Consider the following 45,735-nt stretch of genomic DNA (forward strand, 5'->3'; position numbering starts at 1 on the left):
GATAAAATAGCAAGTATTTTGAAAAACTTTCTCGTAAGTGTAACATATGTATTGACAACTAAGACTATAGGTGCAGGAATAAAATAGATTATTATAAATTAATGGTATTGTATATGATATAATATAGGGTGATAAAAAATTGGAAATTAGATTTTGTGTTAAATAGATTATTATAATAGGATGGTGGAAGTGTGTTAGAAAAGGGAAAAAAATATGAATGTAATATAGTAGATATGGGGCAGAATGGTGTCGGCATAGGAAAGCATGATGGATTTACTGTATTTGTGGATGGTGCATTACTTGGGGAAACTGTGGATGTTAAGATCACAAAGTCCAAGAAAAAGTATGCTGAGGGTGTGATATCCAAGGTTAAGGAAAAATCTCCTCATAGGGTTGAGAGGGTCTGTAATCCTAAGTATAGCCAGTGTGGTGGTTGCCAGATTCAGGAGTTGGATTATAAAAAGCAGCTGGAGTTAAAGACTAATATTGTAAGAGAGGACCTAAGAAGGATTGGTGGTCTTGAAGACGTTGAAGTTCTAGATGCTATAGGTATGGAGAATCCTTTTAGGTATCGTAACAAGGCTCAGTTCCCTGTTAGGTTGGAGAATGGCAAGGTCAAGATTGGTTTCTATAAAAAGAAGAGTCACGACATTATAGATGTGGATAAGTGTGTAATTCAAGATGTAAAGAATGATGAAATTATTGAAATAATAAGAGACTATATTGCTGAGGAAAATATCAGTATCTATGATGAAAAGTCTCATAGTGGTGTCTTAAGGCATATTGTTACTAAGTGCGGATTTACAAGTGGTCAGGTTATGGTTGTCCTAGTTGCTACTGAGGATAGGTTTAAAAATATAGATAGGTTAGTCGGAAAATTAAAGGAAAGTATTGAAGGATTTAATAGTTTGGTGGTGAATATAAATAAGGACAGGACTAATGTGATACTTGGTAGGAAGAATATCAACAAGTTTGGTGATGGTAAGATAATAGATAACATTGGTGACTTGAAGTTCGAGATTTCTCCTTTGTCATTTTTCCAAGTAAACCCAGTTCAGACGGAGATTCTGTATAATAAGGCTCTTGAGTTTGCAGACTTAAAAGAGGGTGACAGGGTATTTGATATCTACTGTGGTATAGGATCTATTTCTCTTTTCTTGGCCCAAAAGGCTGAGTTTGTATATGGGGTCGAGATAGTTGAGGATGCTATCAAGGATGCTAGGATAAATGCAAAGCTTAATGGTATGGACAATCTGGAGTTATTTGTCGGTAAGGCTGAGGAAGTGGTGCCTGAGATCTACAAGCAGGGGAAGAGGGCCAATGTTGTAGTGGTCGACCCTCCAAGAAAGGGCTGTGATGAGAAGGTTCTTGATACTATTGTTGAGATGGAGCCTGAGAGGGTTGTGTATGTGAGTTGTAATCCTAGTACGCTGGCTAGGGACTTGAGGTATCTGGAGGACAGGGGATACAGGTGCGAGAAGGTGCAGCCTGTTGACTTATTTGCTCACTCAGTTCATGTGGAGTGCATAGCGTTGATACAAAGAGTGAAATCGTGAAAATCCTGCATTTTAAGCAGTTTTACAAACATTATGTATTTGTAGAAGACGGAGAGGGAGGACGAAAAAAAGTCTTAAAAAATTATATGGATGTGAATGTTTGCATTGATATGGTGTGTGGAGATACAAAGAATGTTTTTGAAAGTGAGGAATAAGAAATTATGAGATGGATAATAAAAATAATCTTATTCCCAATTAGCTTGGTGTTAAGTATCCTCACAGCATTTCTGACATTTCTACTTGGTATCGGAACAGCCCTACTATATTTGCTGATGATGTTTTGTATATTTGGAGCAATTGCATCTTTTCTGCAAAAAGAAGTTACCATCGGAATAGAAGCATTGATTATTGGATTCTTAGTTAGTCCATACGGAATACCGATGGTTGGTGCAACTGTTATAGCTTTTTTACAAGGTATCAATGAGGCAATAAAATCAATCTAAAAAATTTCATAAAAATGGTTACCAAAGGCGATAGATGAAAAAACTATCGTCTTTTTCTTTGCAAATTTTTAAGGAGGGAGGTGATCTTGCATGGACTTTGACTATTTCTATAACAGAGAAGCAGAGCGATTTAACTTTCTGAAAGTGCCTGAAATATTAGTAGACGGAGAAGAATTTAAGGGACTGTCTGCTGAAGCCATTATCCTATACTCCATGCTTTTGAAACGCACAGGAATGTCCTTTAAGAATAACTGGGTGGACAAGGAAGGCAGAGTATTTATCTATTTTACTGTTGAAGAAATTATGAGAAGAAGAAATATCTCAAAGCCTACTGCCATAAAAACATTGGACGAGTTAGACAGCAAAAAAGGAATAGGACTGATTGAAAGAGTAAGGCTTGGACTTGGTAAGCCGAATGTCATTTATGTTAAAGATTTTATGAGCATAATAGCGGTAAAAGAAAATGACTTTCAGAAGTCAAAAAACTTAACTTCAGAAGTAAAAGATTTTAACCTCAGAAGTAAAGAAAATGAACTTCAGGAAGTTCAAAATGTTGACTCTAACTATATAGAGAATAATAAGAGTAAGTATAGTAAGAGAGAATATAGTTTTGGGGAAAACGGACTTGGAACATTTCAAAATGTTTTTTTAAAGAATGAGGATATAGGCGAATTACAAATAAAAATGGCAGGAGAGCTTGATAACTACATTGAGAGATTATCAACCTATCTTCAAAGTACTGGAAAGACATATAAAGACCATAAAGCAACAATTCTTTCTTGGTTTTATAAAGATCAGGGAAGTAAGAAAAAAACCAATATCCCTACATGGGAGGAATATAACAAGGGAGTACATTTATGATTAAAGAATTAGAGAAAGTGATGATAGAAGATGTGGAATACAGCTTCAATCCTGAAAAAGAATACATCAAAGACGGACACGCCTACTGTAAAGTGTGCCACGAAAGAAAAGATGGAAAAGCATTAGAATTTTTCGGAAGGCAGATGATATTTAAGACAGTTTGTAAATGCGATAGAGATAGAGAAGCAAAAGAAAAAGAAAGACAAAAGCAGCTTGAAATCGAGAGACTAAAAAGTATCTGCTTCACATCCATGATTCAGTGGTCATATACCTTTGAAAACTATCAGGGAAAAGAAAATCAGAGCCTTATTATCGCAAAGAATTTTGTAAAAGATTATGAACTGATGAAAAAAGAAAACATCGGACTTTTGTTTTATGGTTCGGTGGGTAGCGGAAAGACCTATCTTGCCTGCTCTATTGCCAATGCACTGATTGAACAGTATCAGATAAGCGTCAAGATTAGAAACTTTTCACAAATAATCAACGAACTTCAAAAAGGCGGATTTGACCTTGATAAAAACGCATATATCGAATCCCTTGTAAACACTTCCGTTCTCATCTTAGATGATTTAGGAATTGAAAGAGATACAAGCTATGCCAAAGAGCAGGTATATAACATTGTGAATAACAGGTACTTAAAGCATAAGCCAACAATCTTTACCACAAATCTTTCATACAGCCAAATTGAAAACTGTACGGAGAGTGTGGAATACCAAAGAATTTACTCAAGAATTATCGAGATGTGTATTCCTGTGATGGTACTCGGAGAAGATTACAGGAAAGTTATTCAGGAAGAAAAATTAAAGAGGAATAAAGAAAGATTACTGACTGGAGGTGAGAGAACTTGATCAATGAAGAAATTGCAAGAAAAACGCTGAATATGGAAGTGAAAGCTGCCAAAGTAACGGGAAAGCTAATTCTGAACTTATTAAAGAAATTGATGAAAGAAGCAGAAAAACTTGGAGGACTGGAAAAGCTGGTTAATGCTAACGGAAATGAAGTAAAGCTAAAAGATATGGTTAAAAAGGGACAGCTTGAAGAAATTCCGGTAGAAGAAGCTGAGCTGAAAGAGTTAAAAAAGGAACTGAACAGATACGGAGTCAAGTTTTCAGTGATGAAAGATAAGGAAAGTGGAAAATACTCCGTATTCTTTCAAGCAAAAGATATGAAAGTCATGGATAAAGCCTTCAAACACGCTCTTTCAGAATCAGAAAAGAAAATGGAAAGGAAAGAGTCCATTCATAAGAATATTGAGAAGTTTAAGGAGATGGCAAAGAACACTGTTTCTAAAGATAAAGTTAAGAATAAACAAAAGGAGCAGAGCCTATGATAGATAAGATACTAAAAGACATCAAAGGCTTATTTAAGGTGCAAGATAAGGCAAAGTTTCTAAAGCAGAATACTCCCCATCTTGCATTTTTCTATGTTGGCAATATCTTTTCTCATCATGTAAGAGCCTATACAGGTGGCGATGTAATAGATAAAATCTTTCAAGGAATATTAGAGCTTAATACCATGAGTTTTATTCCAAGTATTCATCCTTCTGACATTTTAATGGGCGTAGGAGTGGCAGCTATAATTAAATTTATTGTCTATACCAAAGGCAAAAATGCAAAAAAGTTCAGACAAGGGAAAGAGTATGGATCAGCACGATGGGGAACGAGAAAAGATATAGAGCCGTATGTGGATGAAAAGTTCCAAAACAATATCTTGCTTACTCAAACGGAACGATTAACTATGAATGGTAGACCTGCTAATCCAAAGTATGCAAGAAATAAGAATGTACTTGTTATTGGCGGTTCAGGCTCCGGAAAAACAAGATTTTATGTAAAGCCAAACCTAATGCAAATGCACTCGTCATATTGCGTAACAGATCCAAAAGGAACAATAGTCATTGAGTGTGGGAAGATGCTTGAAGATAATGGCTATGAGATAAAAATCTTAAATACCATCAACTTTAAAAAGAGTATGAAGTACAATCCATTCGCCTATCTCAGAAGTGAAAAAGACATACTTAAATTGGTACAGACAATCATTGCAAATACTAAGGGAGAGGGTGAAAAAGCAGGTGAAGATTTTTGGGTGAAAGCCGAGAAACTCTACTATACGGCTTTGATAGGTTATATTTTTTATGAAGCTCCAAGAGAAGAAAAGAACTTTGCGACACTACTGGATATGATAGATGCTTCAGAAGTCAGAGAAGATGATGAAACCTATATGAATCCCATTGATAGACTATTTGAAGCATTGGAAAAGAAAGAGCCTACGCACTTTGCGGTAAAGCAATATAAGAAATACAAACTTGCTGCTGGAAAAACGGCGAAGTCTATTCTTATTTCATGTGGTGCAAGACTTGCTCCTTTTGATATTCAGGAGCTTAGGGACTTGATGAAAGAAGATGAACTTGAGCTTGATACTCTTGGAGATAGAAAGACAGCACTTTTTGTCATTATATCTGATACAGATGATACTTTTAACTTTGTGGTATCTATCATGTACTCACAGTTATTTAATCTACTTTGTGATAAGGCAGATGATGAGTATGGAGGAAGATTACCTGTTCATGTAAGGTGCTTGCTTGACGAGTTTGCAAATATCGGCTTAATTCCAAAGTTTGAGAAGTTAATAGCGACAATCCGTTCAAGAGAAATATCTGCAAGCATTATTTTGCAAGCACAATCTCAGTTAAAGGCGATATATAAGGATAATGCTGACACAATCGTGGGCAACTGTGATAGTACATTGTTTTTAGGTGGAAAGGAAAAGACCACATTAAAAGAGCTATCAGAAACGCTTGGAAAGGAAACGATAGATCTATATAACACTTCTGAAACACGCTCCAATGCTAATAGTTATGGACTCAATTACCAAAAGACAGGAAAAGAGCTGATGAGTCAAGATGAGATAACGGTTATGGATGGCAGTAAATGTATCTTTCAGCTTAGAGGTGTAAGACCGTTTTTATCAGATAAATTTGATATTACAAAGCACAAGAATTACAAGTTACTTGAAGATTTTAATAAGAAAAATGCCTTTAATATTGAGGAATATATCAAGAGAAAAGGGAAAGCAAAATTAAATAGAGAAACGGTTATTACAAGAGTGCAGTAAGTCTAAAGAACATAGATTTGCTGCTTTTTTATTACTCAAAATCAGGAGGAAAGATGGTAAGGATAAGAAGTCCCACTAAGGAAAACTAAATAGCAAGAGTATCAGCGATTGGAAAAGAAAAACTCCGATCGCTTTTTTTATTGAAGAGAAAAGGAGAAATTTTTAATGAAGCAAGAAATGATTAACATCAATGCCAACTTATTGGCAGAACCAACTTTTTCAAGTTTTGACAAAGAGGGAGAAACGGTTGAAGTTGCAAACTTTACGCTTGTAAAAAAGTACGGAAAAGGTAAGGAATATATCAATTGTGCAGCCTATGGAGAAAAAGCGGAGAAAGCAAAGGATTTTGAAAAGGGCGATTTGATCCATATCTTTGGCTACTTCAAGAAGCGTGAAAAAGAGGGAAAGACTTACAAAAACTTTGTTGTGAAGTCATATAACAAAATTGAAAAGAAAGAAGAAAACGAGGAGGAATAAATTATGGAATTTTTTACACAGGCAGTTAATGTATTAAAGATTTTAGTTATGGCAGTAGGTGCAGGACTTGGAGCATGGGGTGTAATTAACCTGATGGAAGGTTATGGTAATGACAATCCGGGTGCAAAATCTCAGGGCATTAAGCAGCTTATGGCTGGAGGCGGTATCGTCTTAATCGGATTAAAGCTAATTCCACTACTTGCAAATGTACTCAAGTAAGAAGAAAAGGAGAAATTAAATGTTTGGAATATTCGACAAGATAGAGGAGTTTTTCAAAGATCTTCTACTGGGCGGTATCCAAGCAAACTTAGAGTCCATGTTTCTTGATATCAACGATAAAGTTGGTGCGATTGCAACGGATGTGGGAAAGACACCAATGGGGTGGAACGGACAGGTTTTTAGTTTTATCAAAAGCATTAACGACTCTGTCATTATCCCCATTGCAGGGCTAATCATAACGGCAGTCCTTTGTATCGAGCTTATCAATATGGTTATGCAAAAGAACAATATGCACGATACGGATACCTTTGAATTTTTCAAATACATCATAAAGATGTGGATTGCCGTATGGTTAGTGTCTCACGCTTTTCAGTTTTCTATGGCAGTCTTTGATGTGGCACAGCACATGGTAAATAAAGCGGCAGGGGTAATTAACACCTCTGCCGTTATCTCCGGAGATCAGATTGTAACGATGGTAGAAGGCTTAAAAGATAAAGGTCTTGGAGAGCTTGTCATGATACTCTTTGAAACCTCGCTCATAAAGGTGGCAATACAGGTCATTTCCATTGTGATTATGCTTGTGGTATACGGCAGAATGTTTGAGATTTATGTTTACTCATCCGTTTCAGCCATTCCTTTTGCCACAATGGGAAACAAAGAGTGGGGACAAATCGGAACAAACTATATCAAAGGCTTATTTGCCATAGGCTTACAAGGACTCTTTTTAATGGTTTGTCTTGGAATATACGCAGTATTAGTTAAGACAATACAGATAACAGATATACACACAAGTACATTTACGATACTTGGATATGCGGTTTTGCTGGGGTTAATGATGCTAAAGAGCGGAACACTGGCCAAAAGCGTATTAAATGCACACTAAAAGAAAGGAAATATATGATGAACAAAAGAAAAACAGTATTGATAGCAGTAGCAGTTGGAACAGGTATTTTGGCAGTGATGGATAGAATCAGGCTTCACAGCAAAGTGAATGACTTGGAAGAAAGAACAAAGGACATCGGTCGCTGCCACAATGATTTTTGTCTAATGCAGGAAAGATATAACAGAAGTACAGATGAACAGATTGCAAGTATTCAGGAAGAAATCGGCTCCGTATATGAGCATATAGAGGAGCTTTCAAAGGGTAAAGAAGATGGGAGGTAAGTTATGGCGTATGTACCTATTCCAAAAGACTTAAAGAAGGTAAAAACAAAGGTTGCATTTAACCTTACAAAAAGACAACTGATAGGTTTTACGATTGCAGGACTGATTGGAATACCAATCTATTTATTTATGCGAAAGGTTGTTCCAAATGATATAGCAGTCATCTTTCTCATTGTGTCCACTCTCCCTATATTTTTCATAACTCTTTTTGAAAAGGACGGACTTAGCTTTGAGAAATATTTTAAGTATATTTACCTTCACAAATTTTATCAGCCACAAAAAAGAGTGAGAAAGGAGGTTTACTTTGAAAGACAAAAGAAAGATTCAGCAGCTAAAGTTAGAACAAAACCAAAAGAAGTTAAGAAGTCAAAAACAGGACTTAAAGCAAAATAAGGGAAAGTCTAAAAAAGACAGGAGCGGATTACTTGACCTTATCTTTAGGAAAGAACCGAAAAGATACACTGTTGAAGATACCATTCCCTACCTTAGACTTTTAAAAAGCGGGATATGTCAGATTGATGAAAAGCATTTTAATAAGAGTATCGCCTTTGAGGATATAAACTATCAGCTTGCCTTAGAAGAAGATAGAGATTTGATTTTTAATCAGTTTGCAAATTTTCTTAATTCCTTTGATCCAAGTGTCAGCATAGAGTTTTCATATATTAATCAGCTTGGCAGAAATGAAGAAATGAAATCAGCTATTCAAATACCGGATAAAAAGGACGGGTTTGACGATATTCGCCTTGAGTTTAGAGAAATGCTGAAAAGCCAGATTGTAAAGGGAAATAACGGACTGAAAAAATCAAAGTATGTAACCTTTACGGTGGAAGCGGATAATTTAGAGCAGGCAACATCAAAACTGGAAAGACTGGAGATAGATATATTATCGAGTCTTAAAAGTATGGGAGTAAGAGCAGAAAGCCTTAACGGAGAGGAAAGGCTGAAGATACTTCATGATGTTTTAAATCCGAATAAGACCTTTGAATTTTCATATAAGGACTTAAAGAAGAAAGAAAGCACAAAGACATACATTGTTCCTGATGAATTTAACTTTACACCGTCAAGGTATTTTAAGTTTGGAAAGTTTATTGGAGCGGCAAGTCATTTTCAAATCCTTGCAAGTGAGCTTTCCGACCGTATGCTTGCTGAGTTTTTGGATATAGATGATAACATCAATATCTCTTTTCATATCAAGGCAATCGAGCAGTCGGAAGCCATCAAGATGGTAAAAAGAAAAAATACCGATATTGACAAGATGAAGATTGAGGAAAACAAAAAGGCTGTAAGGTCGGGATATGATATGGACATTCTTCCAAGTGATTTAATCACCTATGGAGAAGATGTAAAAAGCCTTTTAAAAGACCTCCAGACAAGAGATGAAAGAATGTTTGTTGTAACCATTATCTTTATGAACTTTGCAAAGACGATTCAAAAGCTGGACAATACCATTTCTCAAATCAGCTCTATTGCCAATAAGCATAATTGCAAGTTAAAAAGACTTGATCACTCACAGGAGCAGGGCTTAATCAGTGTACTTCCACTTGGGGTAAATAAGATTGAAATTGACAGAGGACTAACCTCATCATCTACGGCAGTATTTATGCCTTTTACCACAGAGGAGCTTTTCATAAATTCGGCGAACAGTTTGTATTATGGACTAAATGCCCTAAGCCATAACCTGATTATGGCAGATAGAAAGAAATTGAAAAACCCGAACGGTTTAATTCTCGGAACTCCGGGAAGTGGTAAATCCTTTAGTGCAAAAAGAGAAATGGCAAATGCTATTCTTACAACCGATGATGATGTAATTATCTGCGATCCGGAAGGCGAGTACGGAAACCTTGTGCGTCAGTTTAAAGGAGAAGTCATAAAGGTCAGTAGTAAGTCAAAAGACTACCTTAATCCCCTTGACATCAATATGAACTATGGCGATGGGGACGCACCACTAAAGGACAAAGCAAACTTTATTATGTCTATGCTTGAGCTTGTCGTTGGCGGTAGTGGTCTTACAGCAGAAGAAAAGTCGGTTATAGACAGATGCCTTCCTAAGATTTATGAAAAGTATTTTGAAAATCCAAAGCCTTGTAATATGCCGATTCTTCAAAACCTATATGATATGTTAAAAAATCAGGAAGAAAAAGTCGGCAAGAAGCTGGCAACGGAAATGGAGATTTATGTAACAGGCTCTCTTAATGTATTTAACCATCAGTCCAATGTGGACTTAAATAAGCAGCTTCTTTGTTTTGATATTAAGGAGTTAGGCTCGCAGCTTAAAAAAATCGGAATGCTTGTTATTCAGGATCAGGTATGGAATAAGGTATCGCAAAACAGAGGAAATAAGGCTACAAGGTACTATATAGACGAGTTTCACTTGCTTTTAAAAGACGAGCAGACAGCTTCCTATTCCGTAGAGATTTGGAAAAGATTTCGTAAGTGGGGAGGAATCCCGACAGGCATTACACAAAATGTCAAAGACCTACTGATGAGCAAGGAAATTGAGAATATCTTTGATAATACGGACTTTGTTTTAATGCTTAATCAGGCTTCAGGCGATAGAGAAATTTTAGCAAGGAAACTTAAAATCTCACAGCCACAGCTAAAATATGTAACCAATTCCAATGCAGGAGAAGGACTTTTGTTTTTTGGGAATACCATTGTACCTTTCCTTGATAAGTTCCCGAAAGATACAATTCTTTATCAGAAGATGACAACTAAGCCTGAAGAAGTGAGGTAGGCTTATGGGAAAGAAACTGAAAAAGGACTTTAAGGAAAGGCAAAGGGCAAGGATTGAAAAGGAAAGGCTGCAAAGTAATGGCGGAATAGAGCCTGAAGAAAATAAACTAAAGCATAATGATGATTACAGAGGGAAAATCGTCCATGACAAAGACAGATTTCAAGATAAGGTTCATGAAAAGGTCAGTAAGAGAAGTGCAGAAACTGAATTAAACGGAAAAACTTCTAAAAGAAATGCAAGGTATAGAAGTCCTGAAACAGGAAGTGTAAGTCAGGAAGAAATCGGGAAAGCGGATTATGATACTGAGGTTAAGGATGGAAAAATCTATGATCCTTTAGGAAAAGACCTCGACAATGATGGGATTATAGACAGATATGACAATGACTTTAGGGACAGCGACTATTTTGAGTCAACCTATGATGTAGAGGACAACCTTCATCATAAAGCAGAAGATACAAAAGGCTTTTCAACAAGCCAAAAAGCTCAAAAGAAAAATTATAAGAGAAAAAATTATTCCGATAAGCTCTATACCAGAAAAAAGGACAAAGAAGCCAAAGAGGAAAAGGCTGACAATAAAAAAAGCGGAAAAGAAGCCATTCTTGATAGAGAAAAGAAAAACAGGCTTTCTAAAGAACAGGAAAGAACTTTTAGGGATAAGGCTTCTAAGGTGTCCGCTTTATCAGGACTTGCTAAAGGAAGTGAAACCGTAAGAGATTACTTATCACATGGAAGTGATGAAAATCAAGGGGTAGAGGCAGGAGAAAAAACAGCCGACACAAGCTCAAAACTTATTCATGGCATTAAGAACTATTCAGATAAGAAAAGAGCAAAAAAAGGATATGACCTTACGAATAAGGACTATAAAATCAGAAAGCGAAAATCCAAGTTAGAGTTTCGAGATGCCAAAGAGGAGCTGAAAAAGACACAGGAGTATCAAAAAGCAAATAACTTTAAGCGATTTCAAAAGCGAAAGCAGATGAAAGATTCCATTAAAAGGCAGAATAAGTCAAGGCTTAGAGATCGCATTAAGGAAGGGCTTATAGGAAGTCTTAAAAGTTCAAAGGAAGTCATATTAAGAAAAGCAAAGGGACTTATGATTATTTTCATAGGTCTTATTATTTTGGGAACTTTCTTTATCAACTTTGCAGGAACGGGAATGACAGGCTTTATGAACTCCACAAGTTCTGTTCTTACAACAAGCTATTTGTCAAAGCCAAATGTCCTAAATGAAATCAATCAGAATTTTTCCGCTATGGAAAGTGAGCTTCAAAATGAGGTTGATCATGTCAAAGAAAATTATCCCGGATATGACGAGTACATCCTAAATAACACAGAGTACATCGGTCATAATGTCCATGAGCTTTTATCCTACATTACATCAAGGTGTGGAGAAGTAAAGAATGTATCAGAAGTAAGTTCTGTATTAAATGAGCTTTTTAAGTCCATGTATGACCTTGAGTATAAGGAAGAAGTGGAAATCAGATACAGGACAGTTACAGATACCTATACCGATGAAGATGGAAACGAATATACCGAAAGCCATGAAGAACCTTATGAGTATAAGAAACTCATTGTAACCCTTCATAAAAGGGAAATGGACAGTATCATCAGAGAAGTCTTTGCGAACTATCCTGATAATCTGAAACACTATGAAGCCTTATTCCTTGCTCAAGGCAATATGGGAGAAGCCTTTGGCAATAGCGACCTTATTGCTTCCAATGGAGGTATCGGAGGCGGAAAAGAGTATGAGGCTTCTACGGAAGTTCAAAAGAAGATTGTAAATGCTGCATACATTACGCCATCTCCGGGTGCAGGCTGGTGTGCTATGTGGGTATCGCAGGTCTATCAAAATGCAGGACTTGGATATATCGGAGGAAATGCCTGTGATATGTACCGAAACTACACCTTTACATCAGATAAATCAAAACTCAAGGTAGGAATGCTTGTTGCAGTTGAAAGCAGTAGTAGTGGAAGCAGTGCAGGACTTACCTATGGTCATGTAGGAATTTATATAGGCGATGGCAAGGTAATAGATAATATCGGGCGAATCAGAGTAACTACCTTAGATGATTGGATAGCAACTTTCTGCAAGCACCATCCTGTAGGTTTCGGCTTTCCGCCAAATGTAAACAGATAAGGAGGACACAATTTGAAAAAAGAACTTACAGCAGTAAAAAACAGAATAAAGAAATTAAAAGATAAAAAGGCTCTAATTGATGAAGAATTGGAGCCTTTGTTCATTCGTGAGGAAGAACTTGAAAACGAAGAAATTATTGCCATTTGCAGAAAGAACAACATTACAATCAGTGATTTAATGGCAAAAGTAAACAGAGAAAAAGCAGAAGTGAAAAAGGAGAAAACAAATGAAAACCAGTTTGAAAAATAAAAGAATTACAGCCATTGTTGTAGCTTTTACCCTGTTAATGGGTGGAGTTTTAGGGGTGTTAAAAGTTGGTGCAAAGACAGTGTTTGCGTCAAATGAACCGCCTGAAAAATATGAAACATATTATGAACTGAAATTTGAGGATCATACTTCAGATGACACCTTTAGAGGATTTTATCATCTCGGAAAAGGAAATAAGGAAGGTCAGCCATTGAACTTTAAATTTTCCTTATCAAAATCCTTTGAAGAAAAGGGCGGTGTAGTTCTCGATAAGTATAATGAAACCTTTACCAATGAGAATATGGACAAGGTAAATCAGTTAGATGATCTAAGATATATGACAAAGAAAACTTATCCATATTATCGAATTCATAATGTAGGGACAGGTGCTTTTACAAGTATCGTTTCTCCAAGAGATAAAGATAATTACTATATTGGAGATATTACAGAAAATGCAGAAGAACGAACTGTAAAAGGAAAGAAAGCAAATGTCATTGTCTATACCTGCCCTGTTCTACAGTTAAATAGAAATATTGAGAAAGTAACGGTTGATTATGAGGGAGAGCTTAAAGAGGAAACAAAGAACGCTATTATTGGCAGAGTAAAGGAAGCAAATCCCAATATCAACAATGTAAAAGAAATTAAGATTGTTAAAGACAAGCTGATTATTGAAACATGGAACAGATTTCATACCGGTGTACCCTACCTTGAATTACCTTTAGAGGATTTATATAAGAGAGTATCGAATGCGTCAACTCAAACAGACAATAAGGATACAAAGGATCAGGAAAGTCAGACAAAAAGTGAAGTAAAGGTCAAATATCAATATCAGGATGGAAAGGTATATAAGGAGTATTCAGCTTCCTTTGACAAAAATCAGGTGATTGACGCTTCTGATCTTGAAATGCTTCCTGATAACATGAGCTTTAATGACGATTTTGTAAACTACACAGTAAAAGGTGATGGAAGCGATAGTATTATCCGAATTGTAAAAAAGTTAGAAAGTAATGCTCAGACGCAGACAGAAAAGCCAAAAACAGAAGATAAGGGAACTCAAACAGAGCTTAGCAAAGATGATATTTCAAAAATGGAAAAGGAATCTAAGGAACTTCAGGAAAAACTTGATAAGCTAAGTCAGGAGATTAAGGACAAGTATAAATTAAGCGACAAGCAAAAGGAGAAAATCAAAGACCTTGAGGAAAAAATAGATAAGCTGAAGGAAAAACTTGAGAAGGGCAAAAACGATAAGGACTTATCGGCGGATATGAAAAAGGAGATAGAGAAGCTGACTGCGAAAATTAAGGAACTTGAGAAAAAGACGAATGAAGTTAGCAAGGCTACGGTTACACATAATCCTACTGTAACACCAATCAGCCCTATCTCCGGAATGAAAACAGGAACAGGAAACTTCCCTCAAACATCGGTAAGTGATATGGGTAAAGGCTCATTATCACAGGATAATACAGGAAAGATTACAAAGGACACAAATGTTAGCAAGACCGATGGAAAAGAAAAAGAAGTTCGTTATCCCAATAAGCTGACACCGAAACAGCCTGCCAATAACAGTAGTCAGGATTCCTCTATGGATGGTTCAAGTAAGACAGTAAATACCAATAAAGGAGTTGCTTCTGCTCCATCAAAGGCACGAGGAACTGTTACGGAAAATAAGGATAATGCGAACAAGGATTATCCGATTCATCATGGAGATAGCAGTGATAAGGGAGAAACGGATATGTATTCAGCGGATGCAAGACAGTTTGTTACCTTTACTACTAAGAATGGCAAGACTTTCCATCTAATCATCAATCACGATGAGGATAGCGAGAATGTTATGCTCCTAACAGAAGTATCCGAAGACGATCTTCTTAACATGGTTGAAAAGAAAGAAGCTCCAAAACAGGAAATTACAAAGGAAGAACCTAAAAAAGAAGAACCTAAGCCAGTAAAAAAAGAAGAAAGCAGCAATATGGGAACTTACTTAATTCTCATTCTTGTAGTAGCAGGAGCGTTAGGTGCAGGATATTATTTCAAGGTCGTTAAGAAAAAGGAAGATAAGGAGCTTGAAGGCTTTGAGGAGGAAGATGATGATTTCTTTTCAGAGGCGGAAGAAAGCGAAAATGAAGTAGATGAAGCAGAAACAGAAGATAAGGAAGATGATGATTTGGAATAAATTTGCACCCAAAACCATCTCATATTTGGTGTAAAAGACAGGGCGGGAGAGTAACATCTTTCGCCCTTTTATATTGAAAAACAGGAGGACAAATATATATGAAACTTGTAATTGCTGAAAAGCCAAGTGTTGCAATTTCTATTGCAAAAGTAATTGGAGCAACAAAAAAGAAATACGGATACTATGAGGGAAACAGATACAAGGTGAGCTGGTGTGTCGGACATTTAATTCAGATGGCAAATCCAGAAAGCTATGATGAAAAGTACGCAAAGTGGAATATGGCGGATTTACCGATTATCCCAAGAGAATATAAGTATGAGATTGCAAAGTCCACAAAGAAACAATTTACGATTCTTAAAAAGCTCATGAACGATAAGGACATAGACATCGTGATAAATGCTTGCGATGCAGGGCGTGAGGGAGAAGCAATCTTCAGGCTTGTCTATAATCAGGCAAATTGTAAAAAGAAGATGAAACGCCTTTGGATTTCGTCAATGGAAGATAGTGCAATTAAAGAGGGCTTTGATAACCTAAAAGATGGAAGTTCTTACGATAATCTTTTTGAGTCTGCACAAGCAAGAGCAATAGCAGATTGGATTGTGGGAATGAATTTAAGCAGACTGTATTCGTGCCTATATAAACAGAGTTATTCTGTTGGGAGGGTACAAACACCAACTCTTGCCATGATTGTAAATAGAGATGATGAGATAGCCAATTTTAAGAAAGAAAAATATTATACAGTGGAATTAAGTCTTAATGGCTTTACACTATCAACAGATAGAATTGATGATGAGGTTACTGCTGAACAGCTCTTAAATTTAGTAGGTGATAAGATAGAAATTACCGATGTTATTCAAAAGGAAAAGATAACAAAGCCTGATTTGTCTTTTGACCTTACAACACTTCAAAGAGAGTGCAATAAGTATTTTGGATACTCAGCTAAGCAGACACTTGATTATGCTCAAAGTCTTTACGAAAAGAAACTGATTACCTATCCAAGAACAGACAGCAGATTCCTTACTGAAGATATGATTGTAAGTACGGTTAATAACATTTTAGGAAAGAATGATTTTGACACAGGGCGTATCAAGACGGTATTTAACTCTAAAAAGGTTACAGATCATCATGCGATTATACCGACAGAAAGCAGTATGAATGAGGACTTAACTTCTCTTCCGGAAAGTGAATTGAAGGTATATGAACTTATTTTAAATAAGCTACATGCAAGTGTAGGCTATCCTTTAATTGAGAATGCAATGAAGATTGTGGCTGAATTTGATAGCTTTACTTTTACAAGCTCAGGCAAGACAATTAAAGATGAAGGTTTTACAAAATATCTTAAAGAATATAAGTCTAAGAAAAATGAAGATATGGCACTTCCTGATGTGAACATTGGTGATGTATTGAGCATTGAAAACAAGGAAATAAAAGAAAAGTACACTCAACCGGCTAAGCATTTTACGGAAGATCTTCTCCTAAAGGCGATGGAGCTTGCAGGAAATGACGCATTGGAAAAAGGAGTAGAGGTTGAGCGAAAAGGACTTGGAACACCTGCAACAAGAGCAGGGATTATTGAAAATCTGATTTTCAAGGGATTTGTAGAAAGAGATAAAAAGAACCTTATTGCTACACATAAGGGAATCAGCCTTGTAACGATTGTAGCTGATACTTTTAAATCAGCAGAAACAACAGCAAAGTGGGAAATGGAGTTATCGGATATTGCACAGGGAAAATCATCAAAGAAAAATTTTTTAGAGGCAATTGAAACTGAGATAAAAGAAGTGGTTTCAACTTATATCAAGTAAGATGGCACTAATTTCAAGGTGGAAAAAATGCCCTAAAAATGCTATAATCTTTTGTAGGAAAAGTAGGGCGAAAGGAAACGGGTATGAAAGATACATTTATGGATACTGCAAAAGTTATGTCAAAAGGGCAGGTTACTATTCCGAAAAGGATAAGAGAACTTTTGGACTTACAAAATGGAGATTATGTTACTTTTGTAGTTAATAACGATAAAGTGCAAATTCAAAACTCCAAGACTTTTATTGAAGAAAACATTGATAAATAAAGGTGGTGAAATAACACAGATGACAATAGATGAAATAAAAAAGTTAATTCAAAATGGAGAAAAGATAGATGTTGAATTTAAAGAATCGAGGAATGCTTTAACCAAAGATGTCTTTGATACAGTATGCTCTTTCAACAATAGAAATGGAGGACATATTTTACTTGGTGTAAATGATAAAAGAGATATTGTTGGTGTTAGTGAAGATAAAGTTGATAAGATTATTAAAGAATTTACAACATCTATCAACAATTCGCAGAAGATGTACCCACCACTTTATTTATTACCGGAAGTATTTGAGATTGACAGTAAAAAAGTGATTTATATCCGAGTACCTGAAGGTTATCAGGTATGCAGGCATAACGGAAGAATATGGGACAGGTCTTATGAAGGAGACATAAATATCACAGACCATGCAGAACTTGTTTATAAGCTATATGCGAGGAAACAGGGAAGCTATTTTGTGAATAAGGTGTATCCAAACCTCGATATAGAATTTCTTGATACTGATGTTATTGATAAAGCCAAGAAAATGGCAGTTGCAAGAAATAAAAATCATGTCTGGGAAAATATGAGTTATGAGGAACTGCTCCGAAGTGCAAATCTCATTCTGACAGATCCTGAAACAAAGCTTGAAGGCATTACATTAGCAGCGATTTTGCTATTTGGAAAAGACAACTCTATTATGTCTGTTCTTCCACAGCATAAAACTGATGCAATATTTAGAGTTGAAAATAAGGACAGATATGATGATAGAGATGTGGTAATTACAAATCTGATTGATAGCTATGACAGGCTTATAGCGTTTGGACAAAAGCATTTGAATGATTTATTTGTCTTAGATGGAATTGTAAATGTGAATGCAAGAGATAGGATACTTAGAGAAATTGTTTCTAATACATTGGCTCACAGAGATTATTCAAGTGGTTTCCCAGCCAAAATGATTATTGATGATGAGAAGATTACCATTGAAAACAGTAACTTGGCTCATGGAATAGGAGCATTAGATTTACAAAAGTTTGAGCCTTTCCCTAAAAATCCGGCTATTTCAAAAGTGTTTAGAGAAATAGGACTTGCGGATGAGCTTGGTTCCGGCATGAGAAACACCTATAAATATACAAGACTATATTCAGGTGCTTTTCCTCTGTTTGAGGAGGGAAATATATTTAGAACGATTATTCCTTTAAAGAAAATAGCGACTCAAAAAGTTGGAGGAAATGGTGTCGCTCAGGATGTCGCTCACAGTGTCGCTCAGGATGTCGCTCACGATAAGATAGCTCTTGTAGAGTTTATAAAAGAAAAAATAAGAGAAAATGACAAGATTACAAGAAAAACAATTGCAGATGAAGCTGGAGTCAGTGTAAAGACTATAGAAAGAACCATAAAAGAAATAGATAATCTACGATATATAGGTAGTGGAAGTAATGGTCATTGGGAACTGACTGAATAGCAGTAAGTTGCAGCACATAGAATTGAAAGGTGATTAGAGTAAAATCTAACCGCCTTTTTTCATGCAAAAAAGAAGGAGGTAAACATGCGAATAAATGATTTTCATAACATCTTGGAGCTAATAAAACAAGATATTCTGCAGAGTGAAGCAGAGTATCTGAAGCTCTTAAAGGTTGTCGGAAACAATCAGAGGTACGACTTTAGAAGTCAGCTAAGTATTTATGACAAAAATCCTGAAGCGACAGCTTGTGCCAAGTTTGACTACTGGAGGGAACGCTTTAATCGAACTGTTATGAGAGGACAGAAAGGTATCCCCATTTTAGAGGACTATGGCACATATAAAAAGGTGGACTATATCTTTGATATAAGTCAGACCGTTTCCAAAAACAGAGATGTCAATGAGGTAAATCTTTGGAGATTTGATAAAGAGGCTCATAGAGATGTATTAAAAGAAATGATAAAAGCTGAAGGCTATGAAGAAAGTGAAAGCACCTTAGAAAATATCTTTTCTTTAAGTAGGCTCTACGGAGATGAAAAAATAGATAGCCTGATGAATGAACTTAGAATATCTGATGAGGACAGAATAGCCTTTACCAAGTTTGTGAGGAACTCGGTAAGCTATGCAGTAGCTGCAAGATTTAAGTTAGACTATCCTATAGATACGGAGCTGTTAAAAGAAAACTTTGCAATGCTTGACAGCATTTCCCTTATGAGCCTTGGAGAAACGGTATCAGACATTAGTGGAACAGTCATTGATGCAACCATTCAAAAAAGCAAAGAGTTAGAGCTTCAAAAAGAAGTGTTAAGAGGTAAAGAAGCAGGATATAATAAAATTAGAGAAGAATTAGAGGAGGTAGAAGAAAATGTACTTCGACGAGATGATCAGGAAAGAATTAGTGAAAACGAGCGAATTTTCCGAAATGGAGAGTACGGACGAGATAATAGAGAAAATCAAAGAGAATACACTGAATCAGTTGGAGGAAGAGATGGACTTTATGAGGGAATATCCGAATCCGGTGTACGCAGTGACGAGACTGGATTATCTTTCAAGCAGCGAGGAGCAGAGCAACTTCGAGATGTTAGTGGATCTATACAAGGAGAAGAAGCTGATAGGACACCTGATGGATACTCAGAAACAGGCGATAGAGTTTATGAGAGCAGAGAAGCCGAAACTGATGATGGCTTGGAATATAGAGGACGAGAGCCATCCGCAGTACAAAGCGATGATTTCAGCCCTCAAAGAAATGACCATCAAGGAAGTAGTGGAAATCTAAAAGAAAATACGGATAAAGAGATAAGAGAAGCTGACAAGGCTTCTTTTTCTTTACCCGAAAACAGATCAGGACAGATTAAACTTACAATACCTCTTACTCAAAATGATATTGACAGTATTCTTGTAAACGGTGGAAACCATGAGGGCGAAAGACTTCCTATCATTGCTGAATTTTCCAAAGAAAAAACAGTAGAAGAATTAGGAGAATACCTTAAAGATACCTTTAGAGGCGGAAACGGTTTATTTCTTAATGGAGCAGAAGTATCTTCCTGGTATTCGGATAAAGGCATTCATTTAGCTTATGGAACTTCTGCAAGAGAAGATATGACGCAAATTTTAAGCTGGAGTGATGCTGTAAGAAGAATCAATGAGCTTTTGGAAAATGGAGAGTTTGCAACAAATGTAGAGCTTTCTGAAGCACAGGACTATGAAAGAGATAGAGTTTCAGAATCCTTATGGTATCTATACCACGATTTAAGTGAAGAAGGGAAAGCACAGGGATATTTTGACTTTATAGAAAGAGGTGGTGGCTTTCCGAAAGAAACAAGACAGTTATCGGAAGCTCTGAAAAATCCTGACTATCTAAAGAATGTTATTTCCAAGTACAGTCGCTTTTTGACAGGATATAAAGAAAACAAAGATGTACTAAGATTTCATTATCACAAGGTAGATAGCCTTTATCAAAAATTGCAGGAGCTTGAACTTCCGAGAAAGGAATATACCTCTAATCTTACCGAACTTCCAAAGGTACAAGGATTTATTACAGAAGATGAAGTCCTTGCTACGATTTCAAGAGGAAGTGGAGTAGATAGAGGGAAAGAAAGAATTACAAAGTATTTTAAAGAAAACCATACGCTTCAGGAAAAAGCAAATTTCTTAAAAGACGAGTATGGAATTGGCGGAGGCTCTCATGCTGTTTCAGGCGAAAGAGGAAGTGGAGAATGGCACGATGCAAAGGGACTTAAATTACAGAAGAATCATTGTAACGATGTATTTCTTACATGGTCAAATGTAGCAAAGTATATAGATGAGCTGCTTTCTAAAAATCTTTATCTTGAAGAGAATAAAATTGAAAGCAAGACAGCGATAGAAGAACAAAAAGAGCCAAGTTATTACTCTAAAGACGATCCATACAATCTGATGACTGATGAAATGCTTGAGCGAGTTCCTGAGCTTTATGCACAAGAGGATGTCGCTTTAGCGGATAAACAGGTTCATGCAGCATACATCATTCCATTTAGAAGCAACTGGACTTGGTATATGACGGAGTACGATAGAGAAAGCAAAGACGCTTTTGGACTTGTTTTAGGTATAGAACCGGAATGGGGATATTTTAATCTTGATGAGCTAAAGGAACTAAATGCACAAAGGCTCATTTTAGAGGATTTTCCAAAGACCTTTAGAGAACTTAAAGACAGTGAACTTAAAAAGCAGATGGATGAGCAGGAGCTTTACCATGTCTTTAATGGAGAACTTAGCTTTGAGGAGAATAATACAGAGCTTGAAGCACCTGAAGAAGTAGAAGAAAGCATACAGGCAGAACCTCTTCAGGCTACCTTATTTGATTATCTAAAGGAAAAAGAAGAAGTAGAGCTTAATGAAAAAGAGGATATCCTTTCCGATGAGTTTGTAGTTAAAGAAGGCGATACCGTCTATTTTAATCATGAGGAGTACAAAGTAAGGGAGATCTCTAAAAATCAAATCACAGGAAGAAATGATTTGTGGCTTGATCCTGCAAGGCAAGGTAATCATCAAATACCGATTGTAGCCTTTATAGATAATGAGGATTTATTAAGACAAATAAATCTTGAAAGACCTGAATTTATCATCGGTGATGAAGTGAAGTACAAGGGAAAAGACTGTACCATCACAAGATTTGATGATATGGGAAATAACCTAAAGACAGTAACGGTCAAGGATAATACAGAGTATCTTGGAGGTATGATTACAGGCGCCGATGTAATTCCTTATTACAAAGAAAGTGAGCTTGATAAAATCTTTGAAAATCTTACCAATGCAAAGCCCGAAAAGACTTTTGAGGAAATAGAAATAAAGAAAAATGAAGCTCATAATTTCAAGATTACAGAAGAAACTCTTCCTCAAAAGCTATCTCCAAGCGAGAGATTAAACAATAACCTTGAAGCAATCTCTATGCTTAACAGGGTGGAGAGCGGAGAACGAGAGCTTGATATTACAGCTCAAGAAGTTTTAGCAAAATATGTAGGCTGGGGTGGATTATCTGAAGTCTTTGATGAAAGCAGAGAAGGACAGTGGAAAGAGGAAAGAGCCTTCTTAAAAGACAACCTATCACAAGCAGAATACGAAGCTGCAAGAGAATCAACCCTAACGAGCTTTTACACACCCAAAACTGTTATTGACGGAATATATAAGACGCTTTCCGGTATGGGATTTAAACAGGGAAATATCCTTGAGCCGTCAATGGGGATCGGGAACTTTATCGGTAACCTACCTGATGAAATGAATAAGTCCAAGTTTTATGGTGTAGAGCTTGATTCGGTAAGTGGTCGTATTGGAAAACTCTTATACCCTGAAAGTGAAGTACAGGTAAAGGGACTGGAAGAAACGGGATTTTCCAACAACTTCTTTGATGTTGCAATCGGAAATGTTCCCTTTGGAGAGTACAAGGTAAATGACAGAGAATATAACCGCAATAACTTTCTTATTCACGATTATTTCTTTGCCAAGTCCATTGATAAGGTAAGAAACGGCGGGGTTATCGCCTTTATTACATCTTCAGGGACAATGGATAAAAAAGACGAAAGTGTAAGACGCTATCTTGCAGCAAGATCCGAATTTTTAGGGGCAATCAGACTTCCAAACGATACCTTTAAGGGTGTTGCAGGAACTGAGGTAACAAGCGATATTATTTTCCTAAAGAAAAGAGATAGCGTACTTGAGCGAGATGAAGATTGGATACACCTTGCGGAAGATGAAAATGGACTTGTATATAACAAATACTTTGTCGAACATCCGGAGCAGGTGCTTGGTTCTATGCGTGAGGTAAGTGGTCGATTTGGAAAAACTCTAACTTGTGAGCCGATAGCCTTTTTAGGGCAAGAGAACAATATGGCTTCGTTAAAGGATCGTATCGAGATTGCGGGAGAAAGAATTTCAAAAGATGCAAAGTATGAAGAAATAGAGCTACTTGATGATGAAATAACATCAATTCCTGCAACCGATGATGTAAAGAACTTCTCATACACCTTAATTGATGATGAAGTTTATTATAGAGAAAACTCACTCTTTATCAAAAAGGAAGTATCAGACAAGAAAAAAGAAAAAATCAAGGATTACCTTGAGCTGAATGCTGCCTTAAAAGATGTGATTTACAAGCAGAAAGAAGATTTTAATGAAGAAGAAATTAAGGCTTCACAGGAAAAACTAAATGAAGTATATGACAATTTTTCAAAGAAACATGGCTTTGTAAATAACCTAAGTAATACCAGAGCCTTGAAAGAGGATAGCAACTTCCCGCTTGTTTCATCCATTGAAATCCTTGATGAAGAAGAAAATTTCAAGGCAAAGGGAGATATTTTCTCCAAAAGAACCATTACAAAAGCCAAAGTCATAGACCATGTGGATACCTCTTTAGAAGCTCTTGTTTTATCGGTATCTGAAAAAGGCTATGTGGATTTTGACTATATGGGAAGTCTTACCGGAAAAGACAGACCAACTTTGATTGAGGAGCTTCGAGGGGAAATCTATCTAAATATTAGAGAAGAACAAAACTTTTACAGACCGCTTTCTTTTAACCCTGAAGATGGCGATTTACCTTTTGCCTGTGCAAATGGCAGCAATTCCTATAAATATGGCTATGTAACAAAGGATGAATATTTAAGTGGGAATATCAGGGATAAGATTGCCATTGTAGATAGTTATCTATCTAAGCTCAGACAAACGGAAAGAGAACTTCCTCATCTTGGCTATGAAGAAAATGGAAAAGAAAAAGAGCTGATAAGATATGAAATAAACCGTTTGGAATACCAAAAGGCAGAGCTTACAAAAGTTCTTCCAAAGGAATTAGAAGCAAGTGAAATCAATGTGCGTCTTGGTGCAACTTGGATACCGATTAAAGATATTGAGAAATTCATCTTTGAAACGCTAAAAACTCCGGGGTATGCCAAATGGGATATTAAGGTTAAATTTTCAAACCTTACAAGCGAATGGAATGTAGAAGGAAAAAGCAGGGATAGAGGAAATGATCTTGCGGAAATGACTTACGGTACATCAAGGGTAAATGCCTATAAGCTGATTGAAGATGCCTTAAACCTGAAAGAAACAAAGGTATTTGACCAAATTGTAAATCCGGATGGCTCTAAAACTTCTGTATTAAATAAAAAAGAAACCATGCTTGCAGGACAAAAGCAGGAGTTATTAAAAGAAGAATTTAAGAACTGGATATTTAACGATCAGGAAAGAAGAAACCGTCTTGTAAAACTGTATAATGAGCGTTTTAACTCAATCCGCAACAGAGAATATGACGGAAGCAATCTCTCTTTTGAGGGAATGAATACAGAGATTGACTTAAGACCTCATCAAAGAAATGCCATAGCAAGAAGCCTTTATGGAGGAAATACCTTGCTTGCCCATGTAGTAGGAAGTGGAAAGACCTTTGAAATGGTAGCTTCCGCAATGGAGAGTAAAAGGCTTGGAATGTGCAGTAAGTCCTTGTTTGTTGTACCAAATCATTTAACAGGGCAAATCGGGCGTGAGTTTATGCAGCTATATCCATCGGCTAACATTATGGTGGCTGATAAGAAAGATTTTGAGCCGAAAAACAGAAAGAGATTTATTGGTAAGATTGCCACAGGGGAATATGATGCGGTTGTTATCGGACATACGCAGTTTGAAAAAATCCCGATGAGTAAGGAATATCAGGAAAAGCATATTCAAGATCAGATTGATGAAATCGTAAACTATGTAGAAGAATACAAGCATGATAGAAATCAGAACTTTACCGTAAAACAGCTTGAAAAGACAAAGAAAAAACTGGAAACAAGGCTTGAAAAATTAAATGATGATTTTAAGAAAGACGATGTGATTACCTTTGAGGAGCTGGGAGTTGATAAGCTCTTTGTTGACGAAGCACATGGCTTTAAAAACCTTTATCTCTATACCAAAATGAGAAATGTTGCAGGTATCGGACAGTCAGAAGCCTTTAAGTCCTCCGATATGTTCATGAAGTGCCGTTACATGGATGAAATGACAGGAGGAAAAGGCGTAGTCTTTGCCACAGGAACGCCTGTAAGCAACTCTATGACAGAGCTTTATACCATGCAGCGTTATCTTCAGTATGAAAGTCTAAAGAAAAACAACTTAGAGCATTTTGACTCTTGGGCTTCTACATTTGGAGAAACACAGTCTGCCTTTGAATTATCTCCAGAGGGAACGGGATACAGGGTAAAAACGAGATTTTCAAAGTTCTATAACTTGCCTGAGCTTATGTCTATGTTTAAGGAAGTTGCAGATATTCAAACTGCGGATATGCTTAACCTTCCTACACCTGAAGCTAACTACGAGGTTATTAAGACTGTGCCTTCTGAAGAACAAAAGGAAATCCTAAAGAGCCTTTCTGAAAGAGCGGATGATGTCAGAAATAGAGTTGTAGAGCCAGATGTTGATAATATGCTTAAGATTACCAATGACGGTAAGAAACTTGCCTTGGATCAGCGTTTAATCAATCCCCTGCTTCCTGATAATCCTGATAGCAAGGTCAATGTATGCGTAAAGAATGTCTTTTCTATTTGGGATAAGACAAAAGAAAACAAATCTACACAGCTACTTTTTTCTGATATGTCCACTCCAAAAGGAGATGGAGAATTTAACATCTATGATGATATTAGAGAAAAACTTGTAGCTATGGGAATACCGAAAGAAGAAATTGCCTTTATCCATGAAGCGAATTCCGATAAGCAAAAGGATGAACTCTTTGCAAAGGTAAGAAAAGGGGAAATCCGTATCTTAATGGGTTCAACGCAGAAGATGGGAGCAGGAACGAATGTGCAAAATAAGTTGATTGCTTTGCATGACCTCGATGTGCCTTGGCGTCCCGCTGACTTAGAGCAAAGAGCAGGGAGAATTGTAAGACAGGGGAACGAAAATGAGAAAGTAAATATCTATCGTTATGTTACAGAGAATACATTTGACAGCTACTTATGGCAGACGATAGAGAATAAGCAGAAATTCATTTCTCAGATTATGACTTCAAAGACTCCTGTTCGTGTTGCGGAAGATGTGGACGAAAGCTCTCTTAACTATGCAGAGATTAAAGCTCTTGCAACGGGTGATCCAAAGATTAAAGAGAAGATGGATTTGGACAACGAGGTTACAAAACTTAAAATGCTTGAAGCAAACTATAAGTCCAACCGTTACAGATTAGAGGATAAGGTGGTGAAAAACTATCCTGAAGAAATCGCAAGAACGGAAAAACTCATTGAAGCTGTCAGAAAAGATATATCCGATGTAGAGCCTAAAGCGGAAGGCGAGGAAAAGTTTACTTCCATTACCATTGCAGGAGAAAAAATTACCGATAAGAAATTAGCCGGAGAAAGACTTCTTGAAGCTATTTCAAAGGTTAAAATCAATGAAAGCAAGGTTATAGGAAAGTATAGAAATATGGATTTAGAAGTAAGTTATAACTTCTTTACCAATGAACATAACTTTAGCCTAAATGGTGCTGCAAAGCATTCAGGAGAGCTTGGAACAAGTGCGGACGGTAACCTTACAAGACTGGATAATGCTCTTGAGAAAATGCCTGAGAAATTAAACAGGCTTGAAGAAAAACTTATCAGTACAAAAGAACAACTGGAAAATGCCAAAGAGGAATTAAAAAAGCCTTTTGAAAAAGCTGATGAGCTGAAAACTAAGGTATTAAGACTTGCAGAATTGAATAAGCTACTCGATATGGGAGAAGTGGAAGAAAAGAGAAATGATAATCCGCTTATAGAAGATGTAAAAAGGGCAATCATTGATTTCTGTAACAGGGAATATGAAGAAAATCATAGCTATGATGAATTTAATACCCTGTATCCTGATTTAAAACATATCGGTATCGCCTATACCAATACGCCGGATGAAAGACATGGTATTCAGTATGAGCTTGATTTAGAGGAGAAAACATGGACACAGTATATTGATGATACTCCTATCAAAACAGAGAGCTTCGACTATGAAAACAAGGGAGAGAATGAAGCTCTAAGGAATATGAAAAATGAAATAGAGCTATCCTCTTTTGAAGATTTAGTCTATGTGGATTCCGAAGACTTAAAGGCAGCAACAGGACTTGATATTGATGATGAAGGAAACTTCTATGATCCACTTTCTAAAGACCTTGATAATGACGGTATTCCTGACAGATATGACAATGACTTTAAGGACAGTGATTATTTTGAGTCAACCTATGATGTGGAGGACAATCTTCATAGCAAAGAAGAAACCGCACAAAAATCAGAGGATAAGCCATCTATTTTAGGACAGATAAGAGCCTATCAAAATGAAAGTAAAACAGAAGAAAAGCAAAAAACAAAAGAACAGGAATTTTTAAGATAAGGGGAGGGAAACCTCCCTTTTGCCATGAAAGGAGATAAAAACATGGATTACAAAGCAATGAGAAATCAGATTGAAGATATGGTAAGTGATAACCACAAGGACTTTGTAAAGGCGATTATAAGCATGGAAAAAGGTATCAATGATGAAAGTGCTTTGGATAAGCTCTATGACGCTTATATGGACAATGACAGCTTTAATTTGCTGCATGAGGAATTTGACTATATGATTGAGGATTTAAGAGAACAGGGGCAGATAAAAGATCTGCCTTATGTTGAGGAAGAAAAGGATAATCTTATCAATATTGTCGGAAATATTGTTGGAGAGGTCGATGTAGTAGAAAGGGAAAACAAAAGCGGAGAAGCCTTTAAGGTGGCAAATTTCTCCGTAGTATCCAAAGATGATGAAGGAAACAAGGTATATCACAACTGCTCTGCTTATGGAGAAAAAAGTGATATTCCAAAGAACTTTAAGCAGGGAGATTTTGTTAAGCTCTTTGGACAAATCAGAACATCCATTGATGATAACGGCAAGGAGCATAGCAACATCAGGATACTTTCTTCAAAGCTGTTAAAGGCAAAGGAACAAATGAAAGGACAAGAAGAAAAGAAAGAATCTGTACTTGGGGCTATCAAAAAATATCAAGTTGAAGATAAGGAAAAACCGAAAGAAAAGAAAGAAGCAAGAAAAGAAGCTGAGAGATAAATTTACGGTCGGTGTGGTCTTAGGACTGCACCGACTATTTTTTTATTGGTCTTGAATTGCCAAATCAAGGTAGAAAAAAGAGGAGAGAAAAAATTACCTCTCCATCTCCTTGCCCATGTAAATTCCATAGTTCTTTCGTATTTGATAAAGCTCGTCCATAGTAGATTTTGAGGAAGAATACTCTTGCATTAGGGTATTCTTTTTTTCTTGCAATTTATCAAGTTTATCTAAAATATCCTTGGAATCAGGAAGCTTTGAATAGGATTTTTTAAGTTTTGTAAGATTTGTTTCGTAGCGTGTGATTTCAGCCTTATGCTCCTCAAAAAATGCCTTATCAGAAGGATTTGCTTTAAATTCTTTGTAGTAGGCTCTATATTTTTTAACAGTATGAACTTGTTCCATCGTATCGGAAAGCTCGTGCATTTCCTTATCAATTTCTTTGATTTTATCTTGTAAACCTTGTCTTTCTTCAGCACTTTTTTTGATATATTCATCAAGCTGTTTAACGGAGTTAATGCCATGTTCCCTGATGAAAACAACTGACTCAGCCATTATATTTAAGTTATGTTTTGTTGCCCAGTATTCATAGCCTTTGCTCTCTTTCACTTTGGCATTGGTATTCATATTGATGACATTTCCGATTCGTTTTTTGACAGGTGGGGCTTTAATAGATTGATTTTCTGTAATACGCTCTTTTAATCTTTCTTCGGTATAATCCTCACCAATCGTCTTAGCTCTTGTAAATCTCTGCTTATCTTTTGGCTTAAAGGCAATGTGTTTGCCATGCTTTATTTCATATCCAAGTTCCGCCATTTTCTTTAGAAATTCTTCCCAATCTTTAGACTGTTGTAACATTCTGTCAATGTCAAATTGAAGTTTGCTTTTCCAAGAAGTACCTTTCTTAGATTGCTCATTTTCATACCATGACTTGCCATTTGTTTTGTACTTTCTCTTATAACTCTCGTAGAACTCATCAATCACAGATAGGTTGTTTTCTTTGCATAGCTTATCGCTTTGATACCTGATTTGGTGGTAGCTTTTCTTGTTGGATTGATAGCACTTGCCAGTAACCATATTCACATTATTAAATATGACGTGATTATGAATATGCCCCTTATCTATGTGGGTAGATAAGACAAATTCGTACTCATCCTTTAATATCTTTTTACATAGTTCAAGACCGATTTGATGTGCCATTTCAGGACTTGCTTCTCCGGGTAAAAAGGATTGAATGAGGTGTCTTGCAAGAACAGTTCCGTTTGTGCAGGCATCATTTCGTGTTCTTAAAAATTGTGTGTGAGCAGTTTCCTGATGGCATTTATGAGTGCTTACTAAGATTTGCTCGTTTGTTTTTTCTCCATTAACAATATATGAAATGGCGAGATTAAGGGTTGATTTTATAGGATGTATTTTTGTAATAGCCATAAAATTTAATCACCTCCGGAAGTTCTGTTAAGAAGCAGAGAATGTATTTGCCACAACTCTTTTGAGAAATATTCAATCTGCTTTTTCATATCGTTTATATCGTCTTTGTAGATTATTCCAGTAGAATTTACACGCTTTGCAATCTGATTGATGTTGTTTGTAGCGTTGGAAAGCAAGCCTTGTAAATCTCTAAAGGGTTCTAAATCCACTTGGTATATTTCCTTTTCTAAAACGCACTTGCGAATGAAATGGCTCATATTTTTGCATTTCGCAAGTTTTCTTTTCTCCTCAAAAAGAGCCTTTTCTTCTTCGGTTAATTTAATTTCAAGTCTTTCATTTCGTATTCTATTTGCCATAAGTAAATCCTCCTTTGAATGTATTTCGGGGTCTTAGGGTACACCCTAACAAGTTAAAAATTGATAAAAAAAGAAGCAGATCCCGAAGGGCTGCTTCATCAATTTTTCCGTAAGTGTCCGTACACTTACTGTGCTTGCTACAAAAGAATGAATTAGATAGCAAGCGTTAAGCAAGTTTTAAATTTATGAATATATTATACCATAATTTGTCTTATAAAAATGCAGAAATTTTTGAGGGTTGACATTATCGGTTAGAAAAAATTAAGTTTCCTAAGGCACTTATTATTGCACAGGTAAAAATGGGCAAGGTATAGTCTTGGAATTTTGTTAAATTTTTTCATGCGTAAAATCAATTGGTTAGTTGACTCTAATCCTATATGGTGCTATAATAAAAACTGACAAAATTGTCGGTTCTTATTATTCGGTTATGAGGAGATATTTATTTTGGAAGAGAAAAAACAAAAAGTCGGGCAAATTAGAAAAAAAGAGATCTTGGAAGCAGCTAAAAAAGTCTTTTTACGAAAAGGATTTGCCGACACGGTAATGGAAGATATTATTACTGAAACATCATTGTCAAGAGGAGGCGTATATTACCATTATAAAAGCATAGTGGAAATATTACATGATTTAATGAGAGAAGGCATGGCTTATCGAATGGATAAAATGAATGAGTTCATGGCAAAGTATTCTAACGAACTTGGTAAGGAAGCTCTTGCTGAAATGCTTGTTGATAGGATGCTCGATGAGAATGAGTTAATGAGCATATATGTTATTTATCTACAAGCTATAAAAAACAATGATGAATTGAAAAAATTGTATCCTGTCTTAAAAGAAGAAACTCTCCATTCAGATTATGGAGGAGATATAAAGGGTGTAAAACTGGGAGATTTTCGCTGGAACACCACAGATTTTGTACTTTATTTTATGAATGCAATTATTTTAGGTTGTGAAATTCTTGAGGCAAGAGATAATTTCTGGCAAAATAGAGACTTTTTAATTAAAGTAATGATGCTTTACTTTGACTACTATGATGAAGGGAAAATAAAGTAAAAATCAGATCATAGCCGATAATAAAATAACTGCAAATTAAGTTAGTTACTATATCAATCCATTCTTAAAAAAGAATTAAATTAGGAGGAAAAAATGGATAAAAAAGAAAACAAATTACAAGTGAAGGATTTAATAATGATTGGTGTATTTTCCGCATTATATTTTGTGCTTAACATGGTTGGAGGAATGCCTTTTGCCATGAATCCTATATTAACATTCTATCAACCAATGGGAAGTGCATTTTTATCAGGAATTATATTTATGTTTTTAATTGCAAAGGCACCTAAAAGAGGAACTATTACTATTTTGTCAGTTATCATGTGCATTTTAAGATTTGCTACAGGTATGCATTGGGCTATGGGAGTAGGAACTTTGATAGCCGGTATAATTGCTGAAATTATAGCCGGAAGCAAGAGCTATAAAAACAAAAAAATGAATATGCTATCTTTTGGAATATTTGCACTTGGTGACATTGGTACCTTTTTAGTATATTTCATTAATCCAGAATCTTGGTCAAATGCAATGATAAAAAAAGGCACAGATATTTCATATATTGAATCCATGAATGCTGCCGCTGCTAATTGGATGATTTATGTAATCGTAATCGGAACTTTCTTAGTTGCTTTGCTTAGTGCTTGGATTGGCATGAAACTTTTGAAAAAGCAATTTGAGAAGGCTGGCATTGTATAATGGAAAAGAAATTGAATTTACACTTTAACCCATGCACAAAAATAGTTTTACTATTTTTGTGCATAGTTATCTCCAGCCTGTTGCCTTCGATAGAATATGAATTGATTTTTGTGTCTATAATTGCACTTTTTAGCATTATAAATAAAAAAATCAAATTTGCTTTTGGGGGCCTACTTATATATTTATTAGTATTTATTGTTAGCGTTTTAACTGTTAAGTATGGTAGTAATACAGTCAGGAGCTTAGTAATGCCATTTTTAGGTTTGGTTCACAAGGTTTATCCCGTGTGTATGCTTTCTACGCTTATATTAAGTACTACAAAAGTGGGCGAATTTTTATCTGCCATGAGTTATGCAAGAATTTCTAAAAAAATAACTATCCCTCTGGCGGTAATGCTTCGATATATACCTACTGTACGAGAAGATTGGATGTATATAAAAGATTCAATGTGTTTAAGAGGTATTTCGCCATCTTTTGTTGGATTTATAAAAAATCCGGCTTTGACGATAGAATGCATTTATTCACCCATGATAATCATGGCTTCAAAGGCAGCGGATGAATTAACTATTGCATCTATAACAAGAGGAATAGAATCTCCTAAAAAGAGAACATCCATTATTGAAATCCGTTTTGATATTCAGGATATTATTGCCTTAATAATCGGTGTTGTAATTACTGCCTTTATAATTTATAGGAGCGTTTTTTATGATTGAATTAACAGGAATTAGCTTTAACTATAAGAATACTTCAAGTAACAGCTTGAGTAATATAGATTTAGAAATAAAAAAGGGAGAATTTATCCTAGTCTGCGGAGCTTCAGGCTCAGGGAAAACATCTATCACAAGAGTAATAAATAAGCTAATCCCAGACTATTACGAAGGAACGCTTGAAGGTAATGTAAAAATAAATAATGATTTAGTCTCCAACTATCAAATGTTCGAACTTTCAGAAATAGTTGGTAGTGTTTTTCAAAATCCCAGAACGCAATTTTTTAATGTGGATACAAATAGTGAAATAGTGTTTGGCTTAGAAAATCAAGGTATAGCAAGAGATATTTTAGAAAAAAAATTAACTGAAACTTGCCAGACATTAGATATAAGCAAATTGCAGAATAGAAATATTTTTCATTTATCTGGAGGAGAAAAACAAAAAATTGCTTTTGCATCAGTTTATGCCATGAATCCAGATATTTATTTATTGGATGAGCCATCTTCCAATCTGGATATACCGACGATAGAAGTGTTAAAAAGGCACTTATCTGTTTTGAAAAACAGTGGAAAAACAGTTGTTATTTCTGAACATCGAATTTACTATTTGATGGATTTGGTCGACAAAATTATATTTATGGAAAATGGTCGAATTCAAAAGAGCTATTCAAGAAAAGATTTTTTGAATTTACCCGAACAAGAAATTAAATCGATGGGGTTAAGATCCAGAAGTGAAACAATACTGGATATAAAAGACGATACAGGAACTGCAGAAAAACCTTATTTACAAGTGAAAAATCTTTCCATAAATAGAAAAGATAAGTGTATTATAAGTAACCTTAATTTTTTTTGCAAAAAAGGAGATATTGTTGCAGTGCTAGGGTCTAATGGCGTTGGTAAAACAACTTTTTTAAGAACTCTTTGTGGGTTGCATAATGATTACGAGGGAGACATTTTATTTGATTCTAAAAAAATAGATATTAAAAAGCGAAAACAAAAAACCTATATGGTTATGCAAGATGTGAATTATCAATTATTTGCTGAAAGTGTGTTTTCTGAATGTAAATTAGGAATAAAAAACGCAAATGATGATCTTATTGATGAAATCCTAACTGATTTTGATTTAGACAACTATAAAAATAATCATCCTAATACACTATCCGGAGGTCAAAAACAGAGATTGGCAATAGCTGTAGGGCTAATATGTAATAAGGAAATTTTAATTTTAGATGAGCCGACAAGTGGACTTGATTATAGAAATATGCTTAAAACCGCAGAATTGTTAAAGCGTTATTCCAAAGAAAAAGTTATTTTTATTGCTACACATGATAATGAATTTGCAAATCTAATTTGCAACCGTGTATTAGATTTAGAGAAATAAATGGAGGTGTATAAATTTTGGATGTTTTAAGAAGATTATATAAGTATGCACCTGAAAAACGAGGTTATTCCTATGTTTCGATGATTTTATCAGCAATAGCGACTATTCTTTCAGTGATTCCATATCTGTATTTATGGAAATTTTTGAATGAGCTTTTAGTAATTAAAAATATTGAAAGTGCAAATAAATATGCATTATGGATTTTTATGTTCATGGTTTTACAAACTGTAGTTTATTTTTTAAGTTTGTATTGCAGTCATATATTTGCTTTTAGGGTTGAAAGAAACTTGAAAATTGAAGGTTTAAATAACCTTTTGGATGCGTCTTTTTCATTTTTTGATACCAATCCATCAGGAAAGACTAGGCAAATTATTGATGACAATGCATCAGAGACACATTCTATACTTGCTCACATGCAACCAGATATGGTGAACGCTGTTGTTTATCCTATAATTCTACTAATTGTAAGCTTTTTGGTAAGCATAAAGCTTGGAATAGTGATGGTTGGATCACTAATTATCGGCATATTTCTAATTATAAAAATGTTCGGGAATCAGAATTTCCTCCAAAATTATATGGATTCCAATGAAAATATGAGTTCCGAAATTGTTGAATATATACGAGGAATTAAAGTTGTTAAAATATTTAATATAGGAATAGAAAAATTCCAATCACTACACAAAACAATTATAAATTCTTCTGAATTAGGATACGCCTATTCCCTTTCATGTAGAAAATGGAAAGTCTTTTATGATTCGTTTTTTATGGGATTGTGCATGATCATGATACCTTATGGCTTATATTTGCTGAACATGAATACAAGCACAGGTAAAATTATTTCTTATATGGTATTTTTCGCCGCTTTTACAGAATTATTCTATATCGCTTTTAACAAAGTAATGTTTCTGGGACAAAATAAAGCAAAGGCAAAAAACTCTATAGATAAGCTGGAAGATATTTTCAACAAAATGCAAGTTAAAAAATTGGAAAGTAAATTTTTAAATGAAATAGACAATTTTGATATTGAATTTGAAAATGTATCGTTCAAGTATGAAGAAGGAAGTAACTATGTATTAAAAGATTTATCGTTCAAATTAGATTCAGGGAAAAGTTATGCGCTTATTGGTTCTTCCGGCAGCGGAAAATCTACTATTGCTAAACTCATTTCTGGATTTTATGAAATTGATTCAGGGAAAATAAAAATTGGTAGTCGAGATATTAAGGACTATTCAAGAGAGGCGATAGCAAGAAGCATTGCATTTGTTTTTCAGAATGCAAAATTATTCAAAATGAGTATTTACGAAAATGTGAGGATTGGAAATCCGAAAGCAACTTACAACGAAGTTATGAAAGCTCTTGAAGAAGCAAGGTGCAATGATATTTTAGATAAATTTGAATTAAGGGAAAATACGGTGATTGGTTCAAAAGGGGTTTACCTTTCTGGAGGAGAAACTCAAAGAATTGTAATTGCAAGAGCTATTTTAAAGAATTCGCCTATTATCATACTTGACGAGGCAAGCGCAGCAGCCGATCCGGAAAATGAATATGAACTTCAAATAGCTTTTTCCAAACTAATAAAAAATAAAACTGTAATAATGATTGCTCACAGGTTGTCAGCAATTAAAAACATTGATGAAATTATCGTTGTGGAAAATGGAGAAATTGTAGAAAGAGGCAGTAGCAAAGTTTTATTAGAGAATAAGAGCTCTAAATACAATTTTTTCATGGATATGTACTTAAGAGCAAATGATTGGGTGGTGTCAAATGAAGTCAAAGTTAATGGATAAATATGGAATAACTGAAGGTAGCTCAAAGGATTTAATTCGAGCTTCAATAGCTTCATTTTGGAAGAACATAGTATATATGCTGCCTATAATGCTTATACTATTTTTTCTCATGAACACAAGTAATTCAAGATATTTGTCAGAATGGGCTTATTTCATCGGAATCATGATAATTTTTGTTGTAATGTATTATGTTACGAATAAGCAGTACATAAAATCATATTCTACGACATTTAAGGAGAGCAAAAATTTAAGAATAGAACTTGTTGAAATAATAAAAAAGCTACCATTATCTTATTTTTCAACACATGATTTAACTGATTTGTCACAAACAGTGATGACTGATGTATCAAAAATTGAACAGGCTTTATCTCATGCTATATGTGCTTCTTATGGGTGGATGGCTTATTTCGTTATTTTAAGTTTAAGCCTTTTGATTAGTTCTCTACCATTAGGCTTGTGTATTATATTGCCTGTAATTATAGCTCTACTCATACTTTATCAGTCTAAAAATATTCAATATAGAATTAACAAAAAGTATTATGAAAAATTAAGAGAAAATTCGCAAGCGTTTCAAGATTCTTTTGAAATGCAACAAGAGATTAAGTCGTATAATATGCAAGATGTAGTAAGAAAAGATGTACAGGATAAATTAAAAGATAGCGAAAGAATACAAATAAGAACAGAGTTATTTACAACTGTACCATCAAGTTTATTGTCTATTTTGCCGCAATTTTCGATAGCACTGGTTATTATTTTCGGATTTCAAATGTATTTAACAAATCAAATAAAACTGATTTTCTATATTGGATATATAATTTGTGCCACAAAAGTTGCTAGTGGTTTTACTGGCATATTGGACGGTCTTTTGATGATAATGAACTTTCAAAGTAGTTTTAAGTCAGTTTCAGCAATAAGGAAAACTCCTTTGCAACAAGGAGAAAATGTAGCTATTCAAACATTTAATGTTGAATTTAAGGATGTTAGTTTTGCTTATGAAAATGGAAGGAATGTTATCAGTGATTTGTCTTTTAAGGCAAATCAAGGAGAGATTACTGCAATAGTAGGACCATCAGGGTGTGGAAAATCTACTATTCTAAAATTACTTTCAAGATTGTATGACCACAGCAGTGGACAGATATTGATTGGTGGAAAAGATATTTCTAAAATATCTACAAATAGTTTGTTTGAGAATATTTCAATCGTTTTTCAAGATGTTGAGTTATTTGATGATACAATTTTTGAAAATATTAAATGTGGTAATCCGAATGCTACTACCGAAGATGTGTTGAGAGCTGGAAAAATTGCAAATGTGGATGAGATTGCCGATAAATTTGCAGATAAATATAACACAAAAATAGGTGAAAATGGAAGTAAATTGTCAGGAGGAGAAAGACAAAGAATTTCTATTGCAAGGGCTCTTGTTAAAGATGCTCCAATAATATTATTGGATGAAATCTCTGCGAGTTTGGATATAGAAAATGAAGTAAAAATACAAGCTGGATTAGATCGTTTAATAAAGAATAAAACAGTTATTATTGTTTCACACAGGATGAAATCTATTGAAAATGCAAATAAAATTGTAGTTATAGAAAATGGTAAAGTAGAAAGTATTGGAGAACATAAGTATTTATTGAAAAATTCAGCAATGTATAGAACTTTGGTGCAGTGTTCTCAATTAGCAAGTGAGTATGAATATTAATATAGTTAAAAAATAATTAGAGGATAATAATTTATGGAACAGGATATAAAAACTCAATTACTAACAAAAAACCTATAGATTTACTATTTCAGCTATCTATTCCAGCAGTTATGACGATTACATTCTTCCAATCAATCGGAAATGGAAAGAAAGCCGGAACTATTGTTATGCTTAGACAGTTGTTCTTATTTGTTCCTGCAATGATCTTTTTGCTAATGGTATTTGAAATAAAAGCAGTATGGTTCACACAACCACTTGTAGATTTCATTATGATTGTTGTTGGAATACTTATGATGATTGGGAGTTGAATAAAATGGGACAAGAAAAGTTAAAATCCTAAAAACTTTGCTTAATTTTGCAATGAAATTGTTTCAGAAAGGCATTGTTAAAAATATATTTTAGCTATAAGTAATGGAGGAAGAATAATGAATGCTATTTTATATTCATTGAAAACAGAGCAAGATATAATAAACACTCCTTTTTCCTACATTCTTAATACTTTTATGCTTTCTTAAACATTTAACTAACCAATTAAATAGAATTAAAGGAAGATCAAGTTTCTTCCGTTTTAGAGGACTTCTTATGCCTATGTGCAGGAGTCCTCCTTTTTTTGCCTGAAAACAAGCAGACAAAAAAAGAAATGGAGGAAGCATATATGCCAAAAGAATATTACCTTTATGTCAGAGGGCAAAAGGTCAAAGTCAGCGAGCAGATATACAAAGTCTACTGGCGAGAAAGAGAACACGAGAAGTATTTAGAGCAGGTGGACAGAAAAAACCACTTGCTCTTTTTTTCATCATTGGATCACGATGGACACTTTGTAGATAATATTGTTGATGAAAGTGTAGATGTAGAAAAGATTGTTGAAACACAGATGATGATTGAAGCAGTCAGAAATGCTATATCAAGGCTCAATGCAGAAGAAAGAGATATTATTGAACGCTTGTATTTCAATGATGAAACGGTTCGCTCAGTGGCAAAGCTCAAAAGTATTACTCATCCGGCTTTAATCAAAAGAAGAAACAAAATTCTTGAAAAGCTGAAAAAATTCATCGAAGAACTTTAGAACTTCGGTAACCAAAGGGGTCAAATTTTCCTTATGTAAAGTGAAGGGGAGTTTGACCTCCTTTACTTTATTCAATAAGAGAGAAGCCTGCTTATGGCAAATAGGAAAATGTAAAGAAAATAATCCCTTTCAAATATTGATCTTTGACAACTGAATAGACCAAGGTAGGACTTTATCTACTTGTGGAGAATTATGACTTACGCCATGATCTTTCTGCTGAAAGCAATTTCGGTTCTATGAATACTGGGTTAGCCAAGGATACAAGAAAGTGAGCGATAAATAAGAATACATAAAAAACAGAGGTGGCAATCTGTTCGGTGATACAAGTAGTGATAATGATACTTCAATAGTTTAAGCCGGCTCGTCTTAATAAGGGGCGGAGGTGAGATTCCTATGTTGCTGCCAAGCACCTACCAATGTCATAAAACTTAAAAATGATTTTTAACGAGGAGGGTTTAGAATGAATAACGAATTACTAAAATATAGCCTCCAATTATCTATGCTATCTATCTTGCTGTCCAAACATTTACTAAATGATATTGAATACAGGAAGATAAAGTTAAAACTGATGAAAAAGTACAACATTTCAACAGAATTATATTTATAATGTTTTGCAAGTGTGGTATAATAAGACTGCATAGAAAGATACAAAAAAGGAGGCGGATGCAGTGAAGAAAGATGTAAAAGTTATTAAAGGTGATACCACACTAAAAAGAACTGCATCAGGCTGTGTTGAACGCTCTATAAAGAGAGTGGCAGCTTATTGCAGAGTTAGTACGGATACCGAAGATCAGATTAACAGATATAATTCTCAGGTAGAACACTACACAGAATTTATACAGAAGAATAACGAGTGGACTCTTGCCGGAATATATGCTGACGAAGCGATAACAGGAACACAGGTTGATCGAAGAATTGACTTTCAAAGGTTGATAAATGACTGTATAAATGGCGATATAGATATGATAATTACAAAGTCTATATCAAGATTTGCGAGAAATACATTAGATACCTTGAAGTATGTAAGAAAGCTGAAAGAATTTAATGTTGCAGTCTTTTTTGAAGAAGAAAACATAAACACCTTAACAATGGACGGTGAGTTGCTTTTAACAATTTTAAGTTCAGTTGCTCAACAGGAAGTAGAGAACATTTCAGCCAATGTCAAAAAAGGTTTGAGAATGAAGATGGAAAGAGGAGAAATGGTCGGCTTTCAAGGGTGTTTAGGCTATGACTATGATCCGGAAACTAAAAGCATTTCTATCAATGAAAAAGAAGCTGAGATTGTAAGATATATTTTCAGAAGATACATTGAAGGTGTTGGCGGTATGGTAATTTCCAGAGAACTGGAAGAACAAGGATATTTATCGCCAAGAGGAAATAAAAGATGGACTGAAACAACTGTTTTAGGAATCATAAAAAACGAAAAATATAAAGGGGATCTTATGATGGGAAAGACCTATACGGTTGATCCTATTTCAAAGAGAAGATTGGACAATTATGGAGAACAGGATAAGTTTTATATAGAAAACCATCACGAGCCAATCATTTCAGAAGAAGTTTTTGAAAAAGCTCAAGGTATTAGATTGAGAAGGTCAAAAAACAGAAATACTGTTGCCAATAATGGTGGTAAAAGAGAAAAGTATTCAAGAAAATATGCTTTTAGCAGTATGCTTGAATGTGGATTTTGCGGTCATAATCTTTCAAGAAGAAATTGGCATTCAAGTTCAGAATATACAAAAGTTATATGGCAGTGTGTCAATGCTACTAAAAACGGAAAGAAGTATTGTCCGCATAGCAAAGGAATTGAGGAAGAAGCTATTGAAAAAGCATTTATGGAAAGCTACCGTCAGGTATGCCATAATAATGTGGAAATTACCAATGAATTCCTTAAAACTGTGGAAGAAGAATTGAAAGACAACAGTTTAGCTAAAGATCTGAAGAAGATTACAAATCAACTTGATAAGGTACTAAAAAAAGAGAAGGATCTTGTTGAGTTAAGGCTGAATGAGTCAATCAGCATGGATATATATCAGGACAAGTATAATGAAATAGCTATTAGTAAAGAGAAACTACTTGCAGAAAAGAGGACTTTAGAGGTAACACTTACCGATGAAAAAGCATTGAAGAAAAGGCTTGAGGGATTTAAAAAAATACTTGAGTCCAATAAATACCTTGAGAAATTTGATAGAGCTGTATTTGAAAGTATAGTAGATAAAATCATCATTGGGGGAACTAACGATGAAGGAGAAATTGATCCTGCAATGATTACTATCATATATAAGACTGGTAAAAAAGACTCTCAGGACGGAAGGTTATTTAAGAGTAGAAGAAAAAATGCAAAGGAAGTTAATGAGGAAACTGACAACAAATTGTATCCTCAATCAAGCGACGAGGTTAATAATTTGTGTTCCTATCATATGGACAACACATGTAGAGACAGTAGCTCTGTTGTCCAAACTAAATACAGAACATCATTTAGATATAGAAATAGGGGAAGATGAATTATCTGAAATTGACTTTTCAAAAGACGCAACTTATGGAGAAATTAAAAAGTATGTGTTAGATAAATACGGACTAAAAGTTTCAAGCCTATATATTGCACAAATAAAAAGGAAACATGGTCTAATAGAGAGAGAAAATTATAATTTTAGTAAGAAAGAAAATCAAAGAGTGCCAAATTGCCCAGAAGAAAAAGAAAAAGCAATCGAAGATGCTTTAGAGCATTTTGGAATGATTTAAATAATATCTAAGATTGAAAATTTAAAAATTAAGACTTAAAAACTTTAAGATTAAAAAGATATGTACTTCTTATATAACCTAAGAAGATTAATTGAAAATCAGGGGAACGATGATGGTAAAATAAAAAATTTTAACAACTAAAGAAGAATTAGGCATTATTGCCAAAGAGGTTTTTATGAAGTTAAAAATACTGAAAAAGACTTGTTAGAATTGAAAATTTTAGATCATTGTGCGGGGTTTCGTGTCATAATAGTGATAGAGGCAAATAGTTATGTAAATATAAAGAGTTCAAGACTTCTACCAAAGTTTAAAACTCAAAAATTAAATAGTTGGTGTGCTGCTTAGAGTAACCATTTTGATAATGTGGATGCGAAACAAAAAGAGATAATCAGACTTCGTAAAAAATTGAAACAGGTTGAAATGGAGAATGATATTTTAAAGCAAGCTGCACTACTGTTAGGCAAAAAATAGACCTCATTATCTCGAACCGAGATAAATATAGCATTAGTGCAATGTGTAGACTACTTGGGGTCACAAGAAGTTTAGTCTATTATCATTTGAACAAAGAAAAAGATGTGAAATTAGATGAAGATGAAAAACTAATAGAAGAAATAAAAGAAATATTCAGAAGAAGTAGAAACAACTACGGAACACGCAAAATAAAAAAAAACTAGGGAAAATTGGATATAAAATATCGAGAAGAAAAATAGGACGAATAATGAAGAAAAATGGCCTAGTCTCAAACTATACAGTAGCACAATATAAAGTAATAAGATCCAAATGCAACGAAGAAGACATCCCTAACCTTTTAAATAGATAATTTGACAATAGAGACTATTTAGAAGCAATAGTAAGCGACCTAACATATGTAAGAGTAGGAAAAACATGGAATTATATATGTTTAATAATAGACTTAAACAGCCGTGAAATAATAGGATACTCATCAGGTAAAAACAAAGATGCAAATCTAGTAGCAGAAGCATTTTACTCAATAAGGCAGCCACTAAATCGTATAAAAATATTTCACACAGACAGAGGAAGAGAATTTAAAAATATAAAAATAGAAGAAATATTAAAGGTATTTGGGATAAAAAGATCGCTAAGTAAAAAAGGAAGCCCATATGATAACGGAGTAAGCGAAGCAGTCAATAAAGTAATGAAGACAGAATTCATATATCAGGAGAACTTTACTAATTTCCAAGAACTTAATCTAAAATTAGCAGAATACGTATATTGGTATAATAACCTAAGAATTCATGGATCTTTAGGATATAAAACACCAGTAGAATATAGAAAAGCAGAATAAAAAGCTCTGGAAGTTTCATAAATTAAATAAAATATATGAACAGACTGTCAAGGGCAAATTTCAACGAAATTTGGGCGAAGCCTTTACCCTTGATTGTCTGAGAATATATTTTATAATCTAAAGAAACTTTCAAGCTTGATAATGTTCGGTTATAAATTGTCTAAAAAATGGTTGCCATTCCATGTATTTGGGTTCATTAGAAGAATGCCGAGCAATGGGTAACATGACGCTGATGTGTTTATACACAAAAAAGCTACACGTGCGTTGGCTGACAACAGGGAGCTAAGTAAATTAACACCAGCTAAAATGTTTGACGCTATTAATAAATGACAAGTATATGAAATTGGTTTTACCTAGTTTAAAAAAGAAATTATAATGAAAATATGGAGGCTAAGAATATGAAGATTAATAATGAATGTTGTTGTGGATGCAAAACAGAAAAGCCGGATCAAATTAAAGACAATTGTCCTGTATGTAATAATGAAGGGATTTCCGTTAGTAAAGTAACTGTTGAACATCTAGTGGTAGATGATTATCGTAATGCTGTTAACGGAGATCAATATAAGATTTGCATGAACGAGGACTGCGACGTTGTTTACTATAACTTAGATAATGAAATAAAATTCTTGAAAGACCAAGTTAGAGTTCCTATCTGGTTTAAGAAAGATGCAGATCCTAAGTATGCTTGTTATTGTAGCGAAGTCACAGAAAATCAGGTAATTGAAGCAGTTGTAAAGCATGGCGCGAAATCCGTAAAAGAAGTAAATGCCATCACTGGGGCAATGAAAAATTCTAATTGTAAAGAAAACAATCCGTTGGGAGTTTGTTGTCATAAGATTATTCAGGAAGCTATCGATAAAGGCTTGAAAATGAAATAATTACAGTCGATATGTTCCTACAAACGAGAGCCAATCTTTGATATGTTTCCATCTACGAGCGTGGATATGTTCCCCATAACCATAGGGGTTGAGACAGTAGCGCTTTTGTCCAAACTTGATGTCGATAAGCATATAAATATTGAAATTGAGCTGGATGAGCTTGATTTGACAAGTGCTGAAAGTAAGGCAACATATGCTCAAATCAAAGAATATGTTTGGAATAAATTTGAATTAAAAGTTTCGACGTTATATATTGCACAGATAAAAAAGAAATGTGGAATAGAATTACGAGAACATTACAACAAGTCTAAAAAGGAGAAACAAATTATTCCACAGTGTACACCTGAAAAAGAAGAAGCCATCATGGATGCTTTGAGACACTTCAAAATGATTTAATAGAAAAGAATGACAGCATATGACTTTCTGCATTTATTACATTCCTACTTGGTATAGGAACAGCTATTATTCCTTTCTTGCAAGGTATCAATTAGAAAATAGGCTCAATATAAAGATTGATAGGATCATTTTTATATTTAAAGGAGCGTTGAAATGATTGATAAAATCAACAAAAAATTTTGGGATAAATTTGCTAAGTTGTATTCCCCTTTTATGAAAAAAGATAAAGAGATTTATGAAAAAGTTTGTGAATATCTTAGTCCTCATTTGAATAAAGATATGTAGGTGCTTGAACTTGCTTGTGGAGTAAGACCTTTCTTATTTGATAAATTCGATATTACAAATCATAAGAATTACAAGTTGTTGGAAGATTATGATAAGAAAAACTTGTTTGATGTAGAAGAGTTTTTGAAAAACAGAGATAAAATAAAAATAAATAGGAACAGTTTGATTACAAGATTATGAATTAACGTTAGGATAAAAATATTTTTGGTATAATATCTATATTTAAACCTTTTGTAGGAATATATTTAAGAAACCAACAAAAACTGTATTTTAAAGATTTGAATGAATCACTTAATTGTGAAGAAGCAAGTCATGTTCAGGTGTTATGAAAATAATGAAATAGATAAATTGGAGTAGCCTATTCATATATTTAGATCTTTTCGAAAGGATAAAACAATGATAGAAAGTAGACCTAAGTTTGATAAAATCACATCGTTTGATGAGTTTAATAAATACTATTGGTATCGTGAAGAACTTTCACAGATATGCAAGTTATTAGGATTAGAATATAGAGGTACAAAACAAGAACTCACTTATATTATTGAGCAGTACTTTAAGGGTGATGTGATTAAAAAGTCATCAATAAAAAACATAAAGAAACAAGTTGATTATATTACTTTAGATATGCCTTTACTTGAGTGTGGATTTTCCTTTAATTCAAAATTCAGAGAATATTTTTCTGTTGTAACAGGTGTTTTGCCTTTCAAATTTACCGCAGATATGGCAACGGCTTGGAGAAAAGTGAAAAGACAAAATGATTTGAGTTTTACAATTCAAGATATGCTCAAAGTTTATTATGGAAAATCAGATTATGCTAAGTATGATAATTCGGTTTGTCAATGGAATCAATTTTTAAAGGATTTTTGTGCAGACGAAATTAGTCGTAACTACTCTAATAAAATACAAGTAGCTGCAATTCTTTGGAAAGAAGCCAGAGATTCAAAAAACAAAAAAGTTTATTCACGAGAACTTATAAAAAAATATGAGGATAAAATAGAAGACTATCACAAGTAAACAGAAACTATTTTTTTGAATGAAAAAAATTAATACAGATAGATGTTAGGCGATAGAAGTTAAAAACTCTATCGTCTTTTTTATTGCAAAAAAGGAGTTATCTATGAAAAAATTAGAACAAATAAGACAAGAATCAAAAGAAATAAAAGATAAAATTGATGATACAGAAGAAAGATTAAGGCAACTAAAAAATCAAGAACAAAAGATATTAAAACAAGACATAGTGAAAAGAAGAAAAGAAAGAACTCATAGACTCATAACAAGAGGAGCAATCTTAGAAAGCCTTATAGAAAATGCAGAAGAATTAACAGAGGAAGAAATAAAAATCCTACTAGAAGAAGCAACCAATACAAAAGAATTTAAAGAAACATTAAAAATAATGAGAGAAAATTAAGAAAAATAAATATGAACAGTCTGATTATAAGATTATGAAATAATATTAAGAAAAAATATTTTAGGTATAATAATATTAAAATATTTGGTTGATTGTATAATCAATTTGTACAACTAAATAAAAAATGATTCATTGCGAATCCTGTGTTAAAATATAAGTCACAACACAAATACATACAGGAGGTCCACAATGAATCGACTTAATTTTAACACAAAAAAGAGAAACTTTAAACACCTAAGTGAGTATGAAAGAGGAGAAATTTATGCCATGATCAAATTAGGTTGCTCAATATCTTCTATTGCCAGGCACCTAAAAAGGTCAAGAACCACTATTTACAATGAGCTTAAAGGTGGTAGGGTGGAACAAATAAAAAATGGACACAAGGT

General features: G+C 34.5%; 38 protein-coding genes and 3 pseudogenes. 39 read left to right on the plus strand and 2 right to left on the minus strand.

Annotated elements, in window-relative coordinates:
• Positions 1–191: 191 nt before the first annotated feature.
• From rlmD to F823_RS0105185, 20 genes are all read left to right on the plus strand, one after another.
• Positions 192–1,556, plus strand: a complete 1,365-nt coding sequence (gene rlmD / locus F823_RS0105085; protein ID WP_019595448.1) for a 23S rRNA (uracil(1939)-C(5))-methyltransferase RlmD — start codon at positions 192–194, stop codon at positions 1,554–1,556.
• 161 nt (positions 1,557–1,717) lie between these two features.
• Entirely contained in the window at positions 1,718–1,999 is a 282-nt protein-coding gene (locus F823_RS0105095; RefSeq protein ID WP_001267198.1) for a CD1845 family protein, read from the plus strand.
• 90 nt (positions 2,000–2,089) lie between these two features.
• On the plus strand, positions 2,090–2,860 hold the full coding sequence (locus F823_RS0105100; protein ID WP_000344984.1) for a replication initiator protein A: 771 nt from the start codon (positions 2,090–2,092) through the stop codon (positions 2,858–2,860).
• On the plus strand, positions 2,857–3,708 hold the full coding sequence (locus tag F823_RS0105105; RefSeq protein ID WP_002846258.1) for an ATP-binding protein: 852 nt from the start codon (positions 2,857–2,859) through the stop codon (positions 3,706–3,708). Before F823_RS0105100 ends, F823_RS0105105 begins: the two co-directional genes overlap by 4 nt.
• Positions 3,705–4,190 (plus strand): PcfB family protein, encoded by a 486-nt coding sequence (locus F823_RS0105110; protein ID WP_019595449.1) that lies wholly within the window; start codon positions 3,705–3,707, stop codon positions 4,188–4,190. Before F823_RS0105105 ends, F823_RS0105110 begins: the two co-directional genes overlap by 4 nt.
• The gene (locus F823_RS0105115) at positions 4,187–5,971 is read left to right on the plus strand and encodes a VirD4-like conjugal transfer protein, CD1115 family (protein ID WP_019595450.1); all 1,785 of its coding nucleotides are present in this window, start codon (positions 4,187–4,189) and stop codon (positions 5,969–5,971) included. Before F823_RS0105110 ends, F823_RS0105115 begins: the two co-directional genes overlap by 4 nt.
• Positions 5,972–6,136: 165 nt before the next feature.
• Positions 6,137–6,448, plus strand: coding sequence for a hypothetical protein (locus tag F823_RS0105120; protein WP_002846250.1), 312 nt, complete (start codon positions 6,137–6,139; stop codon positions 6,446–6,448).
• 3 nt (positions 6,449–6,451) lie between these two features.
• Entirely contained in the window at positions 6,452–6,667 is a 216-nt protein-coding gene (locus F823_RS0105125) for a Maff2 family mobile element protein (protein ID WP_000394208.1), read from the plus strand.
• 19 nt (positions 6,668–6,686) lie between these two features.
• A complete protein-coding gene (locus F823_RS0105130; protein WP_000466901.1) occupies positions 6,687–7,550 on the plus strand; it encodes a VirB6/TrbL-like conjugal transfer protein, CD1112 family in 864 nt (287 codons plus the stop codon).
• Positions 7,551–7,567: 17 nt separating this feature from the next.
• On the plus strand, positions 7,568–7,831 hold the full coding sequence (locus tag F823_RS0105135) for a hypothetical protein (RefSeq protein ID WP_019595451.1): 264 nt from the start codon (positions 7,568–7,570) through the stop codon (positions 7,829–7,831).
• 3 nt (positions 7,832–7,834) lie between these two features.
• Positions 7,835–8,224, plus strand: coding sequence for a PrgI family protein (locus F823_RS0105140; protein WP_002846247.1), 390 nt, complete (start codon positions 7,835–7,837; stop codon positions 8,222–8,224).
• The gene (locus F823_RS0105145; RefSeq protein ID WP_002846245.1) at positions 8,136–10,565 is read left to right on the plus strand and encodes a VirB4-like conjugal transfer ATPase, CD1110 family; all 2,430 of its coding nucleotides are present in this window, start codon (positions 8,136–8,138) and stop codon (positions 10,563–10,565) included. The genes F823_RS0105140 and F823_RS0105145 overlap by 89 nt, the downstream gene beginning before the upstream one ends.
• 4 nt (positions 10,566–10,569) lie before the next feature.
• Positions 10,570–12,702: a CHAP domain-containing protein gene (locus F823_RS0105150; protein ID WP_019595452.1), complete on the plus strand. Its 2,133-nt coding sequence runs from the start codon at positions 10,570–10,572 to the stop codon at positions 12,700–12,702.
• A 12-nt stretch (positions 12,703–12,714) separates the two neighbouring features.
• Positions 12,715–12,951 carry a hypothetical protein gene (locus F823_RS0105155; protein WP_000711923.1) on the plus strand — a complete coding sequence of 79 codons (237 nt, stop codon included), beginning with the start codon at positions 12,715–12,717 and terminating at the stop codon, positions 12,949–12,951.
• Positions 12,929–15,118 (plus strand): CD1107 family mobile element protein, encoded by a 2,190-nt coding sequence (locus F823_RS0105160; protein ID WP_019595453.1) that lies wholly within the window; start codon positions 12,929–12,931, stop codon positions 15,116–15,118. Before F823_RS0105155 ends, F823_RS0105160 begins: the two co-directional genes overlap by 23 nt.
• A gap of 98 nt (positions 15,119–15,216) precedes the next feature.
• A complete protein-coding gene (locus F823_RS0105165; protein WP_002846237.1) occupies positions 15,217–16,923 on the plus strand; it encodes a DNA topoisomerase 3 in 1,707 nt (568 codons plus the stop codon).
• An 83-nt stretch (positions 16,924–17,006) separates the two neighbouring features.
• The gene (locus tag F823_RS0105170; protein WP_002846236.1) at positions 17,007–17,186 is read left to right on the plus strand and encodes an AbrB/MazE/SpoVT family DNA-binding domain-containing protein; all 180 of its coding nucleotides are present in this window, start codon (positions 17,007–17,009) and stop codon (positions 17,184–17,186) included.
• A 19-nt stretch (positions 17,187–17,205) separates the two neighbouring features.
• Complete coding sequence (locus F823_RS0105175; RefSeq protein WP_036745803.1) at positions 17,206–18,633, plus strand: AlbA family DNA-binding domain-containing protein; 1,428 nt, start codon at positions 17,206–17,208, stop codon at positions 18,631–18,633.
• 84 nt (positions 18,634–18,717) lie between these two features.
• On the plus strand, positions 18,718–27,474 hold the full coding sequence (locus tag F823_RS0105180; protein WP_019595455.1) for a helicase-related protein: 8,757 nt from the start codon (positions 18,718–18,720) through the stop codon (positions 27,472–27,474).
• Between the two features lie 42 nt (positions 27,475–27,516).
• Positions 27,517–28,176 (plus strand): hypothetical protein, encoded by a 660-nt coding sequence (locus F823_RS0105185; RefSeq protein WP_019595456.1) that lies wholly within the window; start codon positions 27,517–27,519, stop codon positions 28,174–28,176.
• A gap of 93 nt (positions 28,177–28,269) precedes the next feature.
• Here the strand turns inward: F823_RS0105185 and F823_RS0105190 are convergent, their stop codons facing one another.
• The gene (locus tag F823_RS0105190) at positions 28,270–29,601 is read right to left on the minus strand and encodes a relaxase/mobilization nuclease domain-containing protein (protein WP_019595457.1); all 1,332 of its coding nucleotides are present in this window, start codon (positions 29,599–29,601) and stop codon (positions 28,270–28,272) included.
• A 5-nt stretch (positions 29,602–29,606) separates the two neighbouring features.
• On the minus strand, positions 29,607–29,957 hold the full coding sequence (locus F823_RS0105195; protein WP_002846228.1) for a plasmid mobilization protein: 351 nt from the start codon (positions 29,955–29,957) through the stop codon (positions 29,607–29,609).
• A 444-nt stretch (positions 29,958–30,401) separates the two neighbouring features.
• On the opposite strand from F823_RS0105195, the gene F823_RS0105200 reads away from it, so the two are divergent.
• The 19 genes and pseudogenes from F823_RS0105200 to F823_RS0105290 form a co-directional block, all read left to right on the plus strand.
• On the plus strand, positions 30,402–31,007 hold the full coding sequence (locus tag F823_RS0105200; protein WP_002846227.1) for a TetR/AcrR family transcriptional regulator: 606 nt from the start codon (positions 30,402–30,404) through the stop codon (positions 31,005–31,007).
• A gap of 93 nt (positions 31,008–31,100) precedes the next feature.
• Positions 31,101–31,697, plus strand: a complete 597-nt coding sequence (locus tag F823_RS0105205) for an MptD family putative ECF transporter S component (protein ID WP_000358235.1) — start codon at positions 31,101–31,103, stop codon at positions 31,695–31,697.
• On the plus strand, positions 31,697–32,410 hold the full coding sequence (locus tag F823_RS0105210) for an energy-coupling factor transporter transmembrane component T (RefSeq protein WP_000412420.1): 714 nt from the start codon (positions 31,697–31,699) through the stop codon (positions 32,408–32,410). Before F823_RS0105205 ends, F823_RS0105210 begins: the two co-directional genes overlap by 1 nt.
• Positions 32,403–33,785: an ABC transporter ATP-binding protein gene (locus F823_RS0105215; RefSeq protein WP_002846226.1), complete on the plus strand. Its 1,383-nt coding sequence runs from the start codon at positions 32,403–32,405 to the stop codon at positions 33,783–33,785. Before F823_RS0105210 ends, F823_RS0105215 begins: the two co-directional genes overlap by 8 nt.
• 17 nt (positions 33,786–33,802) lie before the next feature.
• Positions 33,803–35,572 (plus strand): ABC transporter ATP-binding protein, encoded by a 1,770-nt coding sequence (locus F823_RS0105220; protein WP_000382836.1) that lies wholly within the window; start codon positions 33,803–33,805, stop codon positions 35,570–35,572.
• On the plus strand, positions 35,550–37,271 hold the full coding sequence (locus tag F823_RS0105225) for an ABC transporter ATP-binding protein (RefSeq protein WP_000837544.1): 1,722 nt from the start codon (positions 35,550–35,552) through the stop codon (positions 37,269–37,271). The genes F823_RS0105220 and F823_RS0105225 overlap by 23 nt, the downstream gene beginning before the upstream one ends.
• A 107-nt stretch (positions 37,272–37,378) precedes the next feature.
• Positions 37,379–37,611 (plus strand): annotated as a pseudogene (locus F823_RS0105230) (MATE family efflux transporter); the annotation flags it as partial.
• 315 nt (positions 37,612–37,926) lie between these two features.
• Entirely contained in the window at positions 37,927–38,337 is a 411-nt protein-coding gene (locus F823_RS0105240; RefSeq protein ID WP_025194990.1) for a sigma-70 RNA polymerase sigma factor region 4 domain-containing protein, read from the plus strand.
• Between the two features lie 460 nt (positions 38,338–38,797).
• Entirely contained in the window at positions 38,798–38,944 is a 147-nt protein-coding gene (locus F823_RS11040) for a hypothetical protein (protein WP_001058404.1), read from the plus strand.
• Between the two features lie 61 nt (positions 38,945–39,005).
• Positions 39,006–40,838, plus strand: a complete 1,833-nt coding sequence (locus F823_RS0105250; RefSeq protein ID WP_002846221.1) for a recombinase family protein — start codon at positions 39,006–39,008, stop codon at positions 40,836–40,838.
• Positions 40,786–41,076: a hypothetical protein gene (locus F823_RS0105255; RefSeq protein WP_002846220.1), complete on the plus strand. Its 291-nt coding sequence runs from the start codon at positions 40,786–40,788 to the stop codon at positions 41,074–41,076. The genes F823_RS0105250 and F823_RS0105255 overlap by 53 nt, the downstream gene beginning before the upstream one ends.
• Before the next feature lie 357 nt (positions 41,077–41,433).
• A pseudogene (locus F823_RS11330) lies at positions 41,434–42,382 on the plus strand (IS3 family transposase); the annotation flags it as partial.
• Positions 42,383–42,780: 398 nt separating this feature from the next.
• Positions 42,781–43,260 carry a Csac_0668 family 2Fe-2S cluster-binding (seleno)protein gene (locus F823_RS0105260; RefSeq protein WP_000700631.1) on the plus strand — a complete coding sequence of 160 codons (480 nt, stop codon included), beginning with the start codon at positions 42,781–42,783 and terminating at the stop codon, positions 43,258–43,260.
• A gap of 60 nt (positions 43,261–43,320) precedes the next feature.
• Positions 43,321–43,656: pseudogene (locus tag F823_RS0105265) on the plus strand (23S rRNA (uracil(1939)-C(5))-methyltransferase RlmD); the annotation flags it as partial.
• Positions 43,657–43,809: 153 nt separating this feature from the next.
• Positions 43,810–43,941 carry a hypothetical protein gene (locus F823_RS11250; RefSeq protein ID WP_002846215.1) on the plus strand — a complete coding sequence of 44 codons (132 nt, stop codon included), beginning with the start codon at positions 43,810–43,812 and terminating at the stop codon, positions 43,939–43,941.
• Positions 43,942–44,121, plus strand: coding sequence for a hypothetical protein (locus F823_RS0105275; RefSeq protein WP_002846213.1), 180 nt, complete (start codon positions 43,942–43,944; stop codon positions 44,119–44,121).
• Positions 44,122–44,337: 216 nt separating this feature from the next.
• Entirely contained in the window at positions 44,338–44,955 is a 618-nt protein-coding gene (locus F823_RS0105280) for an SAP domain-containing protein (protein ID WP_002846212.1), read from the plus strand.
• A 103-nt stretch (positions 44,956–45,058) separates the two neighbouring features.
• Positions 45,059–45,349 (plus strand): DUF3847 domain-containing protein, encoded by a 291-nt coding sequence (locus F823_RS0105285; RefSeq protein ID WP_019595459.1) that lies wholly within the window; start codon positions 45,059–45,061, stop codon positions 45,347–45,349.
• A gap of 189 nt (positions 45,350–45,538) precedes the next feature.
• Positions 45,539–45,735: helix-turn-helix domain-containing protein (locus tag F823_RS0105290; protein ID WP_019595460.1), on the plus strand; the 197-nt coding region annotated here is incomplete at its 3' end.

Origin of the sequence: Peptostreptococcus anaerobius VPI 4330 = DSM 2949 (assembly GCF_000381525.1) — a bacterium.
Taxonomy (GTDB): Bacteria; Bacillota; Clostridia; order Peptostreptococcales; family Peptostreptococcaceae; genus Peptostreptococcus; species Peptostreptococcus anaerobius.

Coding starts and splice junctions, on each gene's coding strand:
- F823_RS0105170 (WP_002846236.1), top strand. CDS start 17,007: ATGAAAGATACATTTATGGATACTGCAAAAGTTATGTCAAAAGGGCAG.
- F823_RS0105280 (WP_002846212.1), top strand. CDS start 44,338: ATGATAGAAAGTAGACCTAAGTTTGATAAAATCACATCGTTTGATGAG.
- F823_RS0105125 (WP_000394208.1), top strand. CDS start 6,452: ATGGAATTTTTTACACAGGCAGTTAATGTATTAAAGATTTTAGTTATG.
- F823_RS0105210 (WP_000412420.1), top strand. CDS start 31,697: ATGGAAAAGAAATTGAATTTACACTTTAACCCATGCACAAAAATAGTT.
- F823_RS0105190 (WP_019595457.1), bottom strand. CDS start 29,601: ATGGCTATTACAAAAATACATCCTATAAAATCAACCCTTAATCTCGCC.
- F823_RS0105150 (WP_019595452.1), top strand. CDS start 10,570: ATGGGAAAGAAACTGAAAAAGGACTTTAAGGAAAGGCAAAGGGCAAGG.
- F823_RS11040 (WP_001058404.1), top strand. CDS start 38,798: ATGAATAACGAATTACTAAAATATAGCCTCCAATTATCTATGCTATCT.
- F823_RS0105260 (WP_000700631.1), top strand. CDS start 42,781: ATGAAGATTAATAATGAATGTTGTTGTGGATGCAAAACAGAAAAGCCG.
- F823_RS0105130 (WP_000466901.1), top strand. CDS start 6,687: ATGTTTGGAATATTCGACAAGATAGAGGAGTTTTTCAAAGATCTTCTA.
- F823_RS0105225 (WP_000837544.1), top strand. CDS start 35,550: ATGAAGTCAAAGTTAATGGATAAATATGGAATAACTGAAGGTAGCTCA.
- F823_RS11250 (WP_002846215.1), top strand. CDS start 43,810: ATGATTGATAAAATCAACAAAAAATTTTGGGATAAATTTGCTAAGTTG.
- F823_RS0105095 (WP_001267198.1), top strand. CDS start 1,718: ATGAGATGGATAATAAAAATAATCTTATTCCCAATTAGCTTGGTGTTA.
- F823_RS0105205 (WP_000358235.1), top strand. CDS start 31,101: ATGGATAAAAAAGAAAACAAATTACAAGTGAAGGATTTAATAATGATT.
- F823_RS0105160 (WP_019595453.1), top strand. CDS start 12,929: ATGAAAACCAGTTTGAAAAATAAAAGAATTACAGCCATTGTTGTAGCT.
- F823_RS0105115 (WP_019595450.1), top strand. CDS start 4,187: ATGATAGATAAGATACTAAAAGACATCAAAGGCTTATTTAAGGTGCAA.
- F823_RS0105105 (WP_002846258.1), top strand. CDS start 2,857: ATGATTAAAGAATTAGAGAAAGTGATGATAGAAGATGTGGAATACAGC.
- F823_RS0105185 (WP_019595456.1), top strand. CDS start 27,517: ATGGATTACAAAGCAATGAGAAATCAGATTGAAGATATGGTAAGTGAT.
- F823_RS0105140 (WP_002846247.1), top strand. CDS start 7,835: ATGGCGTATGTACCTATTCCAAAAGACTTAAAGAAGGTAAAAACAAAG.
- F823_RS0105215 (WP_002846226.1), top strand. CDS start 32,403: ATGATTGAATTAACAGGAATTAGCTTTAACTATAAGAATACTTCAAGT.
- F823_RS0105240 (WP_025194990.1), top strand. CDS start 37,927: ATGCCAAAAGAATATTACCTTTATGTCAGAGGGCAAAAGGTCAAAGTC.
- F823_RS0105100 (WP_000344984.1), top strand. CDS start 2,090: ATGGACTTTGACTATTTCTATAACAGAGAAGCAGAGCGATTTAACTTT.
- F823_RS0105175 (WP_036745803.1), top strand. CDS start 17,206: ATGACAATAGATGAAATAAAAAAGTTAATTCAAAATGGAGAAAAGATA.
- F823_RS0105135 (WP_019595451.1), top strand. CDS start 7,568: ATGAACAAAAGAAAAACAGTATTGATAGCAGTAGCAGTTGGAACAGGT.
- F823_RS0105195 (WP_002846228.1), bottom strand. CDS start 29,957: ATGGCAAATAGAATACGAAATGAAAGACTTGAAATTAAATTAACCGAA.
- F823_RS0105120 (WP_002846250.1), top strand. CDS start 6,137: ATGAAGCAAGAAATGATTAACATCAATGCCAACTTATTGGCAGAACCA.
- F823_RS0105165 (WP_002846237.1), top strand. CDS start 15,217: ATGAAACTTGTAATTGCTGAAAAGCCAAGTGTTGCAATTTCTATTGCA.
- F823_RS0105285 (WP_019595459.1), top strand. CDS start 45,059: ATGAAAAAATTAGAACAAATAAGACAAGAATCAAAAGAAATAAAAGAT.
- F823_RS0105180 (WP_019595455.1), top strand. CDS start 18,718: ATGCGAATAAATGATTTTCATAACATCTTGGAGCTAATAAAACAAGAT.